Source organism: uncultured Methylibium sp. (genome assembly GCF_902826655.1).
In the GTDB taxonomy this organism is placed as follows: Bacteria; Pseudomonadota; Gammaproteobacteria; order Burkholderiales; family Burkholderiaceae_C; genus Methylibium.
On sequence record NZ_CADEFR010000025.1, the window covers coordinates 1 to 50,282 of the forward strand.

General features: G+C 70.5%; 51 protein-coding genes, 1 tRNA gene and 1 rRNA gene. 42 read left to right on the forward strand and 11 right to left on the reverse strand.

What is annotated here, in order from left to right:
- Nucleotide 1: 1 nt before the first annotated feature.
- The 5 genes from QZV97_RS11745 (at nucleotide 2) to QZV97_RS11765 (ending at nucleotide 5,947) form a co-directional block, all read left to right on the forward strand.
- Nucleotides 2-71, forward strand: a tRNA-Phe gene (locus QZV97_RS11745).
- Between the two features lie 139 nt (nucleotides 72-210).
- Nucleotides 211-534: a preprotein translocase subunit YajC gene (yajC, locus tag QZV97_RS11750; RefSeq protein ID WP_295642095.1), complete on the forward strand. Its 324-nt coding sequence runs from the start codon at nucleotides 211-213 to the stop codon at nucleotides 532-534.
- Between the two features lie 133 nt (nucleotides 535-667).
- The gene (gene secD, locus QZV97_RS11755; RefSeq protein WP_295642097.1) at nucleotides 668-2,548 is read left to right on the forward strand and encodes a protein translocase subunit SecD; all 1,881 of its coding nucleotides are present in this window, start codon (nucleotides 668-670) and stop codon (nucleotides 2,546-2,548) included.
- A 15-nt stretch (nucleotides 2,549-2,563) separates the two neighbouring features.
- Nucleotides 2,564-3,598 (forward strand): protein translocase subunit SecF, encoded by a 1,035-nt coding sequence (secF, locus tag QZV97_RS11760; RefSeq protein WP_295642099.1) that lies wholly within the window; start codon nucleotides 2,564-2,566, stop codon nucleotides 3,596-3,598.
- A 42-nt stretch (nucleotides 3,599-3,640) separates the two neighbouring features.
- Entirely contained in the window at nucleotides 3,641-5,947 is a 2,307-nt protein-coding gene (locus tag QZV97_RS11765; RefSeq protein ID WP_295642101.1) for a DUF1631 family protein, read from the forward strand.
- Here QZV97_RS11765 and QZV97_RS11770 read toward each other — a convergent pair.
- From QZV97_RS11770 to QZV97_RS11780, 3 genes are all read right to left on the reverse strand, one after another.
- Nucleotides 5,944-6,396: a DUF494 domain-containing protein gene (locus QZV97_RS11770; RefSeq protein ID WP_295642104.1), complete on the reverse strand. Its 453-nt coding sequence runs from the start codon at nucleotides 6,394-6,396 to the stop codon at nucleotides 5,944-5,946. The genes QZV97_RS11765 and QZV97_RS11770 overlap by 4 nt on opposite strands.
- A gap of 85 nt (nucleotides 6,397-6,481) precedes the next feature.
- Nucleotides 6,482-7,582: a DNA-processing protein DprA gene (dprA, locus tag QZV97_RS11775; RefSeq protein ID WP_295642106.1), complete on the reverse strand. Its 1,101-nt coding sequence runs from the start codon at nucleotides 7,580-7,582 to the stop codon at nucleotides 6,482-6,484.
- A gap of 32 nt (nucleotides 7,583-7,614) precedes the next feature.
- Entirely contained in the window at nucleotides 7,615-8,781 is a 1,167-nt protein-coding gene (locus QZV97_RS11780; RefSeq protein ID WP_295642108.1) for a LysM domain-containing protein, read from the reverse strand.
- Nucleotides 8,782-9,025: 244 nt separating this feature from the next.
- Between QZV97_RS11780 and def the strand changes: the two genes are divergently transcribed.
- The 12 genes from def to QZV97_RS11840 all read left to right on the forward strand — a co-directional run bounded on the left by def (nucleotide 9,026) and on the right by QZV97_RS11840 (nucleotide 20,093).
- On the forward strand, nucleotides 9,026-9,538 hold the full coding sequence (gene def, locus QZV97_RS11785; protein ID WP_295642110.1) for a peptide deformylase: 513 nt from the start codon (nucleotides 9,026-9,028) through the stop codon (nucleotides 9,536-9,538).
- A gap of 14 nt (nucleotides 9,539-9,552) precedes the next feature.
- Complete coding sequence (gene fmt, locus QZV97_RS11790; RefSeq protein ID WP_295642181.1) at nucleotides 9,553-10,494, forward strand: methionyl-tRNA formyltransferase; 942 nt, start codon at nucleotides 9,553-9,555, stop codon at nucleotides 10,492-10,494.
- Between the two features lie 64 nt (nucleotides 10,495-10,558).
- Nucleotides 10,559-11,416 carry a zinc metalloprotease HtpX gene (gene htpX / locus QZV97_RS11795; protein WP_295642112.1) on the forward strand — a complete coding sequence of 286 codons (858 nt, stop codon included), beginning with the start codon at nucleotides 10,559-10,561 and terminating at the stop codon, nucleotides 11,414-11,416.
- A gap of 66 nt (nucleotides 11,417-11,482) precedes the next feature.
- On the forward strand, nucleotides 11,483-11,887 hold the full coding sequence (locus QZV97_RS11800) for a hypothetical protein (protein WP_295642114.1): 405 nt from the start codon (nucleotides 11,483-11,485) through the stop codon (nucleotides 11,885-11,887).
- A gap of 122 nt (nucleotides 11,888-12,009) precedes the next feature.
- The gene (locus QZV97_RS11805) at nucleotides 12,010-12,768 is read left to right on the forward strand and encodes a head GIN domain-containing protein (RefSeq protein WP_295642116.1); all 759 of its coding nucleotides are present in this window, start codon (nucleotides 12,010-12,012) and stop codon (nucleotides 12,766-12,768) included.
- A gap of 73 nt (nucleotides 12,769-12,841) precedes the next feature.
- On the forward strand, nucleotides 12,842-13,642 hold the full coding sequence (locus QZV97_RS11810) for an AzlC family ABC transporter permease (RefSeq protein ID WP_295642118.1): 801 nt from the start codon (nucleotides 12,842-12,844) through the stop codon (nucleotides 13,640-13,642).
- A 2-nt stretch (nucleotides 13,643-13,644) separates the two neighbouring features.
- Entirely contained in the window at nucleotides 13,645-13,977 is a 333-nt protein-coding gene (locus QZV97_RS11815; protein ID WP_295642183.1) for an AzlD domain-containing protein, read from the forward strand.
- 34 nt (nucleotides 13,978-14,011) lie between these two features.
- Entirely contained in the window at nucleotides 14,012-15,205 is a 1,194-nt protein-coding gene (locus QZV97_RS11820) for a phosphoglycerate kinase (protein ID WP_295642120.1), read from the forward strand.
- 62 nt (nucleotides 15,206-15,267) lie between these two features.
- On the forward strand, nucleotides 15,268-16,698 hold the full coding sequence (gene pyk / locus QZV97_RS11825) for a pyruvate kinase (RefSeq protein ID WP_295642185.1): 1,431 nt from the start codon (nucleotides 15,268-15,270) through the stop codon (nucleotides 16,696-16,698).
- A gap of 119 nt (nucleotides 16,699-16,817) precedes the next feature.
- Nucleotides 16,818-17,882: a class II fructose-bisphosphate aldolase gene (gene fba, locus QZV97_RS11830; RefSeq protein ID WP_295642122.1), complete on the forward strand. Its 1,065-nt coding sequence runs from the start codon at nucleotides 16,818-16,820 to the stop codon at nucleotides 17,880-17,882.
- Nucleotides 17,883-18,012: 130 nt separating this feature from the next.
- Nucleotides 18,013-18,927 (forward strand): phosphoribosylaminoimidazolesuccinocarboxamide synthase, encoded by a 915-nt coding sequence (locus tag QZV97_RS11835; RefSeq protein ID WP_295642124.1) that lies wholly within the window; start codon nucleotides 18,013-18,015, stop codon nucleotides 18,925-18,927.
- Nucleotides 18,928-18,977: 50 nt separating this feature from the next.
- Nucleotides 18,978-20,093, forward strand: coding sequence for a hypothetical protein (locus QZV97_RS11840; protein ID WP_295642126.1), 1,116 nt, complete (start codon nucleotides 18,978-18,980; stop codon nucleotides 20,091-20,093).
- Between the two features lie 31 nt (nucleotides 20,094-20,124).
- Here the strand turns inward: QZV97_RS11840 and QZV97_RS11845 are convergent, their stop codons facing one another.
- Entirely contained in the window at nucleotides 20,125-21,075 is a 951-nt protein-coding gene (locus tag QZV97_RS11845) for a tetratricopeptide repeat protein (protein ID WP_295642128.1), read from the reverse strand.
- Nucleotides 21,076-21,184: 109 nt separating this feature from the next.
- Between QZV97_RS11845 and purE the strand changes: the two genes are divergently transcribed.
- The 4 genes from purE to QZV97_RS11865 are packed head-to-tail and all read left to right on the forward strand — an operon-like array spanning nucleotide 21,185 to nucleotide 25,032.
- Nucleotides 21,185-21,646: a 5-(carboxyamino)imidazole ribonucleotide mutase gene (gene purE, locus QZV97_RS11850; RefSeq protein ID WP_295642187.1), complete on the forward strand. Its 462-nt coding sequence runs from the start codon at nucleotides 21,185-21,187 to the stop codon at nucleotides 21,644-21,646.
- Complete coding sequence (locus QZV97_RS11855; RefSeq protein ID WP_295642130.1) at nucleotides 21,646-22,836, forward strand: 5-(carboxyamino)imidazole ribonucleotide synthase; 1,191 nt, start codon at nucleotides 21,646-21,648, stop codon at nucleotides 22,834-22,836. Before purE ends, QZV97_RS11855 begins: the two co-directional genes overlap by 1 nt.
- 7 nt (nucleotides 22,837-22,843) lie before the next feature.
- On the forward strand, nucleotides 22,844-23,839 hold the full coding sequence (locus QZV97_RS11860) for an L-threonylcarbamoyladenylate synthase (RefSeq protein WP_295642133.1): 996 nt from the start codon (nucleotides 22,844-22,846) through the stop codon (nucleotides 23,837-23,839).
- Entirely contained in the window at nucleotides 23,836-25,032 is a 1,197-nt protein-coding gene (locus QZV97_RS11865) for a hypothetical protein (protein ID WP_295642135.1), read from the forward strand. The genes QZV97_RS11860 and QZV97_RS11865 overlap by 4 nt, the downstream gene beginning before the upstream one ends.
- Here the strand turns inward: QZV97_RS11865 and QZV97_RS11870 are convergent.
- Together QZV97_RS11870 and dacB are read right to left on the reverse strand one after the other, a co-directional pair.
- On the reverse strand, nucleotides 25,029-25,292 hold the full coding sequence (locus QZV97_RS11870; protein ID WP_295642137.1) for a SemiSWEET transporter: 264 nt from the start codon (nucleotides 25,290-25,292) through the stop codon (nucleotides 25,029-25,031). The two genes, QZV97_RS11865 and QZV97_RS11870, sit on opposite strands and share 4 nt — an antisense overlap.
- Nucleotides 25,289-26,758 (reverse strand): D-alanyl-D-alanine carboxypeptidase/D-alanyl-D-alanine-endopeptidase, encoded by a 1,470-nt coding sequence (dacB, locus tag QZV97_RS11875; protein ID WP_295642139.1) that lies wholly within the window; start codon nucleotides 26,756-26,758, stop codon nucleotides 25,289-25,291. Before dacB ends, QZV97_RS11870 begins: the two co-directional genes overlap by 4 nt.
- 52 nt (nucleotides 26,759-26,810) lie before the next feature.
- Here dacB and QZV97_RS11880 point away from each other — a divergent pair, with 52 nt between their 5' ends.
- Genes QZV97_RS11880 through QZV97_RS11900 form a run of 5 tightly spaced genes read left to right on the forward strand, consistent with a single transcriptional unit; the run spans nucleotide 26,811 to nucleotide 32,263 of the window.
- Complete coding sequence (locus QZV97_RS11880) at nucleotides 26,811-27,797, forward strand: DMT family transporter (protein ID WP_295642140.1); 987 nt, start codon at nucleotides 26,811-26,813, stop codon at nucleotides 27,795-27,797.
- A gap of 10 nt (nucleotides 27,798-27,807) precedes the next feature.
- Nucleotides 27,808-28,521 (forward strand): tRNA (adenosine(37)-N6)-threonylcarbamoyltransferase complex dimerization subunit type 1 TsaB, encoded by a 714-nt coding sequence (gene tsaB / locus QZV97_RS11885; protein ID WP_295642142.1) that lies wholly within the window; start codon nucleotides 27,808-27,810, stop codon nucleotides 28,519-28,521.
- Complete coding sequence (gene rimI, locus QZV97_RS11890) at nucleotides 28,518-29,012, forward strand: ribosomal protein S18-alanine N-acetyltransferase (RefSeq protein ID WP_295642144.1); 495 nt, start codon at nucleotides 28,518-28,520, stop codon at nucleotides 29,010-29,012. The genes tsaB and rimI overlap by 4 nt, the downstream gene beginning before the upstream one ends.
- A complete protein-coding gene (locus tag QZV97_RS11895) occupies nucleotides 28,999-29,799 on the forward strand; it encodes a uracil-DNA glycosylase (protein WP_295642146.1) in 801 nt (266 codons plus the stop codon). Before rimI ends, QZV97_RS11895 begins: the two co-directional genes overlap by 14 nt.
- A gap of 52 nt (nucleotides 29,800-29,851) precedes the next feature.
- Nucleotides 29,852-32,263 (forward strand): EAL domain-containing protein, encoded by a 2,412-nt coding sequence (locus tag QZV97_RS11900; RefSeq protein ID WP_295642148.1) that lies wholly within the window; start codon nucleotides 29,852-29,854, stop codon nucleotides 32,261-32,263.
- 14 nt (nucleotides 32,264-32,277) lie between these two features.
- Here the strand turns inward: QZV97_RS11900 and QZV97_RS11905 are convergent, their stop codons facing one another.
- Both QZV97_RS11905 and hemB read right to left on the reverse strand, forming a co-directional pair.
- Nucleotides 32,278-33,381 (reverse strand): magnesium transporter CorA family protein, encoded by a 1,104-nt coding sequence (locus QZV97_RS11905; RefSeq protein ID WP_295642150.1) that lies wholly within the window; start codon nucleotides 33,379-33,381, stop codon nucleotides 32,278-32,280.
- A gap of 8 nt (nucleotides 33,382-33,389) precedes the next feature.
- Nucleotides 33,390-34,400 (reverse strand): porphobilinogen synthase, encoded by a 1,011-nt coding sequence (gene hemB, locus QZV97_RS11910; RefSeq protein ID WP_295642152.1) that lies wholly within the window; start codon nucleotides 34,398-34,400, stop codon nucleotides 33,390-33,392.
- Nucleotides 34,401-34,648: 248 nt separating this feature from the next.
- On the opposite strand from hemB, the gene QZV97_RS11915 reads away from it, so the two are divergent.
- The 11 genes from QZV97_RS11915 to QZV97_RS11965 all read left to right on the forward strand — a co-directional run bounded on the left by QZV97_RS11915 (nucleotide 34,649) and on the right by QZV97_RS11965 (nucleotide 43,142).
- Nucleotides 34,649-35,089 carry a CopD family protein gene (locus tag QZV97_RS11915; RefSeq protein ID WP_295642153.1) on the forward strand — a complete coding sequence of 147 codons (441 nt, stop codon included), beginning with the start codon at nucleotides 34,649-34,651 and terminating at the stop codon, nucleotides 35,087-35,089.
- Nucleotides 35,089-36,189 (forward strand): VanZ family protein, encoded by a 1,101-nt coding sequence (locus QZV97_RS11920; protein ID WP_295642155.1) that lies wholly within the window; start codon nucleotides 35,089-35,091, stop codon nucleotides 36,187-36,189. The genes QZV97_RS11915 and QZV97_RS11920 overlap by 1 nt, the downstream gene beginning before the upstream one ends.
- A 23-nt stretch (nucleotides 36,190-36,212) precedes the next feature.
- Nucleotides 36,213-36,536 carry a (2Fe-2S) ferredoxin domain-containing protein gene (locus QZV97_RS11925; RefSeq protein ID WP_295642157.1) on the forward strand — a complete coding sequence of 108 codons (324 nt, stop codon included), beginning with the start codon at nucleotides 36,213-36,215 and terminating at the stop codon, nucleotides 36,534-36,536.
- 33 nt (nucleotides 36,537-36,569) lie between these two features.
- Nucleotides 36,570-37,193, forward strand: coding sequence for an alpha/beta hydrolase (locus QZV97_RS11930; RefSeq protein WP_295642159.1), 624 nt, complete (start codon nucleotides 36,570-36,572; stop codon nucleotides 37,191-37,193).
- A 46-nt stretch (nucleotides 37,194-37,239) separates the two neighbouring features.
- Nucleotides 37,240-38,385 carry a D-alanyl-D-alanine carboxypeptidase family protein gene (locus tag QZV97_RS11935; RefSeq protein ID WP_295642160.1) on the forward strand — a complete coding sequence of 382 codons (1,146 nt, stop codon included), beginning with the start codon at nucleotides 37,240-37,242 and terminating at the stop codon, nucleotides 38,383-38,385.
- Nucleotides 38,386-38,431: 46 nt separating this feature from the next.
- Nucleotides 38,432-39,331 carry a D-amino acid aminotransferase gene (locus QZV97_RS11940; protein WP_295642161.1) on the forward strand — a complete coding sequence of 300 codons (900 nt, stop codon included), beginning with the start codon at nucleotides 38,432-38,434 and terminating at the stop codon, nucleotides 39,329-39,331.
- 7 nt (nucleotides 39,332-39,338) lie between these two features.
- Nucleotides 39,339-39,614, forward strand: coding sequence for a DUF493 family protein (locus QZV97_RS11945; RefSeq protein ID WP_295642163.1), 276 nt, complete (start codon nucleotides 39,339-39,341; stop codon nucleotides 39,612-39,614).
- A 47-nt stretch (nucleotides 39,615-39,661) separates the two neighbouring features.
- Complete coding sequence (gene lipB, locus QZV97_RS11950; RefSeq protein ID WP_295642189.1) at nucleotides 39,662-40,279, forward strand: lipoyl(octanoyl) transferase LipB; 618 nt, start codon at nucleotides 39,662-39,664, stop codon at nucleotides 40,277-40,279.
- Between the two features lie 7 nt (nucleotides 40,280-40,286).
- Entirely contained in the window at nucleotides 40,287-41,261 is a 975-nt protein-coding gene (gene lipA / locus QZV97_RS11955; RefSeq protein WP_295642165.1) for a lipoyl synthase, read from the forward strand.
- Between the two features lie 48 nt (nucleotides 41,262-41,309).
- Nucleotides 41,310-42,383 carry an HPP family protein gene (locus QZV97_RS11960; RefSeq protein WP_295642191.1) on the forward strand — a complete coding sequence of 358 codons (1,074 nt, stop codon included), beginning with the start codon at nucleotides 41,310-41,312 and terminating at the stop codon, nucleotides 42,381-42,383.
- A gap of 72 nt (nucleotides 42,384-42,455) precedes the next feature.
- On the forward strand, nucleotides 42,456-43,142 hold the full coding sequence (locus QZV97_RS11965) for a DUF4197 domain-containing protein (RefSeq protein ID WP_295642167.1): 687 nt from the start codon (nucleotides 42,456-42,458) through the stop codon (nucleotides 43,140-43,142).
- 5 nt (nucleotides 43,143-43,147) lie between these two features.
- Here QZV97_RS11965 and QZV97_RS11970 read toward each other — a convergent pair whose 3' ends face one another.
- A complete protein-coding gene (locus tag QZV97_RS11970) occupies nucleotides 43,148-44,263 on the reverse strand; it encodes a hypothetical protein (RefSeq protein WP_295642169.1) in 1,116 nt (371 codons plus the stop codon).
- Between the two features lie 134 nt (nucleotides 44,264-44,397).
- Nucleotides 44,398-45,651 carry a CaiB/BaiF CoA-transferase family protein gene (locus tag QZV97_RS11975; RefSeq protein WP_295642171.1) on the reverse strand — a complete coding sequence of 418 codons (1,254 nt, stop codon included), beginning with the start codon at nucleotides 45,649-45,651 and terminating at the stop codon, nucleotides 44,398-44,400.
- 37 nt (nucleotides 45,652-45,688) lie between these two features.
- Between QZV97_RS11975 and QZV97_RS11980 the strand changes: the two genes are divergently transcribed.
- From QZV97_RS11980 to QZV97_RS11990, 3 genes are read left to right on the forward strand one after another with little or no spacing between them, the layout of a single operon-like run.
- Nucleotides 45,689-46,210, forward strand: a complete 522-nt coding sequence (locus tag QZV97_RS11980) for a hypothetical protein (RefSeq protein ID WP_295642172.1) — start codon at nucleotides 45,689-45,691, stop codon at nucleotides 46,208-46,210.
- A 9-nt stretch (nucleotides 46,211-46,219) separates the two neighbouring features.
- On the forward strand, nucleotides 46,220-46,690 hold the full coding sequence (locus tag QZV97_RS11985; RefSeq protein ID WP_295642174.1) for a PTS fructose transporter subunit IIA: 471 nt from the start codon (nucleotides 46,220-46,222) through the stop codon (nucleotides 46,688-46,690).
- On the forward strand, nucleotides 46,659-46,928 hold the full coding sequence (locus QZV97_RS11990) for an HPr family phosphocarrier protein (protein WP_295642176.1): 270 nt from the start codon (nucleotides 46,659-46,661) through the stop codon (nucleotides 46,926-46,928). The genes QZV97_RS11985 and QZV97_RS11990 overlap by 32 nt, the downstream gene beginning before the upstream one ends.
- Nucleotides 46,929-46,938: 10 nt before the next feature.
- Here QZV97_RS11990 and QZV97_RS11995 read toward each other — a convergent pair whose 3' ends face one another.
- Complete coding sequence (locus QZV97_RS11995) at nucleotides 46,939-47,790, reverse strand: GNAT family N-acyltransferase (RefSeq protein WP_295642177.1); 852 nt, start codon at nucleotides 47,788-47,790, stop codon at nucleotides 46,939-46,941.
- A 115-nt stretch (nucleotides 47,791-47,905) separates the two neighbouring features.
- Between QZV97_RS11995 and ptsP the strand changes: the two genes are divergently transcribed.
- Nucleotides 47,906-49,630 (forward strand): phosphoenolpyruvate--protein phosphotransferase, encoded by a 1,725-nt coding sequence (gene ptsP, locus QZV97_RS12000; RefSeq protein WP_295642179.1) that lies wholly within the window; start codon nucleotides 47,906-47,908, stop codon nucleotides 49,628-49,630.
- A 340-nt stretch (nucleotides 49,631-49,970) separates the two neighbouring features.
- A 16S ribosomal RNA gene (locus tag QZV97_RS12005) occupies nucleotides 49,971-50,282 on the forward strand; the annotation flags it as partial.

Consider the following 50,282-nt stretch of genomic DNA (forward strand, 5'->3'; position numbering starts at 1 on the left):
GGTAGCTCAGTTGGTAGAGCAGCGGATTGAAAATCCGCGTGTCGGTGGTTCGATTCCGCCCCGAGCCACCAGATCAAGACGGCCCCCGCGCGGGGCCGTTTGCCTTTGGAGGCCGCGAACCAAGCCGGCCCGGCCGGCTCCAAGCTCGGCGGGACCCCCGCACTACAATCGCCGCCGTTGTCGGCATGACGATCACAAGGATTGATACCCGTGTTCATTTCTGAAGCTTTTGCCCAGGCTGCTCCGGCGGCCACCGGCGGCGAGTCCAGCCTCATCACGATGCTGCCGCTGGTGCTGATGTTCGTGGTGCTGTACTTCGTGATGATCCGCCCGCAGATGAAGCGCCAGAAGGAGCACAAGGCCATGATCGACGCCCTGGCCAAGGGCGACGAGGTGGTCACCGCGGGCGGCGTGCTCGGCAAGGTCGCCAAGCTCGGCGACGGCTACCTGCACGTCGAGGTGGCCGACGGGGTCGAACTGCAGGTGCAGCGCACCGCCGTTGTCCAGGTGCTGCCCAAGGGCACGCTGAAGTAAGCCAGGGGCCTGCGCCGCCGGCGCGGGTCTGAACAAGGCCGCGTGCGCCTGCGGGCGTCGCGGCCTTTCGTGCAAACAAGGCGCCGCGTTCTCGCGGCGGCGGGACGGGTCCGCAAGACCCGGGGATGCTGCGATGAACCGCTTTCCGTGGTGGAAGTACACGATCCTCGCGATCGCGCTGCTGGTCGGTCTGATCTACACGCTGCCGAACTTCTTCGGCGAGGCGCCAGCGGTTCAGGTGTCCAGCGGCAAGGCGACGCTGAAGGTCGATGCGACGCTGGTGCCGCGCGTCGAGCAGGCCTTGAGTGCGGCCGGCCTCCAGGCCGACTTCGTGCAACTGGACGGCAGCTCGGTCAAGGCGCGCTTTCGCGACACCGATGCGCAGATCAAGGCCAAGGACGTCATCGGCAAGGCGCTGAATCCCGATCCCGCCGACCCGAGCTACATCGTCGCACTGAACCTGCTGTCGCGGTCGCCGCACTGGCTGACCTCGCTGCATGCGCTGCCGATGTACCTCGGCCTGGACCTGCGCGGCGGCGTGCACTTCCTGATGCAGGTCGACATGAAGGCGGCGCTGACGAAGCGCGCCGACGCCCTGACCGGCGACATCCGCACGCTGCTGCGCGACAAGGGCATCCGCCACTCCGGCATCGTGCGCGAGGGCAATGCGGTCACCGTCAGCTTCCGCGACCAGGCCACCCTGACCGCCGCGCGCGCCGCTCTCGCCGAGCCGCTGCCCGACCTGCAGTGGACCGAGGCCGCGACGGGCGGTGACTTCCGGCTGACCGGCAGTCTGAAGGCCGATGCCGCCCGGCGTGTGCAGGAACAGGCGATCAAGCAGAACATCACCACGCTGCACAACCGCATCAACGAGCTGGGCGTGGCCGAGCCGGTGATCCAGCAGCAAGGGGCCGACCGCGTGGTGGTCCAGCTGCCGGGTGTGCAGGACACCGCGAAGGCCAAGGACATCATCGGCCGCACGGCGACGCTGGAGCTGCGCATGGTCGACGACAGCGCCGAGGCCGGGGCCGCGATCACCGGCGCCGGCCCGGTGCCTTTCGGCGCCGAGCGCTACGTCGAGCGGGGCGGGGCGCCGCTGATCGTCAAGCGCCAGGTCATCCTGACCGGCGAAAGCCTGACCGATGCTCAGCCGGGCTTCGACGGCCAGACCCAGGAGCCGGCCGTGCACCTGACGGTCGATGCGAAGGGCGCGCGGATCATGCGCGACATCTCGCGCGAGAACATCGGCAAGCGCATGGCGATCCTGCTGTTCGAGAAGGGCAAGGGGGAGGTCGTCACCGCGCCCGTGATCCGCGGCGAGCTCGGCTCGCGCTTCCAGATCTCGGGCCGCATGACGACGCAGGAAGCCAACGACACTGCGCTGCTGCTGCGCGCCGGCTCGCTGGCGGCGCCGATGGAGATCGTCGAGGAGCGCACCATCGGCCCGAGCCTGGGGGTCGAGAACATCGAGAAGGGCTTCAACAGCGTGATCTACGGCTTCAGTGCGATCGCGCTGTTCATGTGCTGTTACTACCTGCTGTTCGGCCTGTTCTCGACGCTCGCACTGGCGCTGAACCTCCTGCTGCTGGTGGCCGTGCTGTCGATGCTGCAGGCCACGCTGACGCTCCCGGGCATCGCCGCCATCGCGCTGACGCTGGGCATGGCGATCGACGCGAACGTGCTGATCAACGAGCGGGTGCGCGAGGAGTTGCGCGCCGGTGCGTCGCCGCAGGCCGCGATCCACACCGGCTACGAACGCGCCTGGGCGACGATCCTGGACTCCAACGTCACCACGCTGATCGCCGGCGTGGCGCTGCTGGCCTTCGGTTCGGGGCCGGTGCGCGGCTTCGCGGTGGTGCACTGCCTGGGCATCCTGACCTCGATGTTCTCGGCGGTGCTGTTCTCGCGCGGGCTCGTGAACCTGTGGTACGGCCGCCAGAAGAAGCTCAAGAGCGTGTCGATCGGCCAGGTGTGGCGGCCTGGTGGCGCCACGCCGCCGGCAGCCCAGGTCTGAGGCAGGGAGGACGACATGGAGTTCTTCCGTATCCATCGCGACATCCCGTTCATGAAGCACGCGTTGATCTTCAACGTGATTTCCTTCGTGACCTTCGCCGCCGCCGTGTTCTTCCTGGTCACGCGCGGCCTCCACTTCTCGATCGAGTTCACGGGCGGCACCGTGGTCGAGGTCGAGTACGCGCAGTCGGCCGATGTGCCCAAGGTGCGCGGGGCGGTCGAGGCTCTCGGCTTCGGTGAAGTCCAGGTGCAGAACTTCGGCACGTCACGGGACATGCTGGTGCGCCTGCCGCTGCGCGCCGACATCAAGCAGGACGAGGTGGTCGGCCGCGTCTTCGAGGCGCTCTGCAAGGCCGAGGGCGGCACGGTGGCCCAACGACAGGCCGTTTCGGACAAGGGCGAGCAGATCAGCCGTCAGGTCTGCGAGGCCGGCGGCGCCGAGCCGTTGCAGTTGAAGCGCAGCGAGTTCGTCGGCCCGCAGGTCGGCAGGGAACTCGCGACCGACGGGGCGATGGCGCTCGGCTTCGTCGTGATCGGCATCATGATCTATCTCGCGATCCGCTTCGAGTGGAAGTTCGCGGTCGCGGCGATCGTCGCCAACCTGCACGACGTCATCATCATCCTGGGCTTCTTCGCCTACTTCCAGTGGGAGTTCTCGTTGTCGGTGCTGGCGGCGGTGCTGGCGGTGCTGGGCTACTCGGTCAACGAATCGGTGGTCATCTTCGATCGGATCCGCGAGGCCTTCCGGCGCTTCCGCAAGATGGATACGGCACAGACCATCGACCACGCGATCACGTCGACGATGAGCCGCACGATCATCACCCACGGCTCGACGCAGATGATGGTGCTGTCGATGCTGCTCTTCGGCGGCGCCACGCTGCATTACTTCGCGGTGGCGCTGACGATCGGGATCCTGTTCGGCATCTATTCGTCGGTGTTCGTGGCCGCCGCCATCGCCATGTGGCTGGGCGTCAAGCGCGAGGACCTGGTGAAGCCTGGGGGCAACAAGAGCAACGATCCGGACGACCCGAACGCAGGGGCCGTGGTGTAGAGTTGAAACGGACTGTCAACTCCGCCGCCGCCCACCCCTTCCATGGCCGCTCCAGCCACACCCTCCGTCCTGGCCGCGCAAGCGAGGCGGGTGTATCTGGAGGCGTTGCTGCTGGCCCTGCCGGCCGCCCTGCAGTCGGTGCTGAACGGCGCGCACCGGCTGGCCAACGAAAAGGCTGATCCCCAGACCTCGCACAAGCGCCTGAACGTCGCGATGGACCTGGCGCGGCCGCTGCCCCACTGGCAGCAGGCCCTGATCGACGCACTGGCCAGCGTGCCCGGCTTGCCGCCGGCGGCCCGGCCTTCCCTGGCCTCGGTACCGGCTGCCAGCATGAGCGGCTCCGGCGCTCCGCTGCAACTGGTGGATGACGACACGATCGAGGTCGAGATCCTGAGTTCGCGGCTGGCGCTGGCGATGATGGACAAGGCCTCCTGGGAGTTCACCGACCTGCGTTCGCGCATGTCGCACCTCGAGAAGCGCGAGGAACTCGACAGCGCCGACGTCCTGCGCCCGCACGTCGTGGCGCGCATGGTCATCGACACCTGGCGTGGCGCCTCGCTGTCGCTGGAGCACTGGCGCACCCTCCACAAGGTGCTGCACGAGACCTTCGGCGAGCTGGTCGAGGAGGCCTATCACGAGACCAATCGCTGGCTGCTCGAGCACGGCGTGCGGCCCGAGATCGACCTGCGCCCCTTCATCCGGCGATCGATCGGCGGCCATGTCGCGGCGATTCCGGTGACGTCCGGCTTCGGCGACATCGCCGACCCGCATGGCATCCGGCGCGCCAACGTCGTCGTCGGGCCGTCGACGGGCGGGGCGAGCGTCGGCGACGAGACCCGGCTGATCACGCGCATCGGCGGCTTGGCGCGCAGCGCCGGGCATGCCGAGGCCGTGCTGGGCCGGCTGAACAAGCTGGTCGGGCGGCAGGTGCCGAGCTTCGCGGACACGGCCGACATGCGGCCGTCGCCGAACTTCCAGCGCGCGATCTCGGACGCTCAGGCCGCCGTGCAACGGCAACTGGCCACCACCGGGCGCGACGAGCGCGGGCCGATCAGCACGCCCGCGCTGCTGCAGGAGCTGAACCAGCGCAAGCGCGTGCTGAAGGAAGCCGCGACCACGCAGGTCGAGCGCGCGACGATCGAGATCGTCGCGCTGCTGTTCCAGAGCATCCTCACCGAAGAGAAGATCCCTGCCACGGTGCGCGTGTGGTTCGCGCGGCTCCAGATGCCGGTGCTGCGCGTCGCGGTCAGCGAGCCCGATTTCTTTGCCACCACCGACCACCCGGCCCGCAAGCTCATCGACCGCATGGGGGCCTGCGTGATGGGCTTCGACATCTCCTCGCGCGCGGCGGGCGACGCGCTCGACAAGGAGATCAAACGCGTGGTGCAGGTGGTCGAGGCCTATCCGGACACCGGTCGTCGCGTCTTCCAGACCGTGCTGACCGAGTTCGAGCGCTTCCTCGAGCACTACTTCAAGAACGAGAACGAGGCCACGCGCAAGGGCGTGTCGCTGGCGCAGCAGGTCGAACAGCGCGAGACGCTGGCGATTCAGTACACGATCGAGCTGCGCAAGATGCTCAATGAGATGCCGGTCCAGGAAGGCGTTCGCAATTTCCTGTTCCAGGTCTGGGCCGACGTGCTGGCGACGACGGCGCTCAAGCACGGCGCGGCCAGCGAGCCCACCAAGCAGATGAAGCGCGCGGCCGCTGACCTGATCTGGTCGGCCGGCGCCAAGGTCTCGCGCGAAGAGCGGGCCGACGTGATCCGGCGCCTGCCGCCGCTGCTGAAGACGTTGCGCGAGGGCATGGCGGAGGCCGGCCTGGCGACCGAGAAGCAGGACGAGCATATCCAGGCGCTCAACGATTCGCTCGCGGCCGCCTTCACCGCCAAGGCCGCGGCGATCCCGGCCGAGCGCCTGGACGAACTGATGGGCCGGCTCGAGGATCTGGAGCAGATGTTGCCGGACGCCGAAGACCTGCAGATCGACGAGTCAATCGTGATGGACCTGTCGGGCCACGAGAGCAGCGAACTGCAGATCGTCACCGACGGCGGCTCGATGCCGACGCCGGCGATGCTGGCCTGGGCCCGCGAGCTGCAGGTCGGCGGCTGGTACATGCTCGAGCACCGCGGCCGGATCGAGGCCGTTCAGCTGGCCTGGCACGGCATGCGCAAGCAGCTGAGCCTGTTCGTGTCTCAACAGGGCCGGGGCACGCTGTTCCAGCAGCACCGGCTCGCGTCCTTCCTGCAGGCCGGCCTGTTGATCCCGGCCCAGGACGAGGCGCTGACGGTACGCGCCACGCGCAGCGCACTGGCCAAGCTCGACGCCGACCCGCAGCGCCTGCTCAGCTAGTGGATCAGGCGATCCTCGTCGTCGACGAAGAGTTCGTCGAGGATCAGGGCGTCGGGCTCCTCGCCCAGGCTCCAGAACACCATCAGCACGATGATCTTCAGGTCCTCCAGGGCCAGCGGGCTCGCGGGGATCGCCATGGCGCGGTCGATCACCATCTCGCGCATCGGCGGGCGCAGCACGCCGGCCGACTCGAGGAAGCTGACGAAGCCGATCGAAGCTTCGCCGAGGTGGTCCTGTTCGGCGGTCGAATAGACCCGCAGGGCGTCGGCGCTCTGCGAGCCGCCGTGCGACTCCGCGGCCTCGGCCAATCCGGCCAGCCAGCTCAGCGCATCCTCGATCTCCTCGTTCTCGAAGCCCACTGCCGAGAGCTTGCGCGACAGCTGCCGGTGATCGGGGCAGGCGCCCGGTTCCCAGTAGTTTTCGTAGAGGTAGACGAGGACGTCGAACATGAATTGAAGATACCACAGGGGTCCGCAGCGAAGCCGCGGAACAGGGCCGTGGCCGCATCGCGGCCGGGGCGATCGAGCGCCCGGTTCAGCTGCGGACGAGGCGCTGGAACAGCTGTCCTGGCAAGCGCACGACCTCGCCCGCAAGCTCCAGTTCCAGCAAGCGAGCGCTCAGTTCGGCGGGCGCCTCTCCCAGCCGGGCGGCGAGCGCGTCCAGGGTCACGGGCTCGTGGCCAAGCGCGTCGAGCAGGAGGTCACCGCCCCGATCCTGGCCCGTCGGGACCGGCGACGGGGATGCCGTGCGGATGTGCAGTTCCTCGAGGATGTCGATCGCGCCGTCGACGAGCTTGGCGCCCTGCTTGATCAGCGCATGGCAGCCGCGCGACTGCGGCGAGTGGATCGACCCCGGGATCGCGAACACGTCGCGCCCGGCCTCGACCGCCAGCCGCGCGGTGATCAGCGAGCCCGACTCCAGGGCCGCCTCGACCACCAGCGTGCCGCGGCTCAGACCCGCGATGATGCGATTGCGGCGCGGAAAGTTGCCCGGCATCGAGGGCATGCCCAGTGCGTACTCGCTCAGCACCAGGCCCTGCGACGCGATGCGCCGTGCCAGGGCCAGGTTGCGCTTCGGGTAGACGACGTCCAGCCCGGTGCCGACCACGGCGATCGTCGATCCCGGGGCGTCGAGTGCGCCTTCGTGCGCGGCGGCATCGATGCCCATGGCCAGCCCGGAGACGACGGTCAGCCCGGCATCGCCCAGGCTGCGCGCAAAGGCACGCGCGTTCTCGGCGCCCTGCGGCGTCGGGTTGCGGCTGCCGACGACGGCGATGCAGGGGGCGTTGAGCAGCTCGGCCCGCCCGATCGCGTACAGCAGCAGCGGCGGGTCGGCCGTCTGTAGCAGCAGTTGCGGATAGGCGGGGTCGCCCAGCACGATGACGTGGCGCGGTGCGCCGTCGGCGGCCTGCAACCACCGCCAGGTGGCGTCGAGCAGGGTGTCGAGCGCGTCGGGCGGCCGGGACAGCGCCTCGGCGAGCGCCGGCCCCAGCAGACTGCGGTGGGCAGCGGTGGGCGCCGCGAAGACGGCTTCCGGCGATCCGAAGGCGGCCAGCAGCCGGCGCCCGTGCTCGAGGCCGATCTGGGGGGTTTCGATCAGCCGCAGCCAGCCCGCGAGTTCTTCGCGCTCGAGCATGGCCGGGCCGGGGCGCGCGGGCGCCGCGATGCTCAGGGTTCGGTGAAGCGGTCGCCGCGGGTCACGGGATCCTGCACGTTCAGGATCAGCGCGTAGGACATGCGATCGAAGACGCGGAACACGAACAGCAGGCCGTGACGCTCGTCGGGCAGGCGGATCGGCTGGGCCGCGCCGCCTTGCGTCAGGTCGCGCTCCAGCGCGCCGGCACGCCACAGCGCCAGCACGTGGCCGCGCTCGAGGCCGTCGCGCGCGCCGCGGTTCAGCGACACGATCTGGTTCTGGCCGGCATTCAGCGCCTCGCCGTACACCGACACGATGCGGCCGTTGACCGGTGCGGACGGCGGCCGCGGCACGTAAGGTTCGTAGTCCTTCGGCTGGGCCGGGGCGAGACGGTCGGACACGCGGGCCTCCAGCGTCGTGGCCGTCAGGCGGAAGGTGGCGGGCACGACCTCGCCACGGCTGTTGGTCTCGCCCTCGCGCTCGTATTCGGCGCTGGCGACGTAGGTGCCTTCGTAGCCGAGCACGGCGTTCGAATCAGGATCGACCAGCGGCTTGGCCTGCTGGAAGACGCGCCACTCGCGCGTGTTGCCGAGGCTGCCGCGCACGTAGGCCAGATCGCCCTTGCCGAGCAGCACGCGGCCCTCCTGGGCCGCGACGATGCGCGGCGCGCGATCGAGTTCGTCGCTGTCGAGGATCACCGCGTCGTTCAGGAAGCTCTCGATGAACTTCAGCGGGACGGAGGCGATCGGGCCGCCCGAAGGACCCACGTCGCGCACGCGCGGAGACAGCCGCACCGTGTCACCGGGCTGACCGCCGGCCATGCGCAGGCGGGCCCGGTCGCCGCTGCGCTCGAGCACGAGCTGCTGGCCCGGATAGATCAGGTGCGGGTTGCGGATCTGGTCGAGGTTCATGCCCCACAGCTCGGGCCAGCGCCAGGGGCGCTTGAGGTAGAGGCTGGAGATGTCCCACAGCGTGTCGCCGCGCTTGACGGTGTACTGGTCCGGCGCGTTCGGCGCCAGTTCGGACAGCGGCACGCCGGCCTGCGCCACCTGCTGCGCCGTGGCGCGCTGCTGCGAGGTGATCGGGAAGTTGGGTTCGGCAGCCGCCGCCAACATCGAACCGCCGACGGCCGCGGCCGACAACAGGGCGGTCGCGAACAGACCGAGAGGCCGGCGGGCAGCGGGGACGTGACGTGTCATCGATCTCTCTCCGTGGACGCCGGTTCCAACCCATCCGCCGCCCTGTGGTCTTTGCGAGGGCTGTGCCCCCGTGCCGCGCTTGGGGGAAAATCCTCACTTCGTTTCGAAGATTCTGCCCATAAACCCTTGATGCCGCAATGAAACCGGTCGGGCGCGGGGGCTGCGCAACGGTAGCCCTTCACGCCTCGTCGTTGCGTGTGATCCACACGCGGCATCTGACGCATTTCGTTACCCTGAGCCCGTCATGGCCCTGCTCGACATCCTCCGCTACCCCGACCCCCGCCTGCACAAGATCGCCAAGCCGGTGGCGACCGTGGACGACCGCACCCGCCAGCTGGTCGACGACATGCTCGAGACCATGTACGAGGCCCAGGGCATCGGCCTGGCCGCGACGCAGGTCGACGTGCACGAGCGCGTCATCGTCATCGACGTCTCCGACGAGCGCGACGAGCCGCGCGTGCTGATCAACCCCGAGCTGCTGTCTGCCAGCGAGGAGATGCTGGTCGGCGACGAAGGCTGCCTGTCGGTGCCCCAGATCTACGACCGCGTGCCGCGGCATGCCCGCATCCGGGTGCGCGCGCAGGGGCGTGATGGCCAGCCCTACGAGCTCGACGCCGACGGCCTGCTCGCGGTGTGCGTCCAGCACGAGATGGACCACCTGGTCGGCAAGGTCTTCGTCGAATACCTGTCGCCGCTGAAGCGCAATCGCATCAAGAGCAAGCTGCTGAAGAAGACGCGCGAGGACGCGCGACCCTGAGCCGCGTGGCCGCCATGAGGATCGCCTTCGCCGGGACGCCCGAGTTCGCGGCTGTCGCGCTCCAGCGCCTCCTGGCGGCCGGCTTCGAGGTGCCGCTGGTGCTGAGCCAGCCCGACCGTCCGGCCGGCCGCGGGATGAAGCTGCAGGCCTCCCCGGTCAAGCAGCTCGCGCTGGCGCGCGGCCTGGCGGTGCTGCAGCCGCAGGGCCTGCGGCTGGACGGCCGGTACGCCGACGATGCCCGGGCGGCCCGCGCCGCCCTGGCTGCCGCCGACCTGGACGCGATGGTGGTGGCCGCCTACGGCCTGATCCTGCCGCGCTGGGTGCTCGACCTGCCCCGGCGCGGCTGTCTCAACATCCACGCGTCGCTGCTGCCGCGCTGGCGCGGCGCCGCGCCCATCCATCGCGCGATCGAGGCCGGCGACCGCGAGACCGGCATCACCATCATGCAGATGGACGAAGGCCTGGACACCGGCGCCATGCTGCTGGTCGAGCGCGAGGCCATCCGCCCGGACGACACGACCGCGACGCTGCACGACCGGCTCGCGGTGCTGGGTGGCCGTCTGGTGGTCGAGGCGCTGGAGGCAGCGGCCTGCGGGGGCCTGCCGCCCCGCCCGCAGCCCGCGGAGGGCGTCAGCTACGCGCACAAGATCGACAAGGCCGAGGCGGCGATCGACTGGACCTGCCCGGCCGCGTTGATCGAGCGGCGCGTTCGCGCCTTCGACCCTTTCCCCGGCGCGAACTTCGGTTACGAGGGCCAGACGGTCAAGCTGTGGCGCGCGGCGCTCGCCCCGGCCACCGGCGACGTACCCGGCACCGCGTGCGTCAGCGGCGATGCGCTGCGGATCGCCTGCGGCGACGGCGCGCTCGACCTGCTGGAGCTGCAGCGGCCGGGCGGGCGCCGCGTCGGCGTGCGCGAGTTCCTGGCGGCCCGGCCGTCGCGGCCCGCCGCCCATTGAACTCGGGGCGCCGGCCCGCATCTACGGCAGAGCGCCGGTCCGGCGCGACGAAGGGAACGACGAGATGTTCAATCTGATGAAGACCGCCATCCTGATGGCCGCCATCACGGCGCTGTTCATGGCGATCGGCTCGGTGCTCGGCGGCCAGCAGGGCATGGCCATCGCGCTCGTCATCGCGCTCGGCATGAACTTCTTCAGCTACTGGTTCAGCGACAAGATGGTGCTGAAGATGTACAACGCGCGGCAGGTCGACGAGACCACGGCGCCGCAGTTCTATCGCATGGTCGCCGAGCTGGCGCAAAAGGCCGACCTGCCGATGCCCAAGGTCTACCTGATCGAGGAAGACGCGCCCAACGCCTTCGCGACCGGCCGCAATCCGGCCCATGCTGCGGTGGCCGCGACGACCGGCATCCTGCGCGTGCTGTCCGAGCGCGAACTGCGCGGCGTGATGGCGCACGAGCTGGCGCACGTGAAGCACCGCGACATCCTCATCAGCACCGTCAGCGCGACCATGGCCGGTGCGATCTCGATGCTGGCCAACTTCGCGATGTTCTTCGGCGGCCGCGGCAGCGACGGGCGGCCCGCCAACCCGATCGCCTCGATCGCCGTGATGCTGCTGGCCCCGCTGGCCGCCAGCCTGATCCAGATGGCGATCAGCCGCGCGCGCGAGTTCGAGGCCGACCGCGGTGGCGCCGAGATCTCCGGCGACCCGCAGGCCCTGGCCAGCGCGCTGCAGAAGATCCAGCGCTACGCCCAGGGCATCCCGATGGAGGCGGCCGAGCGCCACCCGGAGACGGCGCAGATGATGATCATGAATCCTCTGTCCGGCGGCGGCCTGCGCGGCCTGTTCAGCACCCACCCCGCGACCGAGGAGCGGGTCGCCCGGCTGATGGAGATGGCGCAGCCCGGTCTGCGGGCCTGACGCCAGCCCGGCGCCTCAAGTTGCCGTCCGACGGGTCGATAAGCCTGCGAAGCCTCCGAGCCGACCATGCACCGCCTCCTGTCCGTTCCCCTCTTCTGCGCCGCCGCGCTGCTGGCCGGCTGTGACCTGACCGGCAGCGAGGCGGCCGACAAGGTCGCCGCGCTGCGCGAGGCCGACGGCAAGGCCGTCGGCAGCGCCTGCCGCCATGCCGGACGGGCCATCGAGGACTGCTACCTGCTCAATCCCAAGGCGCAGCGCGCGGCGGTCTTCGCGGGCTGGCGCGAGATGGACGAGTACATGCGCGAGAACAAGCTCGAAGCCGTCGTGCCCGCGCTGGACCGCCCGGCGGCCAAGGCGCCGGACCCCGCCGAGCCGCCCCGCAGCGAAGCGGCGGTCGCCGCCCCGCCGGCCGAGGCCGCCTCGATGCCGCGGCTCAAGCCCCGGATCCGCGTCAAGCCCGACCACTCCTGAGCGCGCGCTCCGTCGCGCCGGTCGGCGGCTGATCCCGCCGCCGATGCGCTCCGTCGCAGGCGCGTCGACCTGCGCAGGCCGCGCCGCCAGACTCCGGTGATCGTCATCACCGGAGACCTGCCATGTTCGACGCCATCCGCCTGCCCCGACGCACCTGTCTGCTGGGCCTCCTGGGATTGCTGCTGGCCGCCGCCACCGCCGGCGCCCGGGCCGAGAGCGCGTCGGGGTCCGGCAAGCCGGGCACCGAGACCCGGGCGGTCGACGGCTATCACGGCATCGCGCTGAAGGCGCCGTTCAAGGTGCTGCTGCGTGCCAGCGGCCGCGAGGGCGTCACGCTGCGCGGTGACGACAACCTGCTGGCGCTGGTCGAGACCCGCGTCGTCGAGGCCCGCGCCGGTCAGCCGGGTCCGGTGCTGGAGCTGCGCTGGCGCGACGGCGTGCGCGTCTCGCCGCGCGGGGAGATGCTGGTCACGGTCGACGTCGTCAATCTGCGCCTCGTCACGGTCGCCGGGTCCGGCGAGGTGAGCGGCGACGCACCCCCCGCGCCCTCGCTGGCCCTGCGCGTCGCCGGTTCCGGGGACATCGCGCTGCGGCAGGTTCGCACCGACGACCTGGCGATCGGCGTGGCCGGCAGCGGCGACGTCAAGGTCGCGGGCCGCGCGACCAAGCTCGCGGTGACGGTCTCCGGCAGCGGTGACGTCGATACCGATGCGCTCGAGGCCGACGAGGTGGCGGTCCAGGTCGCCGGCAGCGGCGACGCCGCCGTCACCGCGCGCAAGAGCCTGACGGTCGCCATCGCCGGCAGCGGCGAGGTGGTCCACCGGGGTGAGGCGCAGCCGCAGGTCTCGGTCGCCGGCAGCGGGCACGTGCGGCGCCGCTAGCGACGCGGCGGCGGCACCGACCCGGCTTGAGCCCGCGCCGCGCTCGCCGGGCCGGCGGTGGGACAATCGAGACATGCTGTCCCCGTCGCTGCGCGCCACCGTCCGGCATCCCGACTACCGCGCCGGCGTGCGCGACATGACCGGCCCGGCGCTGGGCATCGCCGCCTGGGGCCTGGTGACCGGCGTCGCGATGGTCAAGAGCGGCCTGTCGGTGCCGCTGGCGCTGCTGATGAGCTTCACGGTCTTCGCGGGCAGCGCGCAACTCGCCGTCGTGCCGCTGATCGCCCTCGGCGCGCCGGTGTGGGTCATCTGGGCCACCGCCTTCTGCGTGAACCTGCGCTTCGTCATCTTCAGCGCGCAGTGGCGGCCGTATTTCATGCGTTTCTCGCAGCGGCAGCGGATGGGGCTCGGCTACTTCTCGGGCGACATCAACTACGTGCTGTTCATGAAGCGCTACCCCGAGCCGCCGGCCGAGGGCGAGGCGCCCGACGGGCAGATCGAGTACTTCTGGGGCTCGGTGACGACCAACTACATCGCGTGGCAACTGCCGTCCGTGATCGGCATCCTGCTGGCCGACGTGATCCCGACGCAATGGGGTCTGGGCTTCGCCGGCACGTTGGCCTTGCTGGGCCTGACCTATGCCCTGGTCTCCGACCGGGCCACCCTGCTGGCCGCAGTGGTGGCCGGCGGGGCCGCGGTGGCGGCCTTCGCGCTGCCCTTCAAGCTGCACATCGTGGTCGCGATCGCGGCCGCCATCTGCGTCGGGCTGATGATGGACGGCGGCGATGACGCCGGTCGGCGCCTGCGCGCCTACCTGGACCGCGCCGCGGGCCAGCGCGGCGGTCCGCTGCAACGCAAGGTCGGTGCAGCATGAACATGAGCCTGGCCGAGTTCCTGTTCACCATCGCCGGCCTGACGGTGATCACCGTGGTGACCCGCTCGTTCTTCTTCCTGTCCGAGCGCGAGTTGGTGCTGCCCGGCTGGGTCAAGCGCGGATTGCGCTACGCGCCGCTCGCTGCGCTGGCTGCGGTCGTCGTGCCCGAGATCCTGATGAGCCAGGGCCGGCTCGTCGCCGAGCCGTGGTTCGACGCGCGCTTCCATGCCGCCATCGCCGCGACGGCCTACTACTTCTGGCGCCGCAGCATCCTCGGCACGATCGTGGTCGGCATGGCGGTGCTGCTGCCGCTGCGGCTGGGCCTGGGCTGGTGAGGCGCTTCGTGTTCATTCCTGGAGGAGAGGGCTCTTGAAGGTTCTGCGCTTTTCCGATCTCGTCGAACAGGGCCGCGTTGCCGGACAGCGCGTCTTCATCCGCGCCGACCTCAACGTACCGCAGGACGACGCCGGCCGCATCACCGAGGACACGCGCATCCGCGCGTCGATCCCCTGCATCGAGATGGCCCTGAAGGCCGGTGCGGCGGTGATGGTGACCTCGCACCTGGGCCGTCCCACCGAGGGTGAGTTCCGGCCCGAGGACTCGCTGGCGCCGGTGGCGCGGCGGCTGGCCGAACTGCTGGGCCGCAAGGTGCCGCTGCTGAGCGACTGGACTGCGGGCGTCGAGGTCGCGCCCGGCGAGCTGGTGCTGCTGGAGAACTGCCGCATCAACAAGGGCGAGAAGAAGAACGACGAGGCGCTCGCAAGGCGCATGGCCGCGCTGTGCGACATCTTCGTGCACGACGCCTTCGGCACCGCCCACCGCGCCGAGGCCTCGACCTACGGCATCGCGCAGTTCGCCAGGATCGCCTGCGCCGGCCCGCTGCTGGCCGCCGAGATCGACGCGATCACCAAGGCGCTCAGCAATCCCAAGCGCCCGTTGGTGGCCATCGTCGCCGGCTCCAAGGTCAGCACCAAGCTGTCGATCCTGAAGTCGCTGGCATCCAAGGTCGACCAGCTGATCGTCGGCGGCGGCATCGCCAACACCTTCATGCTGGCCACCGGCCTGCCGATCGGCAAGTCGCTGGCCGAGCCCGACCTCGTCGGTGAGGCGCGCGCAATCATCGACATGATGCAGGCGCGCGGTGCCGCGGTGCCGATCCCGACCGACGTCGTGGTGGCCAACGAGTTCTCGGCGATGGCGCGCGCCAACAAGGTCGCTGCCACCGAAGTGCAGGCCGACGACCTGATCCTGGACATCGGGCCGCGCACCGCGGCCGAGCTGGCCGGCATCATCGCGCGGGCCGGCACGGTGGTCTGGAACGGCCCGATGGGCGTGTTCGAGTACGACCAGTTCGCCGGCGGCACGCGCACGCTGGCGGCGGCGATCGCGCATTCGCCGGCCTTCAGCATCGCCGGCGGCGGCGACACGCTGGCCGCCATCGCCAAGTACGGCATCGAGAAGGACATCGAGTACATCTCCACCGGCGGCGGCGCCTTCCTCGAGGTGCTGGAGGGCAAGACCCTGCCGGCCTTCGAGATCCTTCAGAAACGGGCCGACGCCTGACCGACATTGATCCGGGGCGCTGCGGCGCCCCATGTTCTGCCCCAGATTCATCCATGACCATGATGCAACGCGCCACCAAGATCGTCGCCACCCTCGGCCCCGCCTCGTCGACGCCGGAGGTGCTGGAGCGCATGATCCGCGCCGGCGTCGACGTCGTGCGGCTCAACTTCTCGCACGGCAAGGCGCAGGACCACATCGACCGCGCGACGCTGGTGCGCGAGGTCGCCCGGCGCGCCGGCAAGGAGGTCGCGATCATGGCCGACCTGCAGGGCCCGAAGATCCGCGTCGGCAAGTTCGCCGACGGCAAGGTGATGCTCGAGCCCGGCGCGGCCTTCGTGCTCGACGCCGCGCGTGCCGAGCCCGGCGACGTGCGCGCCGTCGGCCTCGACTACAAGTCGCTGCCGCGCGACGTGAAGCCCGGCGACACGCTGCTGCTCAACGACGGCCTGATCGTGCTGACGGTCGACAAGGTGGCCGGGGAGGCCGTGCACACCACGGTCAAGGTCGGCGGCGAGCTGTCCAACAACAAGGGCATCAACAAGCAGGGCGGCGGCCTGACCGCGCCGGCGCTGACGGCCAAGGACATGGAGGACATCAAGACCGCGATGGCCTTCCAGTGCGAGTACCTCGCTGTCAGCTTCCCGAAGAACGCGACCGACATGGAGATGGCGCGCCAGCTGGCCAACGTCGCGGGCGAGCCCTTCCGCCACAAGCCGGCGCTGATCGCCAAGATCGAGCGCAGCGAGGCGATCCCGGTGCTCGATGCGATCCTGAAGGCCAGCGACGGCATCATGGTCGCGCGCGGCGACCTCGCGGTCGAGGTCGGCAACGCGGCGGTGCCGGCGCTGCAGAAGAAGATGATCAAGCTCGCGCGCGAGCTCGACAAGGTCGTCATCACCGCCACGCAGATGATGGAGTCGATGATCGTGAACCCGGTGCCGACGCGCGCCGAGGTGAGCGACGTCGCCAACGCGGTGCTGGACGGCACCGACGCCGTGATGCTCAGCGCCGAGACGGCAGCCGGCAAGTACCCGGTCGAGACCATCGAGCAGATGGCCGCGATCGCCGAAGCGGCCGAGGCCGCCGAGGACGTTTCGCTCGACGCCGACTTCACGAACCGCCGCTTCGGCCGCATCGACCAGAGCATCGCGATGGGCGCGCTGTTCACGGCCCATCACCTGGGCTGCAAGGCCATCGTCGCATTGACCGAGTCGGGCTCGACGGCGCTGTGGATGAGCCGGCACAAGATCCACGTGCCGATCTACGGCCTGACCTCGCAGCCAGCCAGCCAGCGGCGCATGACGCTGTACCGCAACGTGCGCCCGCTGCTGATGCCGTCGTACGCCGACCGCGACCAGGCGCTGGCCAAGGCCGAGGCGCTGCTGATCGAGCAGGGGGTGCTCAAGCCCGGCGACACCTACGCGATCACCGTCGGCGAGCCGATGGGGCACCCGGGCGGCACCAACATGCTGAAGGTATGTCGGGTCGGCTGAGGCCGCGCCCCAGCGAGCGCGGGGGGCGGGGCGAGGCACGGGGCGCCTAAAATCATCGTCTTCGCCGCAGCGTCGGGTGCGCTCGCGCTGCCACCGGTTCCTGACCTTCGGAGACTCCCATGCCCCTCGTTTCCATGCGCCAGCTGCTCGACCACGCCGCCGAGCAGGGCTACGGCATCCCTGCCTTCAACGTCAACAACCTCGAGCAGGTGCAGGCCGTGATGACGGCCGCCCACGACGTCGGTGCCCCGGTGATCCTGCAGGCCAGCGCCGGCGCCCGCAAGTACGCCGGCGAACCCTTCATCAAGCACCTCATCCAGGCCGCGGTCGAGACCTGGCCCCACATCCCCCTGGTGATGCACCAGGACCACGGGCAGAGCCCCGACGTGTGCCGCGGTGCGATCGACCTCGGCTTCAGCTCGGTCATGATGGACGGCTCGCTGCAGGCCGACGGCAAGACCATCGCCAGCTACGACTACAACGTCGATGTGACGCGCAAGGTCGTCGACATGGCGCACAAGCTCGGCGTCACCGTCGAGGGCGAGCTCGGCTGCCTGGGTTCGCTCGAGACCATGAAGGGCGACAAGGAAGACGGCCACGGCACCGAGGCCACGATGACGATGGACCAGCTGCTGACCGATCCGGAAGAGGCCGCCGACTTCGTCAAGCGCACCCAGCTCGACGCGCTGGCGATCGCGATCGGCACCAGCCACGGCGCCTACAAGTTCACCCGCAAGCCCACGGGCGACATCCTCGCGATCGGCCGCATCAAGGAGATCCACAAGCGCATCCCCAACACCCATCTGGTGATGCACGGCAGCTCCAGCGTGCCCCAGGACCTGCTGGCGGAGATCCGCCAGTACGGCGGCGACATGAAGGAAACCTACGGCGTGCCGGTGTCCGAGATCCAGGAGGCCATCAAGCACGGCGTGCGCAAGATCAACATCGACACCGACATCCGCCTCGCGATGACGGCCGCGGTGCGCCGCTACCTGCACGAGAACCCGAGCAAGTTCGACCCGCGCGACTTCCTCAAGCCGGCGACCGCCGCGGCCAAGTCGATCTGCAAGCAGCGCTATGTCGAGTTCGGCTGCGAGGGCCAGGCCCCCAAGATCAAGCCGGCCTCGCTGGACATCGTCGCGACGCGCTACGCGCGCGGCGAGCTGGCGCAGCTGGTGAACTGAGCCGGCGCGCCCCGGCTCCTCGCAGCGGGCGCTTCGGCGCCCGCTGTGCTTGGTGGCACGCTTCCTGCGCCGTGGCCGCATCGAGGCGGCCCCCTAGAATCGAAACCGTCCCCCGTCGCCCCTGTCCGTCATGTCCCAGCCCGCCACGACCTCCCTCCCGCTGCTGGAGAGCCGACTGCAGAGCCTGCCGCTGCTGGCCCGCGGCAAGGTGCGCGACAACTACGCCGTCGGCGACGACCGGCTGCTGATGGTCGCGAGCGACCGGCTCAGCGCCTTCGACGTGGTCATGGGCGAGCCGATCCCCGGCAAGGGCGAACTGCTGACGCGCATGGCGCTGTTCTGGTTCGACAAGCTCGGCCACATCGTGCCCAACCACCTGACCGGCGAGGCGCCCGAAAGCGTCGTCAGCGCGGCCGAGCGTCCGCAGGTCACCGGTCGCTCGATGCTGGTGAAGCGGCTCAAGCCGCTGCCGGTCGAGGCGGTGGTGCGCGGTTACCTGGCCGGTTCGGGCTGGAAGGAGTACCAGCACAACGGCGAGGTCTGCGGCGTCAAGCTGCCGGCCGGGCTCCGGAACGCGAGCCGGCTGCCGGCGCCAATCTTCACGCCGGCCACGAAGGCCGAGATGGGCGCGCACGACGAGAACATCTCCTTCGAGCAGATGGCCGCGATCATCGGACCGGTGCTGGCCGGGCAGGTGAGGCGCGTCGCCATCGCGCTCTACGAGACGGCGGCGGCGTTCGCGCTGGGCAAGGGCATCATCATCGCCGACACGAAGTTCGAGTTCGGGCTCGACGAGCACGGCACGCTGACGCTGATGGACGAGGTGCTGACGCCGGACTCGTCGCGCTTCTGGCCGGTCGAAGGCTACGTCGAGGGCAGCAATCCGCCGAGCTACGACAAGCAGTTCGTCCGCGACTGGCTCGAGCAGGTGCGCATCGACGGCCGACCGTGGAACAAGCAGGCGCCGGCGCCGGCACTGCCCGCCGACGTGGTGGCCCACACCGCGACCCGGTACCGCGAAGCGCTCGATCGCCTGATGGCCTGAACCATGATGTCGCCGCGCTGCTGCGCTCCTGCATCCCGAGGCGGCCGGCCATGAACTCCCGCCTGCTGGCGCGCCTGGATGCCGCGATCGCGCAGGCGGCCGACCCGGTCGAGGCCGACGTCCTGCGGGCCGAGCGCGTCGGCCTGCTGGCGCGCGAGGGCCGGCTCGACGAGGCGCGCGCCGGCCTGGGCCCGCTGCACCGCCGGCACCACCTGCGGCCCGACGCCGCCACCGCGGCAGCGATCTGCCTGGCCGATGCGATGGTCGACTACTTCAGCGACCTCGGCGGCCAGGCGCGGGTCAAGCTGCAGCAGGCGCGCTCGCTCAGCATCTCGGCCAACCGGCCGGCGCTGCAGGCGCTGTGCGCGGCGTGGCTGGCGCACCTGGACTATGTGCACGACGACTTCGCCGGCGTCGTGCGCCACGCGTCGCTGGCGATGCGCCTCGCTGCACCGGACCACCACTCGGCGCGCTCGCGCGCCAACCTCGTCATCGCGATGAGCTACCACTATGCCGGCCGGCTGGACCTGGCCCAGCCCTGGTACTCGCGGTCACGCCAGCACGCGAGCGCCGAGGGCGACGCCGCGACGATCAGCGCGCTGATGCACAACATGGCCGCGCTGCGCGGCGACCAGGCGCGACTGGCGACCGTGCTGGACGACGACGCCGCGCGGGCCGAGGAGGCGCTGCATGCGCTGGCCGCGACCGAGTCGTCCGAGCACTTCGACGACCGGATCGGCGGCGCGGCGCTGCCGGTGCTGCAGCCCATCCTGCGCGCGCAGCTGCTGGTCACTCAACGCCGCCATGCCGAGGCGCTGGTGCTGTTCGAGGCGCACTTCGCCGACGCGCTGGCGCAGGGCCTGGGGCGGCTGGAGTGCGCGCTGCGCGCCGACGTCGCGTGGTGCCGCAGCCAGCTCGGCCAGCCGCAGCTGGCGCGCGAGCAGGCGCTGGCGGCGGTCGCGGCCTTGCGCCCGGAGTGCCACGTCGACGATCTGGCCGTCACGCACGGCCGGCTGGCGCAGGTCTACCGGGCGCTGGGCGAGGCCACGCAGGCTCGCCACCACACCCAGCAGGCGCGCGAGCACGCCGATCGGCATCGCGCGCAGCAGGCCCAGACCGTGGCCGAGCTCGACAAGACCTTCGGCGTCGGCTGGTCCGAGGAGTGAGTGCGATCCGCCGCCGCCCGCGGCGCGTCGCTCAGGAGTGCAGCACCATGCTGAGGCGGCGGCGGTAGCCGTCGACCACCGGATCGCTGGCGACCGAGAGCGCCTTGGCGCCGGCGATCTCGAGCGTGCCCTTGGACTCGGCCGGCGCGGCCGCCTTGACCGCGGGCTTGCTCATCAGCTCGAGGATCGCGACGTAGAGCTTGCGCGCGCGCTCCTCGGACCAGGCCTTGTCGCGCATCAGGATCTCGAGCAGCTCGTCCATCGCTTCGGTCGGGCGGCCACCGGTCAGGTGCCGCTGGGCGAGCTCGAAGCGCGCCGCGAAGTCGCGCTTGTCGGCGGCGATCGCGGCGGCCAGGGCCTCCGGGCTGCGCGCGCCGGCCGACGCTTCCCAGGCCTGCAGGCACTGCCCCAGCGCGCTGGCGCGTGCATCGACGAAGGCCTTGGGCGCCAGCGGCTCGTAGGCGCGTCGGGCGTCGGCCACGCGGCCTGCGTCGAGCAGGCGCTTCACGTAGTCGGCGCGGATCGCATCGTCGCCGGGCGACATGGCCAGCGCCTCCGAGAGCTTGTCGAGCGCCGCCCCGGTGTCGCCCTCCGCGGCCAGCTGTTCGGCCTCCTGCGCTTCTTCCTCGGCCGCCAGTTCGTCGGGGCTGGGGACGTGCTTGTCGAGGAAGGCGCGGATCTGGGCCTCGGGCAGCGCGCCGACGAAGCCGTCGACCGGCTGGCCGCCGACGAACATCACGCAGAAAGGGATGGAGCGCACGCCGAAGGCCTGGCTCAGCTGGCCGGCGATCTCGGGCTGCTCGTCGCTGTTGAGCTTGGCCAGCACGAAGCGGCCCGCGTAGGCGGTTTCCAGCTTCTCGAGCACGGGACCGAGCTGCTTGCAGGGCCCGCACCACGGGGCCCAGATGTCGAGCAGCACGGGCGCGTGCATCGAGGCCTGGATCAGATCGGTCTCGAGGTTCTGGAGGGTGATGTCGATCATGTCGGGACAGGTGCGGGCGAGAGTCGGCAAACCAAGCGCCGCCTACAATTCGGGGTTTATCGGAACCGGAGCGGCCGTGGGCGCAGCGATTCCCCTGATCGGCGTGGTGATGGGCTCCAGCAGCGACTGGGAGGTCATGCGCCACGCAAGCGACATTCTCACCGAGTTCGGCGTGCCTTTCGAGGCGCAGGTCGTGTCGGCCCATCGCATGCCCGACGACATGTTCCGCTACGCGGAGTCGGCCCGCGGGCGCGGCCTGCGGGCGATCATCGCCGGCGCCGGCGGTGCGGCCCACCTGCCGGGCATGCTGGCTGCGAAGACCACGCTGCCGGTCCTCGGTGTGCCGGTCCCCGGGAAGCACCTGCAGGGCGTCGACTCGTTGCACTCGATCGTGCAGATGCCCAAGGGCGTGCCGGTAGCCACGTTCGCGATCGGTGCGAGCGGTGCCGCCAACGCGGCCTTGTTCGCGGTCGCGCTGCTGGCCGGCGACGACGCCGACCTGCTCGGCCGGCTCGGGGTCTGGCGGTCGCGCCAGACCGAAGCGGCACGTGCCTCGAAGCTGGAATCCTGATGGCGCAGTTCCGGACCATCCTGCCCGCCGCCGTCGGCGCCGGGGCCCAGGACAGCACGCTCGGCGTGATGGGCGGCGGCCAGCTCGGCCGCATGTTCGTGCACGCGGCGCAGCGCCTGGGCTACTTCACCGCCGTCCTCGACCCCGACGTCGCCAGCCCGGCCGGCCTGGTCTCGCACGTGCACGTTCAGACCGACTACCTGGACGAGCAGGGTCTCGCGCAGATGCTGCGTCGCTGCAGCGCGATCACGACCGAGTTCGAGAACGTGCCGGCTGGGGCGCTCTACACCCTCGGTGCCCACCTGCCGACGGCGCCGGGCGCCGAGTCGGTGGCGATCTGCCAGGACCGCAAGCTCGAGAAGCAGCATTTCGTGCGCTGCGGCGTGCCGTGCGCGCCGCATGCGGTGATCGAGACGGCCGAGCAGCTGGCCACCGTCGATGCCGACCTGCTGCCCGGCATCCTGAAGACCACGCGCCTCGGCTACGACGGCAAGGGCCAGGTGCGCGTCGCCACCCGCGACGCACTGGCGGCCGCTTGGTCCGAACTCCGGCAGGCGCCCTGCGTGCTGGAAAAGCTGCTGCCGCTGGACTTCGAGCTCAGCGTCATCCTCGCGCGTGATGCCGACGGCCACAGCGTCGCACTGCCGGTGCAGCAGAACCTGCACCGCGACGGCGTCCTCGCGGTGACGCAGGTGCCCGGTCCGCGTGTCACCGCGGCACTGGCCGCGCAGGCGACGGCGGCCGCACAGCGCATCGCCGACGGCTTGCACTACGTCGGCGTGCTGTGCGTCGAGTTCTTCGTGTTGCAGGACGGCAGCCTCGTGGCCAACGAGATGGCCCCGCGCCCGCACAACTCCGGCCACTACAGCATCGATGCCTGCGACGTCTCGCAGTTCGACCTGCAGGTGCGCTGCATGACCGGCCTGCCGCTGCCGCCGCCGCGCCTGCATTCGCCGGCCGTGATGCTCAACCTGCTGGGCGACCTGTGGTTCGACGATGCCGGGCGCGAGCGCACGCCCGACTGGACCGCCGTGCTGGCCCTGCCGGGCGCGCACCTGCACCTGTACGGCAAGAGCAGCGCCCGCCGCGGCCGCAAGATGGGCCACCTGACCCTGACGGCCGCCACGCCCGACGCTGCCCGCGCGCTGGCGCTGCAGGCCGCCGAGCGGCTGGGTCTGCCGGCGTTCTAGGGTCCGCATGACGGTGCTGGACGGGCGTGAGCCCGGCGCCCTCGCGCAGGCTGCCGAGCGCCTGGCCGAGGGCGGGCTGGTCGCCTTCCCGACCGAGACGGTCTACGGCCTCGGGGCCCGGGCCGACGACGATGCGGCGGCGGCCCGGGTGTTCGCGGTGAAGGGCCGTCCCGCCGGGCATCCGCTGATCGTGCACGTGGCTGATGCGCAAGGCGCGGCCGCATTTGCGGCCGCCTTGCCCCCGCTGGCGCAACGCCTGATGGCGGCGTTCTGGCCCGGGCCGCTGACGGTGATCGTCGCGCGCCGCGACGGCATCGCGGCCGCGGCGGCCGGCGGGCAGCCGACGATCGGGCTGCGCTGTCCCAGCCATCCCGTCGCACAGGCGTTGTTGCGCGCCGCGGCGGCGCTCGGCGTGCCCGGCATCGCGGCGCCGAGCGCCAACCGCTATGGCCGCCTCAGCCCGACGCGTGCGGCGCACGTTGCGGCGGAGTTCGGCGACGAACTGATGGTGCTCGACGGCGGCGACTGCGAGGTCGGCATCGAGTCCAGCATCGTCGACTGCTCTCGCGGGCATCCGGTGCTGTTGCGTCCCGGCGTGCTGGCGCGCGCCCGGATCGAGGCCGCGGCCGGCGAGCCGCTGGCCGATGCGGACGCCGCGGCGCCGCGCGCCCCCGGCACGCTGGCCTCGCATTACGCGCCGCGCGCGCGGCTGCGACTGATGGCGCCGAGCGCGCTGCGCACGGCGCTCGACGTGCTGCCGCTCGAAGCCCTGCCGAAGCAGGGTCCGCGAAAGCTGGCGGTATATTCCCGCAGCGTCGCGGTGCCGTCGCGCCTGAGGCATCACCGCATGCCGGACGATCCGGCGGCCGCGGCGCATGAACTGTTCTCCGTGCTGCATGAACTCGACGACGAGGGCGTGCAGCTGATCTGGGTCGAAGAGCCGCCGGCCGATGCCGCCTGGGAGGGCGTGCGCGACCGTCTACAGCGCGCGGCCGCGCCTTGAGCGCCGCGACCCTCCGCCTTGTCCTTGGAGTGAGCATGAGTGTTGGGATCGATCTGCATCGCGGCTGGCGCCGCCCGGGCCCGCGCGTCGCGGCCGCCTCCGTGCTGGGCCTGCTGCTCGTGGTGATGGCGGCCTGCGGCGGCGGCGACCGCGTCAGCAGCTTCTCGCCGCAGCGCCTGCTGGTGTTCGGCGACGAGGCGAACGTGATCGCCGGCAGCGATGGCCTGCTCTACACGGCGGATGCGCCGCCGGTGGCGATCACGACGCAGGCCGGCGCGAAGTACTCGGTCAACGCTCGCAACCTGGATGCCGGCGGCGCGCCGTTGGCGACCTACAACTGCAACGCCCTCGCCGTGTGGGTCCAGGCCGTTGCCGGCCACTACGGGATGGGCCTGGCCGCCGTCCCGCCCAATGCGACTACCGCCACGGTGGTGCCCGACGCCTGCAATCCCTACGCACCGAACGCGGCCCGCGGGCGCATCTACGCCCAGGTCGGAGCGCGCGTTGGCAGTATCGCCGCGCAGGTGGCCAATCACCAGGTCTCGACAGGCACCGGCTTCTCGAACACGGACCTCGTGACGGTGATGGTGGGTCAGCGCGACATCCTCGATGCGTATGCGCTCTATCCGGCCCAGAGCGAAGATGCGGTGGTGTCGATCGTCGAGGCGACGGGTCGTGCGCTCGGCGCCCAGGTCAACGCCATCGCCCAGGCGGGCGGTCGCGTGCTGATCGCCACGGTGCCGAACCAGGGGGCCACGCCCTTTGCTGCCGCTCAGAACGCGCTGGCCGACGGCCGCGCTGCGTTGCTGAGCCGCATGACCCAGCGCTTCAATGCCGGGCTCCGGGCGGCGCTGGTCAATGACGGCCGGGTGATCGGTCTGGTGCAGGCCGACGAACAGTTGCAGCTCGTGATCAACAACCCGGCGGTGTTTGGCTACGCTAGTGTCTCTGCCGCGGCATGCACCGGCTTGACGCCACCTCCGGGCAGCGGGCCGTTTACGCCGACGAACGAGCTGCTCGGTTGCGTGGCTCCGACGGCGGCAACGGCCTCCGCGCCGGCTACGCCGGGCACCCTGGTGACGGGCGCCACAGTCGGCAACTACCTCTGGGCCGACCACTACCGCTTCGGCGTGGATGGTCACAGCCGCATCGGCAATCTCGCGATCACCCGGGCCGTCAACAACCCGTTCTAGCGCCGACTCGCGATCTTCAGGCCCAGTATCACGAGCGCCAGCCCCAGCGTGATCGCGTTGGCCACGACGATGGGCCAGGCACGCAGCGCCCAGCCGTAGGCCAGCCACAGCGCGATGCCGAGCGAGAACACGCCGTACATGCCGAGCGAGATGCCCGACAGGTCGCGCGTGCGCCAGCTGAGCCAGGCCTGCGGCACGAACGCCGCCGTGGTGAGCGCGGCCGCCGCGTAGCCCAGCGCATCGGTCCAGCCGACGCTCATCGGTCCTGATCCTCGGCGGCCCACTGCACCAGCGCATCGAGGACCGGTCGGGCCGCGCCGGCGTTCGGGTGGTTGACGATGACCACCAGCGCGTAGCGGCGTCCCGACTGTCCCAGCACGTAGCCGGCGAGGCCCATCGCGTCGCGCAGCGAGCCGGTCTTCAGGTGTGCGCGGCCGAGCGCGGCGCCCCACAGGCGCCCCGGCCGCCGCGCGGTGCCGTCGATGCCGGTCAGCGGCAGTGAACTGGCCAGCTCGGGCATGACCGGGCTGGCCCACAGCGCCTGCAGCCACGCCGCCATGCAGCGCGCGCTGCTGCGCGACTGGCGCGACAGCCCCGAACCGTTGTCGATCGAGAACTCGGCGTCGCTGCACCCGGCGCGGCTGCGCACCTGGCCGCGCACCACCTCGCGGGCCGCCTCGGCAGGCCCGGTCGGCGCCGACGCCGGCCGGTTGACCGGCGCCACCGTCAAGCCGAGCGTCAGGAACAGCTGCTGCGCCATCACGTTGTTGCTGAACTTGTTGATGTCGCGGATGACGCTGGCGAGCGGCGGCGAGCTCGCCTCGAACAAGGGCTGCGCCCCGGCCGGCACGGCGCCGTCGCGGACGCGGCCCAGCAGCTTGCCGCCCAGGTCGCGCCAGACGGCCTCGACCAGGCGCACGTTGTAGCTGCGCGGCTCGGCATAGGCGATCGGCCAGCTCTTCTCGCCGCAGCCCGGCGGGTACAGGCCGGTCAGCCGCAGTCGCAGCGGGTCCGTGAAGTCGGGCTTGAGGGCGCCGCGCCAGTCGCCGCAGTCGCCGCCGTTGCCGAGCGGAACGGTCGGATCGATCTGCACGCCGGCCAGGCTGACGTCGCTGGCGACGCGCGCGACACCACGCGCGACATCGGGCGTGAAGGTGAGCGTGATCGACTTCAGGTTGAGCAGCAGTGCATCGGGCTGCACGTTGTAGGGCCGGTAGCGCTCGCCATCGAAATCACCCGGCTCGCCGTTCGGCGCGGGGAAGGCGCTGCCGTCCAGCACGATGTCGCCGCGGATCTCGCGGATGCCGCGCGCCTGCACCTGGCGCATCAGCAGCCACAGGCGCTCGATCACCAGCGTCGGATCGCCGCGGCCCTGGATCACCAGGTCGCCGAGCAGCACGCCGTCGACGGTGGCGCCGGTGGTCAGCACCGGCGTCGCCCAGGCCCAGGCCGGCCCCAGCAGCTCGAGCGCCGCGCCGGTGGTGTAGAGCTTCATCAGCGAGGCCGGATTGACCGGCTGCTGGGCGCGGTGCGACAGCCTCGGCGCGGCCGCACCCGGTGTGCCGACTTCGATCACCTGCACGACCAGGGCTTCGGGCGGCAGTTGCGCGCGCTTCATCGCGGCCTGCACCGAAGCCGGCAGCTCGTTGGCGGCGGCACCCAGCACCGCGGTGCCCAGCAGTGCGGCGGCGGCCTTGCGTCGCCAGCGAACCCAGGGTCTCGTCATGGACCGGGATGGTAGCGGCCGCCTGCGGCAGGACGCGCCGCTACACTGAGGCATGGACTCCCGAGCCGGCATCGAGCCTGGTCCGCGGGCCACCTGGGTCGGCTGGCTCTGCGCGGCGGTGGTGCTGTGCATCTGGTCGTCGTTCATCCTCGTGGCCCGGTCGTCGGCCAGTCGGACCCTCAGCCCTTTCGACATCGCTTTCCTGCGCTTCGCCGTGTCGGGCGTGGTGCTGATCGGCCTCGGCTGGTGGTGGCGCCGCCGCAAGCCGCCCCTGGCCTCGGAGTGGCGCGGCGGACTGCCTGCCGCGCGCTGGGCCGGACTCGGGTTGAGCGCCGGCGTCGCCTACTGCGGCTTTGCCTACAGCGCCTTCTTCTTCGCGCCGGCCGCGCATGGCGCGGTGCTGCTGCCGGGCTCGCTGCCGCTGTGGACGGCGGTGATGGCCTGGCTCCTGCTGGGCGAGCGCTCCGGCCGCCAGCGCCTGGCCGGGCTGGCGCTGATCGTGGCCGGCGACCTGCTGGTCGGCGGGGCGAGCCTGCTGCATGCGTTCGACGGCGGCACGGTCTGGATCGGCGACCTCCTGCTGCTGTGCGGCTCGATGAGCTGGGGCCTGTACACGGTGCTGTGTCGACGCTGGCGGGTGACCGCCGTGGAGGCGACGCTCGCGATCGGCAGCTTCTGCCTCGTGACCGCGGTACCGCTGTACGCGCTGGGCGTGCTGGGCGGCGTGATCCCGAGCGGGCTGCATGCCGCGCCCTGGTCGGAGATCGTCTTCCAGGGCCTCTACCAGGGCCTGTTCGCGATGATCATCGCCGGCATGGCCTACACGCAGGTGGTCGCGACCTTCGGGCCGGTGCGCAGCACCATGATCACCGCCCTGGTGCCGCCGATCGCGGCGCTGGCGGCGGTGCCCCTGCTCGGCGAGGCGCTCGTGCCGACGACGCTGCTGGGTCTGGCCTGCGTGACCGGCGGCTTGCTGCTCGGGCTGCGCGCGGCGCTGCCCCGGACCGCCCCGCTGCCGCGACCCGAGGGCGCGACATGAGGGACGGCCGGTGAACCCGACGCTGCTGGCGCTCGACACCGGCACCGAGGTGCTGCATCTCGGCGCGTGCCGCGGCGACCGGTCGTGGCAGCGTGCATTGCCCGGCGGTGCGCGGGCCTCGGCCGACCTGCTGCCGGCACTGATGTCGCTGCTCGACGAGGCCGGTCTGGCGTTGCGCGACCTGGACGCGATCGCCTTCGGCCGCGGGCCGGGTGCCTTCACCGGCGTGCGCGCGGCCTGCGCGGTGACCCAGGGTCTGGCCTTCGGCGCCGGTCGCCCGGTGCTGTCGCTCGACAGCCTGATGGCGGTGGCCGAGGACGCGCGCACGCAGGGCGCGGGCGACGAGCTCTGGGTGGCCGTCGATGCCCGCATGGGCGAGGCCTACGCGGCGCGCTACCGGCACGGACCCGAAGGCTGGCGGACGATCGATGCGCCGTCGCTGCACGACCCGGTGACGCTGGCGCAGCACGCCGCTGCCGAGACGCCGGCCCCGCAGGTGGCCGGCAGCTCGCTGTCGGCGCATGCGGCGGCGTGGACGGCCTGCGGCGGCCCGCGCTGGCCGGATGCAGGCCCGCGCGCCGGCGCGCTGCTGGCGCTGGCCCGTGCCGCCTGGGCGCGGGGCGAGGCGGTCGATGCCGCCCGGGCCCTGCCGCTCTACGTGCGCGACAAGGTGGCTCAGACCACGGCCGAGCGCGCGGCGGCCGCGCTGGAGCGGCGCGCATGAACGCCGTGGTCCGGCCCGCGGCGCGCGGCCTGCAGCCGCTGCGCGATGCCGACCTCGAGGCGGTGATGGACATCGAGCGCGCGGTCTACGAGTTCCCGTGGACGCGCGGCAACTTCATCGACTCGCTGCGGGCCGGCTACCTGGCGCAGGCGCTGTGGACCTCGCCGCCGCAGCTGGTCGGCTATTTCATTGCCTTGCCCGGTGTCGACGAACTGCATCTGCTGAATCTCAGTGTCGCGCCCGCGGCCCAGAGCCAGGGGCACGCGCGCTACATGCTCGACGAACTGCGCCTGATCGCCGCCGCGCGGCGCGCCCAGCAGCTGTGGCTCGAGGTGCGGATCTCGAACGCGCGCGCGCGGATGCTGTACGAGCGCTATGGATTCCGCAACATCGGCTTGCGCCGCGGCTACTACCCGGCGCAGGGCCGGCAGCGCGAGGATGCGGTGGTGATGAGCCTGCAGATCCCGGAGGTGACGCATGGCCTGGGATGAACGGCAGCGCGCCATGCTGGCCGAAATGGGCGTGCGGCTGTGGCCGCCCACCCCTTCCGGCCCGCAGGGCGCTGCCGTTCCGGTGGATCTGGGGCAAGCCCCCGGCCCCCCTTCCGGGAAGGGGGGAGGCGAGGCGCGTGCCTCGCAGCCGAGCGAGGTGGTTGCGGCGCCGGGGCCGCACGCGACCGGTGTCGAGGCGATGGACTGGCCCGGGCTGCGCGCCGCCGTGGCCGGCTGCACGGCCTGCGGCCTGTGCCGCGGGCGCACGAACACGGTGTTCGGCGTCGGGCACGAGCGGGCCCACTGGATGATCGTCGGCGAGGCGCCGGGCGAGCAGGAGGACCGGCAGGGCGAGCCCTTCGTCGGCAAGGCCGGCCAGCTGCTGGACAACATGCTGCGCGCGCTGGGACTTTCGCGCGACGCGCAGGCGGTGGGCGGCGACCCGGCCCGCCAGGTCTTCATCGTCAACGTGCTGAAGTGCCGGCCACCGGGCAACCGCAACCCCCAGCCCGAGGAGGTGGCCCGGTGCGAGCCCTTCCTGCAGCGCCAGGTCGCGCTGGTGCAGCCGAAGCTGATCCTCGCCATGGGACGCTTCGCGGTGCAGTCGCTGCTGCAGAGCCAGGAGGCGATCGGCCGCCTGCGCGGGCGCGTGCACCGCTACCAGGGCGTGCCCACCGTGGTGACCTATCACCCGGCCTACCTGCTGCGCAACCCGGCCGACAAGGCCCGCGGCTGGGACGACCTCTGCCTGGCCCGCGAAGCGATGGAGCGCGCCGGCTCGACCTGAGGGGGGCCGCCCCCTATCATCGGCCGGCGGCACGAGGGGGCCGCTCCCATCCATGTCCGCGCTGCCGCAGATCGAGGAGACCACCGTCTGGGACGCGCTGCCCAGCGCCGTGCTGCTGCTCTCGCGCGACGGGCAGGCGCACCAGGTCAACCGCGCCTTCTGCCGCTTCACCGGTCTGACGGCCGAGACGGCCCGCGGCGCGGGCTGGCAGCTGCTGCTGCCCGAGATCTCGCGCCACGCGCTGCTGGCCGCGCTGCAGCGCGAGCAGGCCTTCGCTCTGCAGGTGAGCCTGCTGCGCGCCGACGACGGCAGCGGCGTCACGCGCGAGGCCTGGATCGACGTCGCCGGCCAGTGGGACGCCGGCTCGGCGCGCTGGTGCTGCGTGCTGCACGACATGTCGCAGACGCGGCAGGCCGAGTTCGCGGCGCGCGCCCAGGCCGAGCAGTTCCGCTTGCTGGCCGACAACGTGCCGGCCTTGATCGCCTACTACGCCGCGGCCGACAACACCTGCCTGTTCGCCAACCGCGAGTACGCGCAGACCTTCGGCTGGGACGAGCACTCGATCCTCGGCCGCCACACCTGGGAGGTGATCGGCGAAGCCGCGTGGCAGCAGATCCGGCCGCAGGTGGACATCGTGCTGGGCGAGCTGCGCGCGGTGGTCTACGAGCGGCAGCTGACGCGGCCCGATGGCAGCCCGCAATGGATCGAGGTCCACCTGCTGCCGCACATCGGCAGCGACGGGCGCGCGATCGCCTGCTTCGTGATGATCTCCGACATCACCCGGCACCGTCTGGCCGAGCGCGCGGTGCGCCAGTCCGAGGAACGGCTCGGCAAGTTCATGCAGGCCAGCGCCGAGGGCATCGTCTTCCACAAGGACGGCTACATCACCGATGCCAACCCGCCCGCCTGTACGCTGATCGGCTACAGCCTCGACGACATGCTCGGCCGCAAGACGCTGGAGTTCATCGCGCCCGACCAGGTGGCCAAGGTCGCCGAGGTGATCGCCTCGGGCCAGGAGACCGCCTACGAGAGCGCGATCGTCGACAAGCGCGGCGAACGCATTCCGGTCGAGTTCATCGTGCGCACCATGATGCGCGGCGACGAGCGGCTGCGCATGACGATCGTGCGCGACATCCGCGATCGGCAGGCTGCGCTGGCGCGCATCCACCACCTGGCGCACCACGACGCGCTGACCGGCCTGCCCAACCGGCTGGCCTTCATGAATCAGCTCGAACTGTCGATGATGGCGGCACGCCAGAACCGCCAGCCGCTGGCGCTGCTGTTCATCGACCTCGACCACTTCAAGCGCGTCAACGATTCGCTCGGCCACCTGGCCGGCGACGCGCTGCTGCAGATGGTGGCGCAGCGCATCGGCGCCGTGCTGCGCGGCACCGATGTCGTGGCGCGCTTCGGCGGCGACGAGTTCATGGTGCTGATCGGCGGCAGCCCGCAGCGCGACGACGTCGCCGACGTGGCGCGCAAGCTGCTGGCGGCGATCGAGGTGCCCCTGCATGCCGAGGGCCGGCCGATCTCGGTCACGCCGTCGATCGGCATCGCGATGTTCCCCGGCGACGGCCACACGCCGGCCGAGCTGATCAAGCACGCCGACACCGCCATGTACCGCGCCAAGACGCGCGGCCGGGCCACCTACCAGTTCTTCGATCCCTCGCTGGCCACCAATGCCTACGCGGCGCTGGTGATGGAAGGCCAGCTCGCACAGGCGCTGGAACGCGGCGAGTTCCTGCTGCACTACCAGCCGCAGGTGCGCGCGCGAGACGGCGTGCTGGTCGGGGCCGAAGCGCTGCTGCGCTGGCAGCATCCCGAGCGTGGGCTGCTGCTGCCCGACCTCTTCATCCCGCTGGCCGAGCAGCAGCGCCTGATGCTGCCGATCGGCGCCTGGGTGCTGCGCCAGGCCGCGCGTGCGGCGCGCCGCTGGCACGACACCGGCCTGTGCGAGGTGCCGGTGGCCGTCAACCTCTCGACGATGCAGTTCCAGGCGCCGGACTTCGTCGCCTCGGTGGCCAGGGTGCTGGACGAGGTCGGCCTGCCCGGGCGGCTGCTGGAACTCGAGCTGACCGAGCGCATGCTGATGGACGAAGTGCCCGAGGTCGGCCACAAGCTCGCGCAGCTCAAGGCCCTGGGCATCCGGCTGTCGGTCGACGACTTCGGCACCGGCTACTCCTCGCTCGGTCACCTGAAGGCGCTGCCGATCGACAAGATGAAGATCGATCGCTCCTTCGTCACCGACCTGCCCGAGGCGCGGGACTCGGTGGCGATCGCCCGCGCGATCATCCAGATGGCGCGCAACCTCGGCATCGGCGTGATCGCCGAGGGCGTCGAGACCGAGGCCCAGCGCGCCTTCCTGGCGCGCGAGCAGTGCGACGAGCTGCAGGGCGATGCGATCAGCCCGGCCCTGTCGACCGCCGCCTTCGAGACCTGGGTGGCCCGCACGACGGCCGGCTGACCCGGGCGGCCCCTTCAGCGCCCGCGGTCCAGGTAGCGCTTGCGGCGGAAGACGACGACGAGGCCGATCGCCACGAGGCCCATCAGCAGCGTCGTGACCCAGACGCCGGTGCTGGTGTGCACCAGCGGCAGGAAGTCGAAGTTCATGCCGAAGAAGCCGGTGATCAGGTTCAGCGGCATGAAGATCGCCGTGATCACCGTCAGCGTGCGCATGATGTCGTTGGTGCGGTTGCTCTGCGCCGAGAAGTGCATCTGCACCGCGCTCTCGGCCGAGCTCTCGAGCCGGCGAACGTGGCCGAGCACGCGTTCGATGTGCTCGAGCACGTCGCGCGAGCGCACCCGCAGCAGCTCGCGCTCGCGCTGCGCCGTGGGATCGGTCTCGTCGGGCCACTCGTCGAGCGCGTCGATCCACTCGGTGATGGCGCTGCGCTGGTCCTCGCAGGTGTCCTCGAGCGCGTGCAGGGCGTTGCGCGCATCGAGCAGCGCGTTCCAGTCGCTGAAGTGACCGCGCGGGCGGAACAGCTCCTGCTGCAGATAGCCGAGATGGCGCGTCAGCAGGCGGCGCAGCTCCAGGTAGCTGTCGACCATGTGGTTGACCATGCGCAGCATCAGGTCGGCGGGGCTGGCCGGCATGCGCGTGCTGCCGCTGCGCGACTCGCCGCCCTGGCCGGCCTGCTGCAGCCGCTGGGCGAAGTACTCGCGGACCTGGCAGTCGGTCGGATGCACGGTCAGCAGCACCCGGTCGAAGATCGCGAAGCCGACCGGGCTGGTGTCGATCGACTCCAGGGCGCGCTTGGCACCGGCCAGCGTGCCGTGCTGGTCGTCGACGAAGAGGTTGCCGCTGTTGCCGCTGGCCGCGAGCCGGCGGAACACCATGACGTCGTACCAGGACGTGTAGTCGTAGTGCGAGGGCAGCTGGTTGTTCAGCAGGTCGGCGACGTGCAGGTCGACCAGCTGGCCGCCCGTCCAGCGCTGCAGCGCTGCCTGCAGGGCCGGCACGCCGACCTCGAACTCGCGCCGCGCGCTGCCGATCCACAGGTAGCCCGTGGCGGGCAGCTGCTCGGGCAGTGCATCGCCCAGTTCGACGAACTGCTCGGGCGTGACATGGAACACCCGCATCGCGCGGCTCAGCGGGCCTGGTTCAGCGCGCGCGCCGCATCGAGCGCGAAGTAGCTCAGCACGCCGTCGGCGCCGGCGCGCTTGAAGGCCAGCAGCGACTCCATCATCACCGCATCGCCGTCGAGCCAGCCGTTGGCCGCCGCCGCCTTGAGCATCGCGTACTCACCGCTCACCTGGTAGGCGAAGGTCGGCACGCGGAACTCGTCCTTCACGCGCCGCACGATGTCGAGGTAGGGCATGCCGGGCTTGACCATCACCATGTCGGCGCCCTCGGCGATGTCCATCGCGACCTCGCGCAGCGCCTCGTCGGTGTTGCCCGGGTCCATCTGGTAGACCTTCTTGTTGCTCTTGCCCAGGTTGCCGGCCGAACCGACCGCGTCGCGGAAGGGGCCGTAGAAGGCGCTCGCGTACTTGGCGCTGTACGCCATGATCCGCGTGTGGATCGCGCCGCGCGACTCGAGCGCAGCCCGGATCGCGCCGATCCGGCCGTCCATCATGTCGCTCGGCGCCACGATGTCGACGCCGGCTTCGGCCTGGACCAGCGCCTGCCGGGTCAGCACCGCCACCGTCTCGTCGTTGACGATGTAGCCGGTGGCGTCCAGCAAGCCGTCCTGGCCATGGGTGGTGAAGGGGTCGAGCGCGACATCGGTCAGCAGGCCGAGCTCCGGGAAGCGGCGCTTGAGTTCTCGCACGACCGTCGGCACCAGGCCTTCGGGGTTGGTGGCCTCGCGACCGTCCTCGCTCTTGCGGGCGGCGTCGATCACCGGAAACAGCGCCATCACCGGGACGCGCTCGCGCACGCAGGCCTCGGCCACCGGCAGCAGGCGGTCCAGGCTGAGGCGCTGCACGCCGGGCATCGACGCGACGTCCTGCACCTGGCCGCTGCCTTCGAGCACGAACACCGGCAGGATCAGGTCCGAGGGCGTCAGCGCGTGCTCGCGCACGAGGTTGCGGGTGAAGTCGTCGCGCCGCAGGCGCCGCGCGCGGGTGGCCGGAAAGCGTTGGAAGTAGGAGGTCAAGGGTGGCCTGTCGGAGGTTGGCTGCGCGGTCGCCGGGCACCGATTTGCAGGGGGGCCACAGACAGTCCGAAGCAAGCGTTGCACTGCTAAACTGGCCAGCGAATGATACGTCGCAAGGCGTTCATTCCCTGCTTTTCCTCCCTGAGCAGGAGCCCGACCGTGTGACAGCGCAAGGGCTTTGTGGCCCCGGCTCTGCCGGGGCTTTTTTCTGGGCGCGACGATGCCGGATCGATGGGGATAATCGGTCGATGAGCAGCGGCTATCTCTGGGTCAAGGCCTTCCACATCGTCTTCGTCGCCAGCTGGTTCGCCGGGCTGTTCTACCTGCCGCGGCTGTTCGTCAACCTGGCGATGGTGCCGCCCGACAGCCACGCCGAGCGCGAGCGCCTGCTGCTGATGGCGCGCAAGCTCTACCGCTTCAGCAGCCTGCTGATGATCCCGGCGCTGGTGCTGGGGGTGTGGCTGTGGCTGGGCTACGGCGTCGGCCGCGGCGCCGGCAACGGCTGGCTGCACGCGAAGCTGGTGCTGGTCGTTGCGGCCATCGGCTACCACCATGTCTGCCGGGCGCTGCTGCGCGACTTCGAGCAGTCGGCCAACCGGCGCAGCGACCGCTGGTTCCGCGTCTTCAACGAGTCGGCGGTGCTGGCGTTCGCCGCCATCGTGGTGCTGGTGGTCGTGAAGCCGTTCTGATGGCGGCCTATCGGAGCTCGGCGTGGCCGCTGGCCGCGGCCTGCGTCTGCCTGATCGTCTACGCGAGCCTGCATCCGTTCACCGGCTGGGAGCCCCCGCGGCCGGAAGTCGACTGGTGGCGGCTCGCGGTGCCGCAGCCGAACTACGTCACCCGCTTCGACCTGGTCGTCAACCTCCTGGCCTACCTGCCGCTGGGCCTGCTGATCGCGGGCGGGCTGCTGCGCGCCCAGCGCACCTACGCCGCGGCGTTCGCCACGGCGCTGCTGGCTGGCAGCGCCCTGAGCTACGGACTCGAGACCCTGCAGCACTGGCTGCCGTTGCGCGTGCCCTCGCTGGTCGACTGGGCCCTCAACAGTGCCGGCGCCGCGCTGGGGGCGCTGGCGATGCTGCTGCTGCACGCGGTCGGCGCCCTGGACGGCTGGCAGCGCTGGCGCGAGCGCTGGCTGCTGCGCGGTCGTGGGGTCGGGCTGACGCTGCTGCTGCTGTGGCCCTTCGGCCTGCTGTTCCCGCCGCCGCTGCCGTTCGGACTCGGGCAGGTGCTGTTGCGTGCGCGGGAACTGCTGATCGAGGTGCTGGAAGGCACGGCCTGGGACGGCTGGTTGCGCCCCGGGCCTGCACCGAGCACACCGCTGGCGCCCGGCGTCGAATTGCTGGCGATCGCCGCCGGCCTGCTGGCGCCCTGCCTGCTGGCCTACGCCCTGACCCGCCCCGGGCTGCGGCGACTGGCGCTGCCGGCGGGCGCCCTGGCGCTGGGTGGGGCGGCGACGACCCTGTCGACGGCGCTCAACTTCGGCCCCGAGCACGCGCTCACCTGGCTGACGCCGCCGGTGCTGCCCGCGGTCGGCGTGGCGTTCGGCATCGCCGTGCTGCTGGCCTGGGTGCGGCCACGCAGCGCTGCCGCGGTGGCGCTCCTGGTGATCAGCTTCGGCGTCGCGCTCGTCAATGCCGCGCCGGCGGACGCGTACTACGCGGCCAGCCTGAAGGCCTGGGAGCAGGGCCGCTTCATCCGCTTCCACGGCCTGACGCAGTGGATCGGCTGGCTCTGGCCCTGGGCCACACTCGCTTACCTGCTGGGCCGCGTCGTGCAAAGGGACGACTGAGGCGCAAACCTAGAATCGCACCGATGAGCTACTACCAGCGCCACATCTTCTTCTGCCTCAACCAGCGCGACGGCGAAGCGGCCTGTGCGGACCACGATGCCGAGGCGGGCTTCGCCCGCTGCAAGGCCCAGGCCAAGGCCGCCGGCCTGATGGGCAAGGGCCAGCTGCGGGTGAACCGCGCGGGCTGCCTGGATCGCTGTGCGGGCGGGCCGGTGGCCGTCGTCTATCCGGAAGGCGTCTGGTACACCTATGTCGATGCGCACGACATCGACGAGATCGTCGAGTCGCACCTGAAGAACGGCAAGGTGGTCGAGCGGCTCGTGCTCCCCGAGACCGTGGGCCGCTGAGGCGCCTCGATCGCGCCGGACCTCGCGCCGCGGATGAATGCCCAGACCCAGTTGCTGACCTTGCGTGGCCCGGCCGGCGTGATCGCCTGCGCGGTCGACGAGCCGGAGAGCGCGGCCCGCGCAGTGCTCGTGGTCTGCCACCCGCACCCGCTGCACGGCGGCACGATGGACAACAAGGTGGTGCAGACGATCGCGCGCGCCGGCGTGCGCCTGGGCGCGCGCAGCGTGCGCTTCAACTTCCGCGGTGTCGGCGGCTCGGCCGGCCAGTGGGACGACGGCCGCGGCGAGATCGACGATGCCCTGGCCGTGATCGCGGATCGCCGCGAGGCCGGGTTGCCGCTGTGGCTGGCGGGCTTCTCGTTCGGCGGCTATGTCGCCGCATCGGCCGCGGCCCGGCTGGCAGCCGGCGGCCAGGGGCCGCAGCGGCTCGCGCTGATCGCGCCGTCGACGCAGAAGCAGTCGGTGCCTGCGGTGCCCGCCGACACGCTGGTGATCCATGGTGAAGCCGACGAGGTCGTGCCGTTCGCCGCCACGCTGGACTGGGCCCGTCCGCAGGTGCTGCCGGTGGTGGTGGTGCCGGGTGGCGGGCACTTCTTCCACGGCCAGCTCGGCCTGCTCAGGAACTTGGTGCAGAACGCCTGGTCTGCCTCTCCATGATCGTCGCGCCAGCGCGATCTTCCGCCTCCCGTTCCCCGGATCCTCGATGAAAAGACTGCTCGCTCTCCTGTCCCTCGCCCTCGTCGCCGGCGCCAGCCTCGCACAGGCCCCGCAGCCGCCCGAGGTCGCGGCGCGCTCGTGGCTGCTGCTGGACGTCAACACCCACCAGGTGCTGGGTGCCAAGGACGCCGACCTGCCGGTCGAGCCGGCCTCGCTGACCAAGCTGATGAGCGCCTACATCGTCTTCCAGGCACTGAAGGACAAGCGGCTGACGCTCGAGCAGACGCTGCCGGTGTCCGAGCGCGCCTGGCGCACCGGCATGACCGGCGCGTCGCGCAGCTTCCTGCCGCTGAACAGCCAGGTGAAGGTCGACGACCTGCTCAAGGGCATGATCGTGCAGAGCGGCAACGACGCGACGGTCGTGCTGGCCGAGGGCGTGGGCGGCAGCTACGAGCAGTTCGTCGCGATGATGAACCGCCAGGTCCAGGCCTTCGGCCTCAAGGCCACGAGCTTCAAGAACCCCGAGGGCCTGACCGCGCCCGGCCACACCAGCACGGCCCGCGAGCTGGCGGTCATCGCCGAGCGCCTGGTGCGCGACTTCCCCGAGTACCTGCCGTACTACTCGATGAAGGAGTTCACCTACAACAAGATCAAGCAGCCCAACCGCAACCTGCTGCTCTACCGCGACCCCACGGTCGACGGCCTCAAGACCGGCTACACCGATGCGGCCGGCTACTGCCTGATCACCACGGCGAAACGCGACTTCCCGAACGGCCCGCGCCGGCTGATCGCCGTGGTGCTGGGCGCGGCCTCGATGGAGAGCCGCGCGAACGAGAGCCAGAAGTTGCTGAACTGGGGCTACAGCGCCTTCGACGCGGTCAAGCTGTTCGACGCCAGCCAGGCCGTCGTCAGCCCCGAGGTCTGGAAGGGCAAGAGCCGCAACGCCAAGCTCGGCAGCGCGGCAGCGGTGTTCGTCAACGTGCCCAAGGGCCAGGGCGACAAGCTCAAGACCGACATCGCACGCACCGACCCGCTGGTCGCGCCGCTGGTCAAGGGCCAGGTCGTGGGCACGATCAAGGTCAGCGCCGGCGGCGCGCCGGTGGCCGAGGTGCCGCTGACGGTGCTCGAGAACGTCGAGACCGCCGGCATCCTGGGCCGCGCCTGGGACTCGTTGCGGCTCTGGCTCAAGTAGCCGGGCCCCGCTTGCCGATCGACCCCGACCGTCCTACCCTGCGCCCATGAACGGCCTGCCCGACCTCCTCGCCGACTCGCTGTGCTACCTGAACGGCGAGTACCAGCGACTCGGCGACGCGCGGGTCAGCGTGCTCGACCGCGGCTTCATCTTCGGCGACGGCATCTACGAGGCGATGCCCGTCTACGGCGGTCGCATCTTCCGCTTCGACGAGCACATGGCACGGCTCGACCGCAGCCTGTCGAAGCTGCGCATCGGCAATCCGCACGCGCCGGCGCAATGGCTCGAGCGCCTGCGCCGGCTGATCGCGGCCCAGCAGTCGCAGACCGGGGCGGCCGATCAGCTGGTCTACCTGCAGGTGACGCGGGGCGTCGCGCCGCGCGACCATGTGATGCCGAAGGACCTCGCGCCGACGGTGTTCATGATGGCCACGCCGCTGAAGCCGGCGACGCCGGAACAGCGCCATGCCGGCGTGGCCTGCGTCAGTGCCCGCGACTTCCGCTGGGAGCGCGGCGACATCAAGTCGACCTCGCTGCTGGGCAACGTGCTGGCACGGCAGATCTCGGCCGACCAGGGCGCGGTCGAGACCATCCTGTTCCGCGACGGCTGGCTGACCGAGGCCTCGGCGTCCAACGTCTGGATCGCCAAGGACGGCGCGCTCATCGGCCCGCCGAAGAGCGAGCATGTGCTGGAAGGCATCCGCGTCGACCTGCTGCGCGAGCTGTGCGAGGACGTCGGCATCGGCTACAGCCTGCGTCCCGTTGCCGAGGGCGATGTGGCAGCGGCTGACGAACTGCTGCTCAGCTCGTCGACCAAGGAGGTGCTGTCCGTGACGCGCCTCGACGGCCAGCCGGTCGGCCACGGCACGCTGCGCGGCAAGCCCGGTCCGGTGTACGCGAGGCTGTACGAGGCCTACCAGCGCGCCAAGTCCACCCAGTGCACCTGAGTCCGACATGGCCGACATCCCCCCCGAGCAGTCGCTGATCGAGTACCCGAGCCGCTTTCCGATCAAGGTGATGGGTGCGCAAGCCGAGGGTTTCGTTGAAGCGATCGCCGCGATCGCCGCGCAGTTCGATCCTGGTTTCGATGCGGCGGGCATCGAGCAGCGACCCAGCAAGGCCGGCAACTACCTGGGGCTGACGATCACCGTCACCGCGACGAGCCGCGAGCAGCTCGACGAGCTGTACCGCACCCTGTCGACCCACCCGATGGTGAAGGTCGTGCTTTGAGGCGACGCCTGCTGGGCCGCGCCGACTATGCGGCGACGGTGGCCGCGATGCGGTCATTCACCGACGCACGTGGCGCCGACACCGAAGACGAGCTGTGGCTCTGCGAGCATCCGCCGGTCTTCACCCAGGGCGTCGCGGGACGACCCGAACACCTGCACGACGCCGGCGGCATCCCGGTCGTGCAGACCAACCGCGGCGGCCAGGTGACCTACCACGGGCCCGGCCAGGTCGTCGCCTATCCGCTGGTGGACCTGCGGCGGCTCGGCATCTTCGTCAAGGAGTACGTGTTCCGGCTGGAGCAGGCGGTGATCAAGGCGCTCGAGGGCTACGGCGTCACCGGCCACCGCGTCGCCGGCGCGCCCGGCATCTACGTGAACCTGGACGACCCCGGCGGCCACGCGGCGCTGCCGTCGCCCCGCGATCCGCGCGACCCCTGGAAGGGCATCGGCAAGATCGCCGCGCTGGGCATCAAGGTGACGCGGCACTGCTCGTACCACGGCGTGGCGCTCAACGTCGCGATGGACCTGAGCCCCTACGCGCGCATCGACCCCTGCGGCTACGCCGGGCTGGCCTCGATCGACCTTTCTACAATCGGCGTCACCACCACCTGGGACGACGCGGCCGGTGCGCTCGGCGACCAGCTGGGCAGCTACCTCGGTCCCTGAGCGCGCCATGACCTCACCCGCCCTTCCTGCCTACGATCCCACGACCAAGCAGAAGTCGCAGGCCAAGACTGCCCGCATCCCGATCAAGGTGGTGCCGGCCGGCGAGGTGCTGAAGAAGCCCGAGTGGATCCGCGTCAAGGCGGGCTCGCCGAGCACGCGCTTCTACGAGATCAAGCAGATCCTGCGCGAGCACAGGCTGCACACGGTCTGCGAGGAAGCCTCTTGCCCGAACATCGGCGAATGCTTCGGCAAGGGCACGGCGACCTTCATGATCATGGGCGACAAGTGCACGCGGCGCTGCCCGTTCTGCGACGTCGGCCACGGCCGGCCCGATCCGCTGGACGCCGACGAGCCGCTGAACCTGGCCAGGACCATTGCGGCGCTGAAGCTGAAGTACGTGGTGATCACCAGCGTCGACCGCGACGATCTGCGAGACGGCGGCGCGGGCCACTTCGTCGCCTGCATCGAGAAGGTCCGCGAGCTGTCGCCGGCCACGCAGATCGAGATCCTGACGCCCGACTTCCGCGGCCGCATGGACCGCGCACTCGATATCCTGAAGGCCGCCCCTCCCGACGTGATGAACCACAACCTCGAGACGGTGCCGCGCCTGTACAAGGAGGCGCGACCCGGCTCGGACTACCAGTTCAGCCTGGACCTGCTGAAGCGCTTCAAGGACTTCGCACCGGGCGTGCCGACCAAGAGCGGCCTGATGGTCGGCCTGGGCGAGACCGACGACGAGATCCTCGCGGTGATGCGCGACATGCGTACCCACGGCATCGACATGCTGACGCTGGGCCAGTACCTGGCGCCGAGCGGCCACCACCTGCCGGTGCGCCGCTATGTGCACCCGGACACCTTCCGGATGTTCGAGCGCGAGGCGCAGGCGATGGGCTTCAGCCACGCGGCCGTGGGCGCGATGGTGCGGTCGAGCTACCACGCCGACCAGCAGGCGCACGCGGCAGGTCTGGCCACGGGCGCCTGACGCCGGGTGTCGATCACCCAGGAGCTGCGTGCGCTCTGGCCCGAGCGCATGCAAGTCAGCGCCGGCGAGCGCTGGCGCGCGGCGCTGGGAGCCGGGCTCGGGCTGTTGCTGGTCGGACTGCTGAGCCGGCTCGGCGCATCGCCCGACGGCCTGCCGTGGCTGGTGGCACCGCTCGGGGCCAGCGCCGTGCTGGTGTTCTGCGTGCCGGCGAGCCCGCTGGCGCAGCCCTGGTCGGTGATCGGCGGCAACACGATCTCGGCCTGCATCGGCATCGCCTGCGCGCGCTGGCTGCCCGACCCGGCGTGGGCCGCGGCCGCGGCAGTCGCGCTGGCGATCGGCGCCATGTTTGCCTTGCGCTGCCTGCATCCACCGGGCGGCGCGATGGCGCTGCTGACGGCGCTGGCGGGCGTCGCCAGCTGGCGCTTTGCGTGGTTCCCGGCTTTCGTCAATTCGGCGCTGCTGGTCGTGGCCGCCATCGCCTACAACCGCGCGACCGGGCGCCGCTATCCGCACGGCGCCGCGCCGGCAGCGTCGGGGCATGCCACCGATGCCGCGCGCTTCGGCGAGGCCGACCTCGACGCCGTGCTCGCCCGCTACAACCAGGTGCTGGACGTCAGCCGCGACGACCTCGCGGCCCTGCTGCATGCCGCCGAGGGCGAGGGCTACCGCCGCCGGCTCGGCGCGCTGCGCTGCGCCGACGTGATGACCCGCGACGTCTTGACGGCGGACTTCGGCACCCCGATCGAGGAGGCGTGGGCCCTGATGCGCCAGCACCGCATCAAGTCGCTGCCGGTGATCGACCGGCAGCGGCGGGTGGTCGGCATCGTCACCCTGGCTGACTTCATGCGTCAGGTCGACCTGGACCTGCACGAGGGATGGTCGGACCGATTGCGCGGCTTCATCCGCCGCACCCGTGCCACGCATGCCGACAAGGCCGAGGCCGTGGGTCAGATCATGACGCGGCAGGTGCGCGTGGTCAGCGCCGATCGGCCGCTGGCGGACCTCGTGCCCTTGTTCGCCGACACGGGCCACCATCATCTGCCGGTGGTCGGAGAGGGCGCGCGGCTGCTCGGCATCGTGACGCAGACCGATCTGGTCCGCTCGCTGCTGAGAGCCGCCTGACGGCTGCAAAGTCGATTGCCAAAACCGCATCGACGAGCCCAAGATAGCGCATCGCAGTCGCGGAGGTGTCCGATGGATCGACGTGAGTTCACGGGGCAGGTGGTGTCGGGCCTTGCCCTTCTGGTCTGGGCGGCGCAGGCGCGTGCCCTGTCGCTGAGCGACGCCGACGCGAACGCCGGCCTGAAGGCGGCGCTGGAGCGCGGCGCGGCAGCGGCCGTCGGCCTGCTCGGCAAGCCCGATGGCTTTCTCGGCAACCCCCAGGTGCGCATCCCGCTGCCCGGCGCGCTGGAGAGCGCCGCCAAGCTGATGCGCGGGCTGGGTCAGGGCAAGAAGGTCGACGAGCTGGTCACCGCGATGAACCGTGCCGCCGAGTCGGCGGTGCCGGAGTCGAAGCAGCTGCTCAGCAACGCCGTCAAGCAGATGACGGTGACCGACGCGAAGCAGATCCTCACCGGCGGCGACACGTCGGTGACGACGTTCTTCGCCGACAAGACGCGGCTGCCGCTGGGCGAGAAGTTCCTGCCGATCGTCACGCATGCGACCGAGAAGGTGTCGCTCGCATCGAAGTACAACGCCGTGGCGAGCAAGGGTGTCGGCCTGGGCGTCGTCAAGAAGGAAGACGCCAACGTCCAGCAGTACGTGACCGGCAAGACGCTCGACGGTCTGTACCTGATGATCGGCGAGGAAGAGAAGAAGATCCGCCAGAACCCGGTGGCCACCGGCAGCGCGATCCTGAAGAAGGTCTTCGGCGCGCTCTAGCCGGTCTAGAACTGCTTCGACAGTTCGAACACCAGCGCCGACGGCAGCGACTGCTGCAGTCCGTCGCGGCCGACGCGGGCGTGGTTCATGCCGTTGAAGCCCGAGACCTCGAAGGCATTGCCTTCCTCGACGAGCTCGATGAACGAGAAGCCGGGCAGTTCGGCCCGGATGTCGTCGGCCAGCTGTTCGAGGCGTTCGCCACGCAGCACGCCCTCGAAGACGATGGCATGAGGCAGGCCCTCGCGGCAGAAGTCGGCGGCTTCGTCGACCGAGCCCACGAAGTCGATCAGCAGTCCCATGTTGGCAAGCGCCTCGCGCACCTGCACGCGCACCTCGCGTCGCGCCGCGAGCACGAGCACCTGGCTGCCGGCCAGCGGCTTGGAGTTGAGGGTCGAGGAGTCGCCGTGATCGAGCTCGATGGCGGTCATGCCTTCGAGCTCTTCGTTGACGGTCAGCGGAAACTCCAGCGTCATCGAGACGCGCGCCGCATCGGCCTCGCGGTCCAGCACCAGACCCATCGTGCGGGCGATCTGACTCAGCAGGTGCCAATTGAGCGAATCGCCAGCTGCCGGCTCGGCGGCCGCCGAGCGCTCGGGTTCGTGCGCGAAGCTGCAGCGCACGCGGCCGTGGGCCGGCCAGTCCTTCAGATCGACGCGGAAGTCGATGGTCGAGCGGGCCAGCTCGATGGCCCAGTCGAGCACGGCATTGAGCAGGCTGAAGAGCAGGGCCGGATCGACCAGCACCTCGATCGGCCGCGTGCTCTGCCGGACCTGGATGCCGCGGGCATTGGCTTCGCGGGCGCGATGGGTCAGCACCGACTGCAGGGTCTGGGCCAGGTCGAGCCGTTCGTGCGACTGTCGCAGCCGCTTGGAGGCGAAGCGCGACAACTGCTGGCTGACCACACCGATGCGGCGGGCGCGCTCGATCTCGTTGCGCAGCGCGCGCAGGCCCTCGCGGTCGATGCCGCCGGTGGTGGTGAGCTGGATCACGCGTTCGAGCGCGGCGCTCAGCGGCTCGGCGACCTCGCGGCCGATCTGGGCAGTCAGCTCCCGCCACGCCTCCTGGGTGTCGGCCGAGTCGGTCTCGGGGGCGGGCAGTGGCGGGCGGGCAGTCATGGTCATGGGGGCGTGGTCGGCGCGGCCCGGGTCGGTAAACCCGCTCGGCCGCTCGGAACACATTCTGTGACGTTTCGAGGCGCCATCCCTAGCTCCGCGCTTGCCGCAGCGCGGTTTCCCCCCGATTCAGGGGCGCGGCATCAGGGGCCGAGCGCGCCCGCGGCGCGGGCTGCCGCGATGCGTTCAGGGTCCCAGCCCAGCCAGTCGGACAGCACCTCGGCCTCGTGCTGACCCAGCAAGGGTGGCGCATGCCGCGTGCGCGGCGGCGTGGCGGACAGCTTCAGCGGACTGGCAACCAGCCGCAGGCCGTCGGTCAGCGGGTGAGGGACGGCTTCGGTCATGCCGCGCGCCAGCACCTGGGGATCGGCGAAGACCTGGTCCAGCGAGTTGATCGGCCCGCAGGGCACTTTGGCGGTCTCGAGCGCGGTGAGCCAGTCGTCGCGCCGGCGCTCGCGCATCAGCGCAGCCAGCAGCGGGACCAGTACCGCGCGGTGGCGCACGCGATCGGCATTCTTCGCGAAGCGTGGGTCCAGGGCCAGGTCCGGTCGCCCGGTCACCTCGCAGAATTTGGCGAACTGGCCGTCGTTGCCGACCGCCAGGATGACGTGACCGTCGGCCACCTCGAAGACCTGGTAGGGAACGATGTTCTGGTGCGCGTTGCCGGCCCGCCCCGGTGCGCGACCGCTGACGAGGTAGTTGGCGCCGAGATTGGCCAGCATCGCGACCTGGACGTCCAGCAGCGCCATGTCGATGTGCTGGCCGAGGCCGCGCCGCCAGCCGTTCGCGTCGCGGTGCCTCAGCGCCGCGAGGATGCCGACGGTGGCGTACAGGCCGGTGAACAGATCGGCCACCGCGACGCCGACCTTCTGCGGGCCGCCGCCTGGCAGATCGTCGCGTTCGCCGGTCACGCTCATCAGGCCCCCCAGGCCTTGCACCGCGTAGTCGTAGCCGGCGCGATCGCGATACGGGCCGGTCTGGCCGTAGCCGGTGATCGAGCAGTAGACGAGCTGCGGGTTCAGCGCGTGCAGGGTGGCGAAGTCGAGCCCGTAGCGGGCCATGTCGCCGACCTTGTAGTTCTCGACCAGCACGTCGGCCTGAAGTGCCAACGAGCGGATCAGGGCCTGTCCCTCGCGGTGGGCGAGGTCGATCGTGATGGAGCGCTTGTTGCGGTTGGCGCCCAGGTAGTAGGCCGACTCGTCGCTCTCGGCGCCCAACCCGTCGTTCAGGAAGGGTGGGCCCCAGGCGCGCGTGTCATCGCCGGTGCCCGGCCGTTCGACCTTGACGACGTCGGCGCCGAGGTCGCCCAGCACCTGCGTGCACCACGGTCCGGCCAGCACGCGCGACAGGTCGAGCACGCGCAGGCCGCCGAGTGACTGAGCCGGGGCTTGGTCCATTCGGCGATTCTGCGCCCAGGCTTCGGATAATCGGGTGATGCCGCTTCGACCGATCGCGTTCTTCGCCGTCCTGCTGCTGGCCGGGGCGTGCTCGCCGACCCTGGACTGGCGCGAGGTGCGACCCGCGGGTGCGGGCGTCAGCGCGATGTTCCCCTGCAAGCCCGAGCGCCAGGAGCGGCCGATCTCCCTCGCCGGAGCGACGGTGTCGCTGCAGATGCTGGTGTGCAGCGCCGGCGGCGTGACCTGGGGCCTCGGGACGGCCGAGGTGTCGGATCCGGCGCGCGTCGCCGCGGCACTCGCCGCCCTGCGCGCCAGCCGACTCGACAATCTCGGCGGGCGCGAACTCGAAGTGCAAGCGCTGGCACTGGCGGGCATGACGCCGAACCCGCAGGCCGTACGGCTGCGCATCGCCGGGCGACGGCCGGATGGGAGCGAGATTCTTGAACAGGCCTGGCTGTTCGCGCGCGGCACCCGCGTCTTCCATGTCGCTGCTCTGGGCGGCGCGCCGTCCGATGAGGCCCTCGGGGCCTTCTTCGGTGGACTGAAGCTCAACCCATAATCACCGATCATGGCTGGCCTGTTCATCATTGCGCATGCTCCGCTGGCGTCGGCACTCCGCGTCGCGGCCGGACACGCCTTTCCCGATGCGATGCAGGCCGTCGAGGCGCTGGATGTGACGCCGCAGCTGGCGCCCGACGAGATCGAGGCGCAGGCTCGCGTGCTTCTCGACCGGCTGCTGGCGGCGCAGGGCGATCGAGGCGCCCTGATCCTGACCGACGTGTTCGGCGCCACGCCCTGCAACGTGGCACAGCGACTGGCCGACGGCGCGAGCGTCAAGATCGTGACCGGCGTCAACGTGCCGATGCTGTGGCGCACGATCAACTACGCCGACGAGCCCTTGGACATGCTGGTTGCGCGAGCCCTGGCGGGCGCGACGCAGGGCGTGCTCCAGGTGGCGCCGGCGCGGCCGCAGAACCAGACCCAGAACGTAGGAGCCCGCCCCGGCGATGATCTCGACGCGCGTCACCATCAGCAATAAGCTCGGCCTGCACGCCCGCGCCTCGGCCAAGCTGACCAAGCTGGCCGGCAGTTACCCGTGCGAGGTGTTCATGGCGCGCGGTGCTCGCCGCGTCAACGCGAAGAGCATCATGGGCGTGATGATGCTGGCTGCGGGCATCGGCACCGAAGTCGAGATCGAGACCTCGGGCGATCAGGAGCAGCAGGCGATGGATGCGCTGCTGGCGCTGATCAACGACAAGTTCGGCGAGGGCGAGTAGGCGCGACGCGTCACCGACCGAGGAAGTGCCGGCGGTATTTGGCCGGCAGGTCGTCGATCCGCATCAGCATCGGCAGGTCGGCGGTGTTGAAGTCGGGGTCCCAGGCCGGTGCGCCCAGCACCCTGGCACCGCAGCGCAGGTAGCCGCGGATCAGCGGCGGCGGCTCGACCTGGAGGTGCCGATCCAGTTCTTCGACCGGGAGTGGCAGGCGAGGGCGGACCTGCCATTCGATCGGCGCGAGGTGGGTATGACGCAATTGCTCCCACAGGCTGGCGGCGACGTGTCCCCCGTCGCGCATGCTGATGCTGGCGCAGCCGACCATCGTGTCGAGCTCGTTGCGCACCATGAACTCGGCCAGTGCTCCCCACAGCGCCAGGATGGCGCCGCCGGAACGGTGATCCGGGTGGACGCAGGAGCGGCCCAGCTCGACCATCTTCGAGCGCAGCGGACGCAGTCGCGTCAGATCGAACTCGGTCTCGCTGTAGAGGCCGCCGACGCGCTGCGCGGCCGCGGGCGTCAGCACGCGATAGGTGCCGATCACCGGCCCTGGTTCATCGTCCGCGCCGAGAAGCCGGACCAGCAGGTGCTCGCAGTACGCATCGAACACGTCGACATCGTGTCCGGCCGGCGTGCCGCGTGGTGGCGACAGGCGTGCGCCCATCTCCTCGGCGAAGACGAGATGCCTCAGGCGCTGCGCTTCGCGAACTTCGCCTTCATCGCGCGCCCAAGCCACGTCCAGTCGAACCCGCTCGGTCGAGGCAGGCGGCTCGGCGTCCCGGCATCGAAGTGACCTCCGGTCGGCGCGTGCGCCCGGGCCTGCGATCTCGTGGAGCGGCAGCGTCGGCAGCGGCAGATCCCTCATGAGCTCTCCTGATCTTGCATGGCCATCGAGGATGAGGCAGGTGCATGACGTGGCGATGTAGCCCGCGTGAAGCCGCCGTGACAGCCGGAGAGAGGGGCGCTGCTACGATCGGTTCATGAGCCTGCAGATGTTCGGTATTCCGGTGTCGCGCGGCGTCGCGATCGGGCGGGCCGTGCTGGTCGCTTCGAGCCGCGTGGACGTCGCGCACTATTTCATCGAGCCGGCGCAGGTCGAGCCCGAGATCGAGCGCCTGCGCGCCGCACGGGATGCCGTCGCCGCGGAACTGGGCGGCTTGCAACGCGACATGCCCGCGGATGCGCCATCAGAGCTGTCGGCGCTGCTCGACGTGCACCTGATGCTGCTGCATGACGAGGCCCTGACGGGGGCGACCGGTCATTGGATCCGAGAGCGTCACTACAACGCCGAGTGGGCCTTGTCGGCGCAGCTCGAGGTGCTGGCGCGGCAGTTCGACGAGATGGAGAACGACTACCTGCGTGAGCGCAAGGCCGACCTCGAGCAGGTGGTCGAGCGCCTGCTGGGCGCGCTGATGCACCTCGGCGGCGGAGCCCCGTCGGGGCTGGGCGTGAACCCGCGGGACTTTGCCGGCGAGGACCCGCTGGTTCTGGTCGCCAACGACATCGCGCCGGCCGACATGCTGCAGTTCAAGCGCAGCGTCTTCACGGGCTTCGTGACCGACGTCGGCGGTAGGACCTCTCACACGGCGATCGTGGCCCGCAGCCTCGACATTCCCGCCGTGGTCGGAGCGCGAGAGGCCAGTCGCGTCATCCGGCAGGATGACTGGGTGGTGATCGACGGCGATGTCGGCATCGTGATCATCGATCCGTCACCGATCGTGCTGGAGGAGTACCGCTTCAGGCAGCGACAGAGCGAACTGGAGCGCGAGCGCTTGACCCGCCTGCGGCACACGCCCGCCGTGACGCTCGATGGCGAACGGGTCGAACTGCTGGCCAATATCGAGCTGCCGGGAGATGCGGCCGCTGCGCTGGAGGCCGGCGCCGTTGGTGTCGGCTTGTTCCGCAGCGAGTTTCTGTTCATGAACCGCAGCAGCGGAGATCTTCCCGGCGAGGACGAGCAGTACGAGGCCTACCGGGCTGTCGTCGAGGCGATGCAGGGCCTGCCGGTGACGATCCGGACGGTCGACATCGGTGCCGACAAGCCGCTGGAGCGCATGTCGCTGCACGAGCTGCGGCATGAACATGTGCTGAATCCCGCGCTTGGCCGGCGCGCGATTCGCTGGAGCTTGTCGGAGCCCAGCATGTTCCGTCAGCAATTGAGGGCGATCTTGCGGGCCAGCGCGCATGGGCAGGTCAGGTTACTGGTGCCGATGCTGGCTCACCTCTCCGAGATCCGGGGAACTTTCGATGCGATCACGCGTGCAAAGCAGCAGCTGAACGAGAGCGGGCGGGCCTTCGGGGCGGTACCGGTAGGCGCGATGATCGAAGTGCCTGCAGCGGCCTTGATGATCGACCGTTTCCTCGAGTCGTTCGATTTCGTCTCGATCGGCACGAACGACTTGATCCAGTACACCCTGGCGATCGATCGTGCCGACGAGTCGGTGTCTCACCTGTATGACCCGTGGCATCCAGCGGTGCAGGAACTGATCGATCGAACGATTCGGACTGCTCGCAGCCGAGGCAAGCCAGTAAGTGTGTGCGGCGAGATGGCTGGAGACCCAACGTTCACTGCGTCGCTGTTGGCGATGGGACTCAGAAGCTTTTCGATGCATCCAGCGCAGATCGCCACGATCAAGCAGCAGATCCTGCGGGCGGATTCGCGCAAGGCGAGAGAAGACTCGTCCGAGCTGCAGCCAACAGCCTGACAGGGGCGAGATGACGCACTGCCGAGTGCGTGCTTGCGGCGACCCCCAGAACAGTGCTAGACTGCGAGGCTCTGCTGCGGAGTGAGTCGCTGAACGCGAACTTAAGCCGCTGTGGAGGAAAGATCGGGATCACTTGACGCAGGGTTAAAAACACTGCACAATCCCATCTCTCTGCTGATAACGATCAGCGATGCCGTAAGGCAGTGCTCTTTAACAAACAACAGCCGATAAGCGTGGGCGTTTGAAGGCGAGTGCCAAGGTCGCAAGACCGAGGTCTCATGACCTTAAACGCTCACTGAAGTGAAGTTCACTTCAATTCTTTGAGCAAACATTCAAGATCGAACTGAAGAGTTTGATCCTGGCTCAGATTGAACGCTGGCGGCATGCCTTACACATGCAAGTCGAACGGTAACGCGGGGCAACCTGGCGACGAGTGGCGAACGGGTGAGTAATGCATCGGAACGTGCCCAGTAGTGGGGGATAGCCCGGCGAAAGCCGGATTAATACCGCATACGACCTACGGGTGAAAGCGGGGGATCGCAAGACCTCGCGCTATTGGAGCGGCCGATGTCAGATTAGCTAGTTGGTGGGGTAAAAGCCTACCAAGGCGACGATCTGTAGCTGGTCTGAGAGGACGACCAGCCACACTGGG

Excerpts from the sequence above, each read along its gene's own strand:
- secD (WP_295642097.1), top strand. The coding sequence starts at position 668 with ATGAACCGCTTTCCGTGGTGGAAGTACACGATCCTCGCGATCGCGCTG.
- secF (WP_295642099.1), top strand. The coding sequence starts at position 2,564 with ATGGAGTTCTTCCGTATCCATCGCGACATCCCGTTCATGAAGCACGCG.
- QZV97_RS11765 (WP_295642101.1), top strand. The coding sequence starts at position 3,641 with ATGGCCGCTCCAGCCACACCCTCCGTCCTGGCCGCGCAAGCGAGGCGG.
- QZV97_RS11770 (WP_295642104.1), bottom strand. The coding sequence starts at position 6,396 with ATGTTCGACGTCCTCGTCTACCTCTACGAAAACTACTGGGAACCGGGC.
- dprA (WP_295642106.1), bottom strand. The coding sequence starts at position 7,582 with ATGCTCGAGCGCGAAGAACTCGCGGGCTGGCTGCGGCTGATCGAAACC.
- QZV97_RS11780 (WP_295642108.1), bottom strand. The coding sequence starts at position 8,781 with ATGACACGTCACGTCCCCGCTGCCCGCCGGCCTCTCGGTCTGTTCGCG.
- def (WP_295642110.1), top strand. The coding sequence starts at position 9,026 with ATGGCCCTGCTCGACATCCTCCGCTACCCCGACCCCCGCCTGCACAAG.
- fmt (WP_295642181.1), top strand. The coding sequence starts at position 9,553 with ATGAGGATCGCCTTCGCCGGGACGCCCGAGTTCGCGGCTGTCGCGCTC.
- htpX (WP_295642112.1), top strand. The coding sequence starts at position 10,559 with ATGTTCAATCTGATGAAGACCGCCATCCTGATGGCCGCCATCACGGCG.
- QZV97_RS11800 (WP_295642114.1), top strand. The coding sequence starts at position 11,483 with ATGCACCGCCTCCTGTCCGTTCCCCTCTTCTGCGCCGCCGCGCTGCTG.
- QZV97_RS11805 (WP_295642116.1), top strand. The coding sequence starts at position 12,010 with ATGTTCGACGCCATCCGCCTGCCCCGACGCACCTGTCTGCTGGGCCTC.
- QZV97_RS11810 (WP_295642118.1), top strand. The coding sequence starts at position 12,842 with ATGCTGTCCCCGTCGCTGCGCGCCACCGTCCGGCATCCCGACTACCGC.
- QZV97_RS11815 (WP_295642183.1), top strand. The coding sequence starts at position 13,645 with ATGAGCCTGGCCGAGTTCCTGTTCACCATCGCCGGCCTGACGGTGATC.
- pyk (WP_295642185.1), top strand. The coding sequence starts at position 15,268 with ATGCAACGCGCCACCAAGATCGTCGCCACCCTCGGCCCCGCCTCGTCG.
- fba (WP_295642122.1), top strand. The coding sequence starts at position 16,818 with ATGCCCCTCGTTTCCATGCGCCAGCTGCTCGACCACGCCGCCGAGCAG.
- QZV97_RS11835 (WP_295642124.1), top strand. The coding sequence starts at position 18,013 with ATGTCCCAGCCCGCCACGACCTCCCTCCCGCTGCTGGAGAGCCGACTG.
- QZV97_RS11840 (WP_295642126.1), top strand. The coding sequence starts at position 18,978 with ATGAACTCCCGCCTGCTGGCGCGCCTGGATGCCGCGATCGCGCAGGCG.
- QZV97_RS11845 (WP_295642128.1), bottom strand. The coding sequence starts at position 21,075 with ATGATCGACATCACCCTCCAGAACCTCGAGACCGATCTGATCCAGGCC.
- purE (WP_295642187.1), top strand. The coding sequence starts at position 21,185 with ATGGGCTCCAGCAGCGACTGGGAGGTCATGCGCCACGCAAGCGACATT.
- QZV97_RS11855 (WP_295642130.1), top strand. The coding sequence starts at position 21,646 with ATGGCGCAGTTCCGGACCATCCTGCCCGCCGCCGTCGGCGCCGGGGCC.
- QZV97_RS11860 (WP_295642133.1), top strand. The coding sequence starts at position 22,844 with ATGACGGTGCTGGACGGGCGTGAGCCCGGCGCCCTCGCGCAGGCTGCC.
- QZV97_RS11870 (WP_295642137.1), bottom strand. The coding sequence starts at position 25,292 with ATGAGCGTCGGCTGGACCGATGCGCTGGGCTACGCGGCGGCCGCGCTC.
- dacB (WP_295642139.1), bottom strand. The coding sequence starts at position 26,758 with ATGACGAGACCCTGGGTTCGCTGGCGACGCAAGGCCGCCGCCGCACTG.
- QZV97_RS11880 (WP_295642140.1), top strand. The coding sequence starts at position 26,811 with ATGGACTCCCGAGCCGGCATCGAGCCTGGTCCGCGGGCCACCTGGGTC.
- rimI (WP_295642144.1), top strand. The coding sequence starts at position 28,518 with ATGAACGCCGTGGTCCGGCCCGCGGCGCGCGGCCTGCAGCCGCTGCGC.
- QZV97_RS11895 (WP_295642146.1), top strand. The coding sequence starts at position 28,999 with ATGGCCTGGGATGAACGGCAGCGCGCCATGCTGGCCGAAATGGGCGTG.
- QZV97_RS11900 (WP_295642148.1), top strand. The coding sequence starts at position 29,852 with ATGTCCGCGCTGCCGCAGATCGAGGAGACCACCGTCTGGGACGCGCTG.
- QZV97_RS11905 (WP_295642150.1), bottom strand. The coding sequence starts at position 33,381 with ATGCGGGTGTTCCATGTCACGCCCGAGCAGTTCGTCGAACTGGGCGAT.
- QZV97_RS11915 (WP_295642153.1), top strand. The coding sequence starts at position 34,649 with ATGAGCAGCGGCTATCTCTGGGTCAAGGCCTTCCACATCGTCTTCGTC.
- QZV97_RS11920 (WP_295642155.1), top strand. The coding sequence starts at position 35,089 with ATGGCGGCCTATCGGAGCTCGGCGTGGCCGCTGGCCGCGGCCTGCGTC.
- QZV97_RS11925 (WP_295642157.1), top strand. The coding sequence starts at position 36,213 with ATGAGCTACTACCAGCGCCACATCTTCTTCTGCCTCAACCAGCGCGAC.
- QZV97_RS11930 (WP_295642159.1), top strand. The coding sequence starts at position 36,570 with ATGAATGCCCAGACCCAGTTGCTGACCTTGCGTGGCCCGGCCGGCGTG.
- QZV97_RS11935 (WP_295642160.1), top strand. The coding sequence starts at position 37,240 with ATGAAAAGACTGCTCGCTCTCCTGTCCCTCGCCCTCGTCGCCGGCGCC.
- QZV97_RS11940 (WP_295642161.1), top strand. The coding sequence starts at position 38,432 with ATGAACGGCCTGCCCGACCTCCTCGCCGACTCGCTGTGCTACCTGAAC.
- QZV97_RS11945 (WP_295642163.1), top strand. The coding sequence starts at position 39,339 with ATGGCCGACATCCCCCCCGAGCAGTCGCTGATCGAGTACCCGAGCCGC.
- lipB (WP_295642189.1), top strand. The coding sequence starts at position 39,662 with ATGCGGTCATTCACCGACGCACGTGGCGCCGACACCGAAGACGAGCTG.
- lipA (WP_295642165.1), top strand. The coding sequence starts at position 40,287 with ATGACCTCACCCGCCCTTCCTGCCTACGATCCCACGACCAAGCAGAAG.
- QZV97_RS11960 (WP_295642191.1), top strand. The coding sequence starts at position 41,310 with ATGCAAGTCAGCGCCGGCGAGCGCTGGCGCGCGGCGCTGGGAGCCGGG.
- QZV97_RS11965 (WP_295642167.1), top strand. The coding sequence starts at position 42,456 with ATGGATCGACGTGAGTTCACGGGGCAGGTGGTGTCGGGCCTTGCCCTT.
- QZV97_RS11970 (WP_295642169.1), bottom strand. The coding sequence starts at position 44,263 with ATGACCATGACTGCCCGCCCGCCACTGCCCGCCCCCGAGACCGACTCG.
- QZV97_RS11975 (WP_295642171.1), bottom strand. The coding sequence starts at position 45,651 with ATGGACCAAGCCCCGGCTCAGTCACTCGGCGGCCTGCGCGTGCTCGAC.
- QZV97_RS11980 (WP_295642172.1), top strand. The coding sequence starts at position 45,689 with ATGCCGCTTCGACCGATCGCGTTCTTCGCCGTCCTGCTGCTGGCCGGG.
- QZV97_RS11985 (WP_295642174.1), top strand. The coding sequence starts at position 46,220 with ATGGCTGGCCTGTTCATCATTGCGCATGCTCCGCTGGCGTCGGCACTC.
- QZV97_RS11990 (WP_295642176.1), top strand. The coding sequence starts at position 46,659 with ATGATCTCGACGCGCGTCACCATCAGCAATAAGCTCGGCCTGCACGCC.
- QZV97_RS11995 (WP_295642177.1), bottom strand. The coding sequence starts at position 47,790 with ATGAGGGATCTGCCGCTGCCGACGCTGCCGCTCCACGAGATCGCAGGC.
- ptsP (WP_295642179.1), top strand. The coding sequence starts at position 47,906 with ATGAGCCTGCAGATGTTCGGTATTCCGGTGTCGCGCGGCGTCGCGATC.